Annotated in this window: 47 protein-coding genes (1 of these 47 running past the window's edge); 23 read left to right on the top strand and 24 right to left on the bottom strand. The window is 44.1% G+C overall.

Features of this window, described 5'->3' with window-relative positions; genetic code table 11:
• Positions 1 to 1,430 carry the 3' portion of an AMP-dependent synthetase/ligase gene (locus tag ACSX1H_RS06820; protein WP_439183091.1) on the top strand. Its footprint begins 385 nt before the window's first position, so only the last 1,430 of its 1,815 coding nucleotides appear in the window; its start codon lies off the left edge, out of view; the stop codon is at positions 1,428 to 1,430.
• Between the two features lie 74 nt (positions 1,431 to 1,504).
• On the opposite strand, the gene ACSX1H_RS06815 is transcribed toward ACSX1H_RS06820, so the two are convergent.
• The 4 genes from ACSX1H_RS06815 to lysS form a co-directional block, all read right to left on the bottom strand.
• A complete protein-coding gene (locus tag ACSX1H_RS06815; RefSeq protein WP_439183090.1) occupies positions 1,505 to 2,083 on the bottom strand; it encodes a DUF2179 domain-containing protein in 579 nt (192 codons plus the stop codon).
• Positions 2,084 to 2,309: 226 nt separating this feature from the next.
• Positions 2,310 to 3,959, bottom strand: coding sequence for a glucose-6-phosphate isomerase (gene pgi, locus ACSX1H_RS06810; RefSeq protein WP_439183089.1), 1,650 nt, complete (start codon positions 3,957 to 3,959; stop codon positions 2,310 to 2,312).
• A gap of 111 nt (positions 3,960 to 4,070) precedes the next feature.
• A complete protein-coding gene (locus ACSX1H_RS06805) occupies positions 4,071 to 5,066 on the bottom strand; it encodes an NAD(P)H-dependent glycerol-3-phosphate dehydrogenase (RefSeq protein ID WP_439183088.1) in 996 nt (331 codons plus the stop codon).
• A gap of 81 nt (positions 5,067 to 5,147) precedes the next feature.
• Positions 5,148 to 6,872, bottom strand: a complete 1,725-nt coding sequence (lysS, locus tag ACSX1H_RS06800) for a lysine--tRNA ligase (RefSeq protein WP_439183087.1) — start codon at positions 6,870 to 6,872, stop codon at positions 5,148 to 5,150.
• Positions 6,873 to 7,068: 196 nt separating this feature from the next.
• Here lysS and ACSX1H_RS06795 point away from each other — a divergent pair, with 196 nt between their 5' ends.
• From ACSX1H_RS06795 to ACSX1H_RS06770, 6 genes are all read left to right on the top strand, one after another.
• Complete coding sequence (locus tag ACSX1H_RS06795) at positions 7,069 to 7,695, top strand: HAD family hydrolase (protein ID WP_439183086.1); 627 nt, start codon at positions 7,069 to 7,071, stop codon at positions 7,693 to 7,695.
• Positions 7,696 to 7,764: 69 nt separating this feature from the next.
• The gene (locus ACSX1H_RS06790; RefSeq protein WP_439183085.1) at positions 7,765 to 8,595 is read left to right on the top strand and encodes a hypothetical protein; all 831 of its coding nucleotides are present in this window, start codon (positions 7,765 to 7,767) and stop codon (positions 8,593 to 8,595) included.
• 1 nt (position 8,596) lies between these two features.
• A complete protein-coding gene (locus tag ACSX1H_RS06785; RefSeq protein WP_439183084.1) occupies positions 8,597 to 10,621 on the top strand; it encodes a helix-hairpin-helix domain-containing protein in 2,025 nt (674 codons plus the stop codon).
• Positions 10,622 to 10,724: 103 nt separating this feature from the next.
• The gene (locus tag ACSX1H_RS06780; protein WP_439183083.1) at positions 10,725 to 11,177 is read left to right on the top strand and encodes a C-GCAxxG-C-C family protein; all 453 of its coding nucleotides are present in this window, start codon (positions 10,725 to 10,727) and stop codon (positions 11,175 to 11,177) included.
• Positions 11,174 to 12,388 carry an exonuclease SbcCD subunit D C-terminal domain-containing protein gene (locus ACSX1H_RS06775; RefSeq protein ID WP_439183082.1) on the top strand — a complete coding sequence of 405 codons (1,215 nt, stop codon included), beginning with the start codon at positions 11,174 to 11,176 and terminating at the stop codon, positions 12,386 to 12,388. Before ACSX1H_RS06780 ends, ACSX1H_RS06775 begins: the two co-directional genes overlap by 4 nt.
• Complete coding sequence (locus ACSX1H_RS06770; protein ID WP_439183081.1) at positions 12,388 to 15,951, top strand: AAA family ATPase; 3,564 nt, start codon at positions 12,388 to 12,390, stop codon at positions 15,949 to 15,951. The genes ACSX1H_RS06775 and ACSX1H_RS06770 overlap by 1 nt, the downstream gene beginning before the upstream one ends.
• Here the strand turns inward: ACSX1H_RS06770 and ACSX1H_RS06765 are convergent.
• Positions 15,948 to 16,808: a patatin-like phospholipase family protein gene (locus ACSX1H_RS06765; RefSeq protein ID WP_439183080.1), complete on the bottom strand. Its 861-nt coding sequence runs from the start codon at positions 16,806 to 16,808 to the stop codon at positions 15,948 to 15,950. The genes ACSX1H_RS06770 and ACSX1H_RS06765 overlap by 4 nt on opposite strands.
• A 437-nt stretch (positions 16,809 to 17,245) precedes the next feature.
• Here ACSX1H_RS06765 and ACSX1H_RS06760 point away from each other — a divergent pair, with 437 nt between their 5' ends.
• From ACSX1H_RS06760 to ACSX1H_RS06745, 4 genes are all read left to right on the top strand, one after another.
• A complete protein-coding gene (locus ACSX1H_RS06760; RefSeq protein ID WP_439183079.1) occupies positions 17,246 to 17,758 on the top strand; it encodes a YfiR family protein in 513 nt (170 codons plus the stop codon).
• Between the two features lie 23 nt (positions 17,759 to 17,781).
• Entirely contained in the window at positions 17,782 to 20,238 is a 2,457-nt protein-coding gene (locus tag ACSX1H_RS06755) for a TonB-dependent receptor plug domain-containing protein (RefSeq protein WP_439183078.1), read from the top strand.
• 207 nt (positions 20,239 to 20,445) lie between these two features.
• Positions 20,446 to 21,996 (top strand): glycine--tRNA ligase, encoded by a 1,551-nt coding sequence (locus ACSX1H_RS06750; RefSeq protein ID WP_439183077.1) that lies wholly within the window; start codon positions 20,446 to 20,448, stop codon positions 21,994 to 21,996.
• A 155-nt stretch (positions 21,997 to 22,151) separates the two neighbouring features.
• A complete protein-coding gene (locus ACSX1H_RS06745; protein ID WP_439183076.1) occupies positions 22,152 to 23,060 on the top strand; it encodes a sugar phosphate isomerase/epimerase family protein in 909 nt (302 codons plus the stop codon).
• A 70-nt stretch (positions 23,061 to 23,130) separates the two neighbouring features.
• On the opposite strand, the gene ACSX1H_RS06740 is transcribed toward ACSX1H_RS06745, so the two are convergent.
• The 5 genes from ACSX1H_RS06740 to ACSX1H_RS06720 all read right to left on the bottom strand — a co-directional run bounded on the left by ACSX1H_RS06740 (position 23,131) and on the right by ACSX1H_RS06720 (position 27,028).
• Positions 23,131 to 23,973, bottom strand: coding sequence for an SDR family oxidoreductase (locus tag ACSX1H_RS06740; RefSeq protein ID WP_439183075.1), 843 nt, complete (start codon positions 23,971 to 23,973; stop codon positions 23,131 to 23,133).
• A 39-nt stretch (positions 23,974 to 24,012) separates the two neighbouring features.
• Positions 24,013 to 24,897, bottom strand: a complete 885-nt coding sequence (gene ygiD / locus ACSX1H_RS06735) for a 4,5-DOPA-extradiol-dioxygenase (RefSeq protein ID WP_439183074.1) — start codon at positions 24,895 to 24,897, stop codon at positions 24,013 to 24,015.
• 64 nt (positions 24,898 to 24,961) lie between these two features.
• Positions 24,962 to 25,525, bottom strand: a complete 564-nt coding sequence (locus ACSX1H_RS06730) for a YceI family protein (RefSeq protein WP_439183073.1) — start codon at positions 25,523 to 25,525, stop codon at positions 24,962 to 24,964.
• Between the two features lie 133 nt (positions 25,526 to 25,658).
• Complete coding sequence (locus tag ACSX1H_RS06725; RefSeq protein ID WP_439183072.1) at positions 25,659 to 26,234, bottom strand: Crp/Fnr family transcriptional regulator; 576 nt, start codon at positions 26,232 to 26,234, stop codon at positions 25,659 to 25,661.
• Positions 26,235 to 26,344: 110 nt separating this feature from the next.
• Positions 26,345 to 27,028 (bottom strand): pseudouridine synthase, encoded by a 684-nt coding sequence (locus tag ACSX1H_RS06720; RefSeq protein ID WP_439183071.1) that lies wholly within the window; start codon positions 27,026 to 27,028, stop codon positions 26,345 to 26,347.
• Positions 27,029 to 27,146: 118 nt separating this feature from the next.
• On the opposite strand from ACSX1H_RS06720, the gene ACSX1H_RS06715 reads away from it, so the two are divergent.
• The 6 genes from ACSX1H_RS06715 (at position 27,147) to ACSX1H_RS06690 (ending at position 33,967) form a co-directional block, all read left to right on the top strand.
• Positions 27,147 to 29,645 carry a YfhO family protein gene (locus ACSX1H_RS06715; protein WP_439183070.1) on the top strand — a complete coding sequence of 833 codons (2,499 nt, stop codon included), beginning with the start codon at positions 27,147 to 27,149 and terminating at the stop codon, positions 29,643 to 29,645.
• 439 nt (positions 29,646 to 30,084) lie between these two features.
• Entirely contained in the window at positions 30,085 to 30,477 is a 393-nt protein-coding gene (locus ACSX1H_RS06710) for a DUF7670 domain-containing protein (RefSeq protein WP_439183069.1), read from the top strand.
• Between the two features lie 121 nt (positions 30,478 to 30,598).
• Positions 30,599 to 31,090 (top strand): deoxycytidylate deaminase, encoded by a 492-nt coding sequence (locus ACSX1H_RS06705; protein WP_439183068.1) that lies wholly within the window; start codon positions 30,599 to 30,601, stop codon positions 31,088 to 31,090.
• Positions 31,091 to 31,118: 28 nt separating this feature from the next.
• The gene (locus ACSX1H_RS06700) at positions 31,119 to 32,729 is read left to right on the top strand and encodes a S41 family peptidase (RefSeq protein WP_439183067.1); all 1,611 of its coding nucleotides are present in this window, start codon (positions 31,119 to 31,121) and stop codon (positions 32,727 to 32,729) included.
• A 233-nt stretch (positions 32,730 to 32,962) separates the two neighbouring features.
• On the top strand, positions 32,963 to 33,229 hold the full coding sequence (locus ACSX1H_RS06695; protein ID WP_439183066.1) for a DUF4834 family protein: 267 nt from the start codon (positions 32,963 to 32,965) through the stop codon (positions 33,227 to 33,229).
• A 57-nt stretch (positions 33,230 to 33,286) separates the two neighbouring features.
• Entirely contained in the window at positions 33,287 to 33,967 is a 681-nt protein-coding gene (locus ACSX1H_RS06690) for a hypothetical protein (RefSeq protein ID WP_439183065.1), read from the top strand.
• 1 nt (position 33,968) lies between these two features.
• On the opposite strand, the gene ACSX1H_RS06685 is transcribed toward ACSX1H_RS06690, so the two are convergent.
• Positions 33,969 to 35,225, bottom strand: a complete 1,257-nt coding sequence (locus ACSX1H_RS06685) for a DEAD/DEAH box helicase (protein ID WP_439183064.1) — start codon at positions 35,223 to 35,225, stop codon at positions 33,969 to 33,971.
• 346 nt (positions 35,226 to 35,571) lie between these two features.
• Between ACSX1H_RS06685 and ACSX1H_RS06680 the strand changes: the two genes are divergently transcribed.
• From ACSX1H_RS06680 to ACSX1H_RS06670, 3 genes are all read left to right on the top strand, one after another.
• Complete coding sequence (locus ACSX1H_RS06680) at positions 35,572 to 36,648, top strand: amidohydrolase family protein (RefSeq protein ID WP_439183063.1); 1,077 nt, start codon at positions 35,572 to 35,574, stop codon at positions 36,646 to 36,648.
• Between the two features lie 166 nt (positions 36,649 to 36,814).
• Positions 36,815 to 37,057, top strand: a complete 243-nt coding sequence (locus tag ACSX1H_RS06675) for a putative signal transducing protein (RefSeq protein ID WP_439183062.1) — start codon at positions 36,815 to 36,817, stop codon at positions 37,055 to 37,057.
• A gap of 3 nt (positions 37,058 to 37,060) precedes the next feature.
• Positions 37,061 to 37,441, top strand: a complete 381-nt coding sequence (locus ACSX1H_RS06670; protein WP_439183061.1) for a hypothetical protein — start codon at positions 37,061 to 37,063, stop codon at positions 37,439 to 37,441.
• A 71-nt stretch (positions 37,442 to 37,512) separates the two neighbouring features.
• On the opposite strand, the gene ACSX1H_RS06665 is transcribed toward ACSX1H_RS06670, so the two are convergent.
• The 6 genes from ACSX1H_RS06665 to ACSX1H_RS06640 all read right to left on the bottom strand — a co-directional run bounded on the left by ACSX1H_RS06665 (position 37,513) and on the right by ACSX1H_RS06640 (position 43,289).
• A complete protein-coding gene (locus tag ACSX1H_RS06665; RefSeq protein WP_439183060.1) occupies positions 37,513 to 38,352 on the bottom strand; it encodes a sulfurtransferase in 840 nt (279 codons plus the stop codon).
• Positions 38,353 to 38,362: 10 nt separating this feature from the next.
• Positions 38,363 to 39,376, bottom strand: a complete 1,014-nt coding sequence (locus tag ACSX1H_RS06660; RefSeq protein WP_439183059.1) for a porin — start codon at positions 39,374 to 39,376, stop codon at positions 38,363 to 38,365.
• Between the two features lie 60 nt (positions 39,377 to 39,436).
• Entirely contained in the window at positions 39,437 to 40,432 is a 996-nt protein-coding gene (locus tag ACSX1H_RS06655; RefSeq protein WP_439183058.1) for a rhodanese-like domain-containing protein, read from the bottom strand.
• Positions 40,433 to 40,501: 69 nt separating this feature from the next.
• Positions 40,502 to 41,011, bottom strand: coding sequence for a rhodanese-like domain-containing protein (locus tag ACSX1H_RS06650; RefSeq protein ID WP_439183057.1), 510 nt, complete (start codon positions 41,009 to 41,011; stop codon positions 40,502 to 40,504).
• A gap of 59 nt (positions 41,012 to 41,070) precedes the next feature.
• Positions 41,071 to 41,691 (bottom strand): cytochrome b/b6 domain-containing protein, encoded by a 621-nt coding sequence (locus ACSX1H_RS06645; protein ID WP_439183056.1) that lies wholly within the window; start codon positions 41,689 to 41,691, stop codon positions 41,071 to 41,073.
• A gap of 2 nt (positions 41,692 to 41,693) precedes the next feature.
• Positions 41,694 to 43,289 carry a tetrathionate reductase family octaheme c-type cytochrome gene (locus ACSX1H_RS06640; protein WP_439183055.1) on the bottom strand — a complete coding sequence of 532 codons (1,596 nt, stop codon included), beginning with the start codon at positions 43,287 to 43,289 and terminating at the stop codon, positions 41,694 to 41,696.
• A 322-nt stretch (positions 43,290 to 43,611) separates the two neighbouring features.
• On the opposite strand from ACSX1H_RS06640, the gene ACSX1H_RS06635 reads away from it, so the two are divergent.
• Positions 43,612 to 44,307 (top strand): Crp/Fnr family transcriptional regulator, encoded by a 696-nt coding sequence (locus tag ACSX1H_RS06635; RefSeq protein WP_439183054.1) that lies wholly within the window; start codon positions 43,612 to 43,614, stop codon positions 44,305 to 44,307.
• Here ACSX1H_RS06635 and hutG read toward each other — a convergent pair.
• From hutG to ACSX1H_RS06610, 5 genes are all read right to left on the bottom strand, one after another.
• Complete coding sequence (gene hutG / locus ACSX1H_RS06630) at positions 44,291 to 45,280, bottom strand: formimidoylglutamase (RefSeq protein ID WP_439183053.1); 990 nt, start codon at positions 45,278 to 45,280, stop codon at positions 44,291 to 44,293. The two genes, ACSX1H_RS06635 and hutG, sit on opposite strands and share 17 nt — an antisense overlap.
• A gap of 122 nt (positions 45,281 to 45,402) precedes the next feature.
• Positions 45,403 to 45,906 carry a hypothetical protein gene (locus ACSX1H_RS06625; protein ID WP_439183052.1) on the bottom strand — a complete coding sequence of 168 codons (504 nt, stop codon included), beginning with the start codon at positions 45,904 to 45,906 and terminating at the stop codon, positions 45,403 to 45,405.
• Positions 45,907 to 46,135: 229 nt separating this feature from the next.
• On the bottom strand, positions 46,136 to 47,962 hold the full coding sequence (locus ACSX1H_RS06620) for an ATP-binding protein (RefSeq protein ID WP_439183051.1): 1,827 nt from the start codon (positions 47,960 to 47,962) through the stop codon (positions 46,136 to 46,138).
• Positions 47,963 to 48,151: 189 nt separating this feature from the next.
• A complete protein-coding gene (locus ACSX1H_RS06615) occupies positions 48,152 to 49,165 on the bottom strand; it encodes a radical SAM/SPASM domain-containing protein (protein WP_439183050.1) in 1,014 nt (337 codons plus the stop codon).
• 1 nt (position 49,166) lies between these two features.
• Positions 49,167 to 50,186, bottom strand: coding sequence for an OmpA family protein (locus ACSX1H_RS06610; RefSeq protein WP_439183049.1), 1,020 nt, complete (start codon positions 50,184 to 50,186; stop codon positions 49,167 to 49,169).
• A 255-nt stretch (positions 50,187 to 50,441) separates the two neighbouring features.
• On the opposite strand from ACSX1H_RS06610, the gene dxs reads away from it, so the two are divergent.
• On the top strand, positions 50,442 to 52,349 hold the full coding sequence (dxs, locus tag ACSX1H_RS06605) for a 1-deoxy-D-xylulose-5-phosphate synthase (protein ID WP_439183048.1): 1,908 nt from the start codon (positions 50,442 to 50,444) through the stop codon (positions 52,347 to 52,349).
• Positions 52,350 to 52,540: 191 nt separating this feature from the next.
• Here the strand turns inward: dxs and alaS are convergent, their stop codons facing one another.
• Complete coding sequence (gene alaS / locus ACSX1H_RS06600) at positions 52,541 to 55,177, bottom strand: alanine--tRNA ligase (RefSeq protein ID WP_439183047.1); 2,637 nt, start codon at positions 55,175 to 55,177, stop codon at positions 52,541 to 52,543.
• A 123-nt stretch (positions 55,178 to 55,300) separates the two neighbouring features.
• On the opposite strand from alaS, the gene ACSX1H_RS06595 reads away from it, so the two are divergent.
• The gene (locus ACSX1H_RS06595) at positions 55,301 to 56,275 is read left to right on the top strand and encodes a M23 family metallopeptidase (RefSeq protein WP_439183046.1); all 975 of its coding nucleotides are present in this window, start codon (positions 55,301 to 55,303) and stop codon (positions 56,273 to 56,275) included.
• A 253-nt stretch (positions 56,276 to 56,528) separates the two neighbouring features.
• Here ACSX1H_RS06595 and ACSX1H_RS06590 read toward each other — a convergent pair whose 3' ends face one another.
• Positions 56,529 to 57,635 (bottom strand): C1 family peptidase, encoded by a 1,107-nt coding sequence (locus ACSX1H_RS06590; protein WP_439183045.1) that lies wholly within the window; start codon positions 57,633 to 57,635, stop codon positions 56,529 to 56,531.
• Positions 57,636 to 57,671 lie beyond the last annotated feature (36 nt).

Below are 57,671 nucleotides of genomic sequence, written 5' to 3'. Positions count from 1 at the left end.
GTATTGAGGAAATCTATACGTTTAACGACATAAAGGAGGCCTCTAACTGGAGCGAGATAACAGAAATGGGTCAGCAAGAGCGCATTAAGCGTAAAGATGAGTTTATTGCTATTCGGGCTGGTATTTCTGAGGATGATTTGGTGTCCATCATCTATACATCCGGCACTACCGGAAACCCCAAAGGGGTGATGCTGAGTCATAAAAACTTTTTGAGTAACATGAAGGATGCCCTTCAACGTTACCCGCTCAATCCGGGCGACCGGGTCCTCAGTTTTTTGCCGCTGTGCCATGTTTATGAGCGCATGATCAACTACCTGTATCAGGCAACAGGCTGCAGTATTTATTATGCGGAGAACTTAGGAACCATTGCACGTGATCTTAAGGAGATAAAAGCAAATGCCTTTATAACAGTGCCTCGCGTCATTGAGCGTATTTACGATAAGCTGGTTTCCAAAGGCAATGATTTGTCAGGAATTCAAAAGCTTATTTTCTTTTGGGCCATGCGGTTGGGCGAACGCTATCGCACCAACGGTAATAACTATCCTTTGTATGCAGTTAAGCTGAAGCTGGCCCGTAAACTGGTGTTTTCTAAGTGGCAAAAGGCGTTTGGAGGTCAGCTACGTTTTGTGGTAAGTGGCGGCGCTGCCTTGCAACCCCGTTTGAGCCGTTTGTTCTTTGCCGCCGGTATTCCTTTGATGGAAGGCTACGGATTAACCGAAACATCGCCCGTTTTGGCATCCAACTACATTAAGGATAGCGGTAACCTCATGATTGGCACTGTCGGTACTGTGTTCGACAGCGTGGAGCTTCGCCTCGATGATGATGGTGAAATTCTCGCCAAAGGGCCCAATATTATGTTGGGCTATTATAAAGATGAAAAAACTACGGCTGAAGTCATTGATAAAGATGGCTGGTTCCATACCGGCGATATCGGTACTTTGGTAAAAGGGAAGTTTCTGAAGATTACGGATCGCAAGAAGGAAATGTTCAAATTATCAAACGGGAAGTACATTGCGCCACAGGCTATTGAGAACTTGCTGAAGGAATCTGATTTTATTGAGCAGTCGATTATTGTGGGAGAGAGTGAGAAGTTTGCCGGCGCTATTTTGGCTCCTAACTTCGAATACCTGCATATGTGGGCGCACGATCATAAGGTCCATTTTCGCGACAATCAGGAGCTGATAAAGGATGAAAAAGTTCTTGCTGTTTACCGTAAAGAGGTGATGCGCTATAATAAGATGATTGGCAAGCATGAAGAGATCAAGCGCTTCAGGCTCGTGCATGAAGACTGGACATCTGCCAGTGGTGAACTATCACCCACCTTAAAGTTACGGCGCCGGGTTATCTATCGGAAATACGCCGACATCCTTCGTGAGATGTATGCCTATGGAGATAACGAAGAAAATAAAGGCTCTATCAAGTTCAATTAGGCCATTAAAAATTATAGAAAACGCCTGTAGATGCTTCTTCAGGCGTTTTTTATTGGATTTTAACAGCGGTCACTTTACTTCCCCTTCCTTAACGGGAAAGGGTTTCTTTGCGCCATAGGCCGGTTTCTGAAAACCCCCGAATTGGCCAGGCGAATATCTTCAAGGGTGTAGAAGGCTTTAGGATTGAATTTTTTAATAATCTGAGTCACTTCTGAAATGTCCTTTCTTTTTAGTACACAGTAAATAACGTTTACTTGTCCCTTGCTGCCAAAGGCATTCATGTAGGTAACTCCGTAGCCCAGTTCTGTCAGGTTCTGGATTAATTCAGCGCCCGATTTTTGGGTGGTTATTCGAATATTCACAAAACCAAGAGCCAGTCGCTCCTCTATTTTCAAACCCACATAGTTGCCCATGGCGAAACCGCCGGCATAGGCAATAAAATACAGCCAGTTGTCAAGGTTCTCAAAAACTTTAGTCATGGCCAGCAGCCAGATGAGTATCTCAAAAAAGCCCAATATTGGGGCGAGGAGTTTCAAGCCTTTTGAGATAAATACAATGCGCAAGGTTCCTATTGTGACATCGGCTACTCTGGATAGGAATATCAACAGGGGAATTGCAATGTAGGTAACGGTAAAACTATCAATGGCCGGCATGATGGTATCTTATTGTTGTTAGTTAAACAATTCAGGCAGATAGTTAATCTGACTGTATACATTGAAAATAATAAAAATACGGGACTGCATGTTCCCGGATTCACAAAATATTGATTTTTTAGTCAGTTGGAGGGAGCAAAAATAAAGGCTTTGGATGAACTTCCAAAGCCTTCGAATTCTATTAATGATAGCAAGCCTTAATTATTCAGCACCGAGGCGCTTAGGCTTACTGTTTCATGCTTTTATAGGCATTAACCAAACCATTGGTTGAGGCATCGTGCGATGTTACTTGCTCAGTGTTCAACAGTTCCGGTAAAATGGCATTGGCCAACTGTTTGCCCAACTCAACACCCCATTGGTCGAAACTGTAAATATTCCAGATAATGCCCTGCACGAAAATTTTGTGCTCATACATAGCAATTAAAGCACCCAATGTTCGTGGGTTTAGCTCTTTCATCAGGATGGAGTTAGTGGGAATGTTACCCAGGAACACCTTGTAAGGCAGTAATGCTTTGATTTCGTCTTCTGACTTGCCAGCGGCCTTCAATTCCTCGGTAACTTGCTCTTCTGTTTTACCCACCATCATAGCTTCAGTTTGTGCAAAAAAGTTAGCCAGTAATTTTGGATGGTGGTCGCTTAAAGGATTATGGCTTTTAGCTGTGGCCATAAAATCACAAGGAATCAGTTTTGTGCCCTGGTGAATCAGTTGGTAGAAGGCATGCTGCCCATTGGTGCCCGGCTCACCCCAAAGGATTGGACCGGTTTGGTAGTTCACACGCTCCCCATTGCGGTCAACGTATTTACCGTTACTTTCCATATTACCCTGCTGGAAATAGGCCGAAAAACGGTGCATGTACTGGTCGTAAGGTAAAATGGCTTCGGTTTCGGCACCGTAGAAATTATTGTACCAGATACCGATCATGGCCAACACAACCGGTAGGTTCGTTTCAAACGCTTCCGTTTTGAAATGTTGATCCATGGCGTGGGCACCTTCCAGCAGCTCCTCAAAATTATCAAACCCAATGCCACAGGCGATACTTAAGCCGATGGCTGACCATAAGGAGTAACGGCCGCCTACCCAGTTCCAGAACTCAAACATATTCGCAGTATCGATACCAAAAGCTGCTACCGCCTCGGCATTTGTTGACAGGGCTACAAAATGCTTGGCAACGGCTGCTTCGTCCTTTGCTGCCTCCAGAAACCATGATTTAGCCGAGTTGGCATTGGTCATTGTCTCCTGTGTAGTGAAGGTTTTTGATGCTATTATAAAAAGCGTTGTTTCCGGATTCAGCACTTTCAATGCTTCGGCAATATGGGTGCCATCAACATTCGATACAAAATGCAGGTTTACGTTCTTTTTGTAGGGTTTTAAGGCCTCAGTTACCATCAGCGGACCCAAGTCAGAACCTCCAATACCAATGTTGACAATATCGGTAATAGCCTGGCCCGAATAGCCTTTCCAATCGCCTGAAATGATTTTCTCAGAGAAGGCTTTCATTTGCTCCAGCACCGCATTAACAGCTGGCATCACATCTTTGCCATCAACCAGCACAGGGGTGTTGCTGCGATTACGCAATGCTGTGTGCAGTACGGCACGCTCTTCAGTCACGTTTATTTTTTCACCAGCAAAAACGCTGTTAATGGCATCTTTTAAGCCACATTCGTCAGCCAGTTGAAACAGCAGCGACATCACTTTTTCATCGATGCGGTTTTTTGAGTAATCCAAAAGGATGTCTTCAAATTGCAATGAATACTTATTGAAGCGTTCGCCATCTTTGGCAAACAAGTCTTTCATTTGCGTGTCTTTAAACTCGGCATAATAGGCCTCAAGTTCTTTCCAGGCCTTGGTGGTGGTTGGATTAATACTTGGTAACATGTTAGTAGTATTTGTTTGTTTGTATTGATTCCTCAAATAGGCGAATAGCTTTGGGCATGTTGGACTCATTATATAGCTAAACGCAAGCAGCCAGGGGCTGGCTGCTATTACTTACCTTAAATGCTCGGTTAAAAGACGTATTTCCATCGATGGTGAGATGCGTTCATAAATGATGTTGTAGACAGCCTCCGTGATAGGCATATTTACTTTGTATTTATCATTTATTTCATGAATGCTTTTAACGGCATAGTAGCCCTCTGCAATCATCAGCATTTCCATTTGTGCGTATTTCACCGAATAGCCTTTCCCAATCATCGTACCAAACATGCGGTTGCGGCTAAACTGGGAGTAGGCGGTTACCAGTAAATCACCCAGATAAGCAGAGCTTTTGATATCACGCGTAATTGGATGAACCGTATCCACAAAACGTTTCATCTCCTGAATGGCATTTGAGATAAGGACAGCCTGAAAGTTATCGCCGTAACCCAATCCATGGCAGATACCCGAGGCAACCGCCATAATGTTTTTCAATACGGCAGAGTACTCGGTTCCATAAATATCATCGGAGATGGTAGTCATGATGTATGGTGTTCTCAGGAAGTTGGCAAAAGCCCGTCCCTTTTTTATATCCTGGCAGGCTATTGTGAGGTAAGATAACCTCTCCAGTGCCACCTCTTCGGCATGGCAAGGACCACTGATTACACCAATTGATTCGGTTGGAACATCGTAAACCTGGTTGAAATATTGTCCAATAATCAGGTTCTCATCAGGTACCAGACCTTTAATCGCCGAAACGATGAATTTATCTTTTAAGCTCTCGGTAAGTTTTTCGAGTGCCGATTTGATAAACGCCGATGGAATGGCCAGAATGAGGATGTCTGATTCGCGTACGACCGCATTGATGTCATCAGAAAAGTTGATGCGTTCCGGCTTAAACTCAACACTGGTCAGGTAGTTAGGGTTGTGTTTACAGCGCTTAAAATCATCGATGTGCGATTGGTCGCGGAAATACCAATTGATGGATGGAACATTATTCAATAGCATTTTAGCAATAGCAGTTGCCCAGCTTCCGCTACCTATAATACCTACCTTAGATGATTCATCCATAGATGCAGTTGTTTTGAGTTAAATAGCAAAATTAAGACAAAAAAGGCGGAATCACCCTTTTTGTCTTGGTTGTTTCGTAAGTTATTTCGTTAACCAGGCTTTAACATCGTCTTGCGAAGGGTTGTTTAAGCCCAATTTATTTTTTTTGTTATAGCCACAAATATCCTGAAATACTTTTGTTGGCTTAGCTTCTTGTAAGGCATCTACCTTGGTGAAACCTACTTTACGAATGACTTCAACCCACTCTGCCGGAATGCCTAGCTCGATGAATTTCTCATCGCTGTCGGGCATAACACGTTTCTCGGGGCGCATTTGCGGGAAGAAAAGTACATCCTGAATAGAGTCCGAATTAGTCATCAGCATGGTTAAGCGATCGATACCGATTCCCATACCTGATGTAGGAGGCATACCATATTCTAGAGCACGCACAAAGTCGTGGTCGATAAACATGGCTTCGTCGTCTCCTTTTTCAGAGAGACGCATCTGCTCCTCAAAGCGTTCTTTTTGGTCAATTGGGTGGTTCAGCTCTGAGTAGGCGTTACAGATTTCTTTACCGTTTACCATCAGCTCGAAACGTTCGGTTAGTTCCGGATTATCGCGGTGGCGCTTAGCCAATGGCGACATTTCCACAGGGTAGTCGGTAATGAAAGTGGGCTGGATGTAGTTGTGCTCACATTTTTCACCAAAAATTTCGTCAATAAGTTTGCCTTTACCCATGGAGTCGTCGATCTCAATTTCCAGTTCGGCACATACTCCACGCAGTTGCTCTTCGTTCATGCCCGATACGTCAATGCCTGTATGCTCCTTAATGGCGTCTAAGATAGAGATGCGCTTGAACGGACGTTTGAAGTCAATGGTTTTGTCACCCACCTGTAAATCGGTTTTTCCATGCAGGTCAAGGGCAATTTTTTCCACCATTTCTTCGGTGAAGTCCATCATCCACTTATAGTCTTTGTAGGCCACGTAAATCTCCATCACTGTAAACTCGGGATTGTGGGTACGGTCCATGCCTTCATTACGGAAATCCTTCGCAAATTCATACACGCCATCAAACCCGCCGACGATCAAACGTTTCAGGTAAAGCTCGTTGGCAATGCGCAGGTACAACGGAATATCCAGTGCGTTGTGATGGGTGATAAATGGACGAGCAGCAGCTCCACCAGGAATCGACTGAAGAATAGGAGTTTCAACCTCCAGGTAACCCCGTTCGTTAAAAAACTGGCGCATGCTGTTCATTAGCTTGGTGCGCTTAATGAAAACATCCTTAACGCCCTCATTCACAATCAGGTCTACGTAGCGCTGGCGGTAACGCAACTCAGGATCGCTAAAGGCATCGTATACTTTTCCATCCTTTTCCTTTACAATTGGAAGGGGTTTCAACGACTTGCTCAGAATCGTCAGTTCCTGAACGTGCACTGTTGTTTCGCCCATTTGGGTCTGAAAAACATATCCTTTTACCCCAATGATATCGCCAATATCCAGTAATTTCTTAAATACAGTATTGTACAGAGTTTTATCCTCGCCCGGACACATGTCGTCACGGTTCAGATAAATTTGAATGCGGCCTTCAGCATCTTTTATTTCTGCAAAAGAGGCCTTGCCCATAATACGTCGGCTCATGATGCGCCCGGCAATCACCACTTCTTTCAGGTTATCCTTTTCCGGATCAAATTCCTGTTTTATCTCAGTTGACAGATGAGTTGTTTTAAATTCTGCTGCCGGATATGCGTTAATACCCAGCTTGTTTAGCTCTTCTAAACTGTTTCGTCTGATAATTTCCTGTTCGCTAAGCTCCAACGTACTCATTCTATTAATCTATTTGTAGAACATTACTAAAAATGACAGATTTATCTGCCAACCGTTATTATTTCCTTTTTAAAAAAGAGAAAAGTTTTGCAAAGATAATGGTTTTCATCGAATTTAGTATTTTGTCATTTATAAGTTGGCTGACAATTCGTTTATTTAACAGCTTGGCTTACATTTGTTAAAAATTTTTTGAGGAATGGAAGCAGTTGATTTTGCAAATGTTGATGCTTATTTGTTTGATTTAGGTGGTGTTATTATTGACATTAGTCCGCAGGCCACCATTGATGCCTTTAAAAAATTAGGCTTAAAGGATATACAGCAGCAAATAACCCAGAGTCATCACGAAGGGGTTTTTAAGCAGTATGAGCAGGGTACGATTAGCAGTGACGAATTTATTGCATTTGTTCAAAAAGAATTGCCACGCCAGGTCGACCAACAGCTGATTATTGATGCCTGGAACAGAATGTTGGTGGAGTTGCCCGTTAGTCGTGCTCTATTGCTTGAACGCTTAAAACAAACCAAACCCGTTTACTTGCTTAGCAATACGAATGCTATTCATCATCAGGCCTTCGGAGCCATGGCGAAAGGCTACAAGCACATCGAGCTGTTGTTTACAAAGGCATTTTATTCGTTTCAAATGCAATTGAGTAAACCCGACCCGCGATGTTTTCAATTTGTTATTGAAGATACCGGCTTGCAACCCGAACGGACGATGTTCTTTGATGATTCACCCCTAAACCTGGAGGTAGCCCGCGAGCTTGGTTTTCAAACTGCCTTGGTAACACCCCAAAATTCCATTGTTGATATGTTTAACGAATTATAATTCCGTGTAATATTCTTCTTGACATTAATAATTGAGGTTAATAAATTTATTGATAATTTAAATTTAACCATGAACAAACTAACCTCAATCCTTTGCCTGGCTTCCCTGTGCTTTTGCGGCAGCTTATTTTCCCAAACCATCGATTATTCCGGACCGGTAGCCGCATCGATGGGTTTTGTAAAAGTGTTTGATGATTCGCCCTGGGCCAGCCTCAATAATGTTTCTAACCTTGCCACTCACAAAGGCCTCGCTGTGGGTGCTTCTTACCAAATGCGTTTTAACATGAAGGGCCTTAGTTCCCGGGCTGCCACTATTATTGTGCCCGGCAGTTTTGGGACAATTTCCGGCTTGGTCTATCAAAGTGGCTATGAGAAAAGTAACTACAGCAGGTATGCGATGAGCTTTAGTCGCCAATTCGGTGAGAAAGTCTCAGCCGGTCTCCAGTTTAATTACCTCGCGCACCAGATACAAGGCGATGACAGGGCAGATGGACTTTACTCTTCACTGGGACTTAATTTTGTGATTTCACAGCAATGGGGCATGGGCGTGTACATTCAAAACCCGGAACAAGGTAAAATCAATTATCAGGAAACGACTTACGCCGTGCCAACGCTGTTCAACGCCGCTCTCAGGTGGAGGCCGTTTATTGATTTTCAACTGATGATAGAGCTGGAGAAGAATCTGGACGCTGATATGATTTATAAATCGGGCCTGCAATTTAATTTTAAGCATAAGCTGTTTGTACGGGGCGGTATTAAAGGGAAGCCTGTTGAGATGACTTTTGGAGGTGGTATCCGTTTGGCCGGTTTATCTATTGATGTTGGCTTTGCTCACCATCAGCAATTAGGCATCACTTCCGGCGCCGGATTAAGCTATTTGTTCAACCGTAAGAACCGATAGTATGAAGAGGCTTTTATTACTTGGTTTAGTTTGCTTCACCTTTGCATCCGTTATCGCTCAGCAGCCTGATGACATTCAAAAGCTAATCAGCGACATGCTGGAGTCCGTTGCCGATAAGCAACTGACAAATGTTAGCTACGAAGAGTTGGTGAATGATTTGGTGGCCCTCAATCAAATGCCTATCAATCTTAACACGGCCACTAAGGAGGAACTGGAAGAACTATTTTTTCTTACCGATTATCAGATTGAAAACATATTGTATTACAGATATGTAAACGGGCCGTTGTACAGTATTTACGAGCTGCAGGCCGTTGACCAGCTCGATAGTTTGACCATTTCGTATATGCTGCCTTTTGTAAAAGTTGCACCGGCCGAAGCTAAGGTGAAGCAGTATTTTTTAGGCAGTATTCTGGCGCGCGTTCAAAGTACTGTTCAAACACCGGCTGGCTATTTGCCCAAAAATGATTCTGTTCCGGCGGCCTACCTGGGTTCAAAAGAGAAGTGGATGACCCGAGGGCGCTTGCAGTTTGGTAAGCGGGCAGAGGTGGGCTTTACTTTGGAAAAGGATCAGGGCGAACAGGCTTTTCCAAACCATTTTCCCGCCGCTGACTTTACCTCGGGGTTTGTGAAAATTAATCAGCCACTTAAATTTATAGATACCTGGATGGTGGGCGATTACCGTTTGTCTTTTGGTCAGGGCCTAGCAATGTGGACAGATATGGCATTTTCCAAATCGCCAGAAACGGCTCAGCTGCGTCGCCGGGCCAAAGGTATTGCTCCCTACTCTTCGGTCAATGAAAGCTCGTTTTTAAGAGGAACAGCCATCCAAATGAGTTGGCAGAATTTTTCGTTTGCACCTTTTGTATCCTACAAAAAGCGGGATGCCTCAGTGCTGAGTGATTCTTTAGCTGAAGAGCGCTTATCGGCCTTGCAGGAGACGGGCTATCACCGCACACAAAACGAATTAGCCAACAGGTATGCGGTTAATGAATTGGTGTATGGTGGGAGCGTAGCTTTTCAGCATCATTTGATTCAGGTTGATGCGGGTTACGTTAGCTGGGAAGTTGATCATCCCATTGAGCAAAAGGAGCACCTAAAAGATAAGTACCGGTTTAGCGGGAAGCAGCAAGAAAGTGCCTGGCTGTCTCACACTTTATTCTTAAACAGGCTATTGGTTTTTGGTGAAGTGACAGCACAAAATCAAATGCACTATGGTATTTATCAGGGTCTAACCTATAATGCAGGTAGCGATGTTGTGATGTCGCTGGCTTACCGAAAATACAGTCGTGGCTACACAGCCATACTGTCCAATCCTTTTTCTGAATCATCAACACGTGGAGGTGAGTCGGGTCTGTTTGCCTCCATAAGTTGTAAGCCTGTATCAAGGGTGGAACTGAAAGCATTTGTGGATGTGTTCTCCTACGATTGGTTGCGATATAATGTATACAAACCATCCGATGGAGTGGAGTGGTTTGCACAGGTCGATTTTCGAATAAACGAGTTTCACTCAGTGTACCTGCGTTATAAATCAACACAAAAAGAAATTAATGACACGCAAAGTCAGCAGCACTATACCATCACGAACTATCAAAAGGATAATATTCGTGCTTTTTATGCTTTCAGTCCCGATGATAAGTGGCGTTTTCAAACTCAGTTGGAGCATGCTGTGTATGAGAAGCAAGAGCAAACAAGTCGTGGTTGGACCGCTTTTCAGGATATACGATACAAAGCCGGCAAGCAGCTGAGCGCATCTTTGCGCTACATCGTGTTTGATATTGACGATTATAACAGCCGCATTTATAGCTACGAGCCTGATGTACTCTATGCGTTTACCATTCCGGCCTATCTGCACAAAGGCACCCGGCTTATCGGTAATATTAGCTTTTCCCCGTTGCCAGGTCTTCGTATATGGGGCCGGCTGGCACATACAACGTATGCAAATCAGCAGGAAATAGGCACAGGTAACCAGTTGATAAAGGGCAATAAATTAACCGAGTGGAAGCTGCAGTTGCAATACCGCTTTTGATTTCTTTTAATAGCTCTGGTCTTTTCATGGAGCTAAACCATCTTTAAAAAGCGGCCTCTTTTTCGAATCATTTGTTATTTTTACAGAGAAACAAATCACCTGAATGATGGAAAAGAAAAAAGAAATAGCCATTGATGCATTTTACAATGGTAACAATTGTGCGCAATCAGTTATTAAGGCTTATATCAATGAGTTGCGGGTTGATGAGGAGCAAGCGCTGGATTTAGCAAGTGGTTTTGGTGGGGGCATTGGGAAAATGCAAACAATCTGTGGCGCTGTTACAGGCGCATACATGTTGATAGGTCTGCATAACTCAAGGATGATTACAGACACTGAGGAGCGTAAAGGGAAAACACCGGAAATGATTCAGAGCTTTAAAAAGCAATTCTGTCAGCGCCACCAGAGTGATCAGTGTATTCACTTGCTGGGTTGTGATATTCAAACAGAAGCCGGGCAGCAATTTTTTAAGGAGAATCGCTTAAAAGATAAAGTGTGTTCAAAGTGTATTGAATCATCAATTGACATTCTGGGTGAACTTTTTAATCACAACGGATGAGGCTACTTCATACTTCAGATTGGCATATTGGACAAAAGCTGCATGGGAATGACCGCGAGGAGGAGCACCAGCTATTTTTTACCTGGTTAAAGCGGGTGATCAATGAAAATCAAGTGGATGCACTATTGGTGGCGGGTGATGTTTTTGATGTGGGTTTTCCATCGAACAGTGCCCTTAAACTGTACTATAACTTTCTCACATCATTAATTGGCACGCATTGCAGTCAGGTAATTATTACCGGAGGAAACCACGATTACATCAGTACGCTGGAGGCTCCTTCCGAAATATTATCGGCCTTAAACATTCAGGTGATAGGCGGGGCAAAGGAGGCTGTAGCTGAGGAGCTTATTCCGTTGGTGAAGAATGGAGTTACACAATGCGTGGTGGCAGCCGTGCCCTTTTTGCGCGATAGAGATATCCGACAGGTTATAGCTGGTGAGTCCTACGCAGACAGCGTAAAAGCAACCAATCAAGGCATTATTAAGCATTATGCATTGGCTGCTCAGGAGGCGAAGCAGTATAACTGTCCGGTTGTTGCCATGGGGCATTTGTATGTGCAGGGTGCCGGGCTGTCCGATAGTGAGCGAGAAATTCACATTGGCAATCTGGCTGGTTTGCAGGTTGCTTCCTTTCCACCCGAGTTTGATTACATCGCACTGGGGCATATCCACCGGCCACAAAAACTTAATGCTGAAGGAACAATACGTTACTCAGGCTCACCTATTCCATTAAGTTTTTCTGAGCGAAAGGATAAGAAGCAAGTCATTTTGTTAGACGCTGATGGCTCTCAAATAACCGTTAGTGAAGAGATAGAAGTGCCCGTTTTCAGGCGGCTCACCAATGTAAAGGGCACATTTAGGGAGGTAGCTGCTCAACTGAAAGCTTATGCCGGCCAATCTTTACTCACCGACTGGGCCGAGGTGCACATTGAAGAAGAGCAGATGGACACCTCTCTGCGAACAGCCTTTGAAAAGTTAATTGAAGACGTGAATCAGGCAGATAACGGATTGCTGGTGGTGAAGCCGGTACTGAAATTTACTGGTGAGATGGCCCCCGACGACATTTTAGAAACCACATCGCTGAGCGACCTCAGTGTTCAAGATGTTTTTCAGCGGCTGGTTGATGCCAAACAAGTGACTAATCAGGATGAGTTACAAAGTACCTTCAAAGAGTTATTAGATCGAATGTACCATCAGACAGAGAAGGAATAATGCAGCTACTTCAACTACGAATAAAAAACCTTAATTCGCTTAAAGGTGAACATACAATAGATTTTTGCCATGGTGCCATCGGGCAAACAGGCTTATTTGCAATCACTGGCCCAACAGGTGCCGGCAAGTCAACCATCCTCGATGCTATCACCCTGGCTCTTTATAATCAGACACCCAGAAGTGGGCCCGTATCAAAAAATGACATTGCCCGACTGGGAAGCATTATTACCCGAAATACCGACGAAGCCTGGGCACAGCTTGATTACCGCATTAAAACTACCACCTACCGATCGCATTGGGGCATTTCCATTAACCGCAATGGCAACCTGCGCGATTATTCATTGGTTCTCTCAAGGCAGGAGCCCGACGGGACATTTATAGCTTTGGATATAAAGCGCAATGAAGTTCCAAAAGAGAATGCCCAGTTAATAGGATTGAATTTTGACCAGTTTCTGCGCTCAATTTTATTATCGCAGGGCGACTTTGCTCGTTTTTTGAAGTCCAATGCCAACGAGCGGGGCGAGCTGCTTGAAAAATTAACTGGTACCGAAATATATCGGGAGATCGGAAAAAACTGCTACGAGCGTCAAAAGGCAGAAAATGATGTGTTGATGCAGTTGCGTACACAATTAGAAGGAATTGAGTTATTGCCTAATGAAGTAGCTGTTCAACTTGAGCAGGAACTGAATGCTATCACCAAAAATAATAAAGAGCTGAGGCAAGAGCTGGAAAAGCTGCGGGGGCAGCACCGTCTTGTTCAGGAGTTTTATGCCACCAAAGAAAAGCTCGAGAGCCTCAATAAAGAACTGGAGCTGGTGAAGCAGCAGAAAATGGCTTTTGAACCCGACCTAATGCGCCTGCAAACGCACCAGAAGGTGTTGCCACTTAAAGCGGATGTGGTTGCTGTGCAAACCCTTCGCAAGTCTTTGGAAGATAGGCAGACTGAGTCGGAAACGAACCTGACCCAGCTGAAGGCATTAAGCGATTTACTCAAGGAGCAGGAGGAGAAAAAGCAAAACGTAGAAAGGGCTCTTCGTGAGCATAAATCAAAAGAGGAGCAGTTAGGGCCCCTCATTCAAAAGGTGCGCCGGCTCGACGAAGCGATCAGGATGGAACAAAGCTCTGTTGCAAGGCTAAAGCAAGCCTCTGCCGATGAGGGCAAAGGCCTTGATAAGCTTAATGAAGAGCTAAAAAAGATAGATGTCCTTTTCCAGTCGGAAGAGCAGAGGATAAAACAGCTAAACAAGTATCTTGAGCAACATACCAGGTATGAAAAACTGGGCGAACAGCTTCCTCTTATCAGGCAGGTGGCTGAGAGCTTGAAAAGCCGGCAAAAAGTGATTGCCTCCAAATTGGAGCAGATGGAGCCTTCTCCAACCAGGCAGCAGTTGTTGAATACAACTGAGTTATCAGAGCGCATTACAATTTTATCCAGAGCTTTAAAACAGAGTCAACTGTTTATTGAAGAGAAAAGCAGATTAATTGGCTCAAAGATTGATGAAAAGGATAATCTGCATACACAACTGAAAGATTTGCAGTTGAAGGATCGGTCGCTGGAAAAAGCCATTGAACTATTTAGTGAGCAGGAAAAGCTTCAAAAGGAACAAAAACAATTACAACTCTTCATTCAGCAGGCATCCAAACAACTATCCGCACATACACACGAGTTGCAGACCGTTGAAAAAGCACTGGCTATTAACTCAAAGTTTTTGGAGGAATTAAAGCTAAGGCGCGAAAGAGAACTGATGGAAGCTAAGTACGAAGAGGCGCGTCACTTGCTAAAGGCCGGAGAAGCGTGCCCTTTATGTGGGTCGTTGGAGCACCCTTATGTAACGCATTATGAAGCTCATACGAATAGAACCGAGCGCTTGCTGAACGAAAAAAAGGAAGAGCAGGAGGCCCTGATACGTAAAGAGAAAAACCTGGTAGTGTCTGTGTCTAAATATAAATCAGAACAGGAGTCTGCCAATAAGCAGCTTGAGCAGCTTGCAGATAAAGTGCAGCATTGCAACCAATCTCTTAAGGCAGTGGTTGAAAAGCACAGTTTTGATGCTCAGCTCGTCAGTGAGGACTTTTTAAAAGCAGAAAAAGAACTGACTGAGAAGTTGGCTGAGGCACTGGAGAACGATATTAAACAAATTGAACAGCTTGGTAAAGCCCAGGTGAGGAGTAACGCTTACCAGCATCTGTTAGAGCAACTGCAGGGCTTGGCTGATGAAACCGCTAGTCTGACAACAAAGTTAAGCGGCTATGAGGTTGCTGACGAAGAGCAGGCGGTTGATCAGCTCATTGACGGGCTTGAAGGTCAGCATCAACACTATCAGGAAAAGAAACGCTTGCTGCAGGAAGCAGAGAAACTGGTTTTGCAGCACAAGGTAAGTTATGATGAAAAAACAGCGCAACTAAAGGAGGCCGTTCAGAAATTTTCGAAGCTTGATAAGGAGCTCGAAACTGCAAATGGTAGCCTCAAAATTAAATTGACTGAGCGCCAGAAGTTATTTGGAGATAAATTACCCGAAGAGGCAGAGAAAGAACTAAAGGAGCAGGGTGAACAACTGGTTGGCAGCCTCAATGCGCATGAATTGAGCATCAAAGAAAGTGTTGCTTTACGCAAATCGCTAGAGCAACGTCAGTTAGTTTTGCAAAAGCAGTTGCAGGCCGATGAGGTGGTTCTGACAAAGAGCTTGGCCCAACTAACAGAGCAGCTAAGCAAACAAAACATCGCGTCGGTGGAGGCCGCTCTTGAGGCGCTGCTTAGCGACAGTGATCTTAATCGTTTGCTTAAAAGGCAGGAAGAAATTTCGACTGCAGAGCTGCACTTGAAACATGCTCGCAAAGAAAATAATGATAAGCTCTTGAAATACGATGAAGAGGTTAAAAAACTCAACAAGTTGCCCGACGATATCCAGAAGGAAATCAACGAGAAGGAAGAGGTGTTAAGTGAGGCTTTTGGTAAAGCCGGCAGCTTATCCGAACGCCTGAAGGCAGACAAGGCCAATAAGTTGAAATTTGAAGAGAAAGCCACAGGGATTAAAGCGCAGGAAAAGGTAGTGGCGCGCTGGACCGACTTAGCGGTCCTTATTGGCGATGCTACCGGCAATAAGTTTGCGCGCTTTGCCCAGGAACTCACCCTCAAGCAAGTCTTACATTTGGCCAATAATCACCTCAGGCGCTTGAGTGATCGCTACCTGGTGAAACATGTTAAAACAGATAACCTGGATGAGCTGTTTGTGCTCGACGCCTTCCATGGTAATGCGGAGCGATCGGTCAAAACCTTATCGGGGGGCGAAAGCTTTCTGGTGAGTCTGTCCTTGGCCTTGGGGCTATCCGACCTGGCGGGTCAGAACACGGTGATAGGCAGTTTGTTTATCGATGAAGGTTTTGGCACACTCGATCAGAATACGCTTGATATTGCCCTTTCAGCCCTTGAGAAATTGCAGGCCGAAACGAACCGTACCATTGGTATTATTAGCCATGTGCCGGCACTGAAAGAGCGCGTGACCGTGCAGATTGAGTTGACAAAGAACGCTTCGGGTTACAGCACCATGCAGGTTAGGAATTAAAGCTCCTTTAGTGCTTCGTCAGCCCTCTGGTAGCCCAATTTGATTATCTCGTCTGCTTTGTGGAAATCTAACGTTCCGCAGGCATCCCGATCGATTTCGATGAGGGAATCGGGTGGATAAGTGGCCAGCTTATGTCTGGCTATTGCATTTTGCATGGCATTAAATGCCTGGTCGGCAATCAGGTGCATGCTCGATTGTTCTTTTTTATTGTCATTGGAGCCGAATTTCCAAAAGGGACTAGAGTTTTCTTCAGAGCTGTCCTCTGTAACCTCTTTTTCAGCTTTGTGTGTTTTGGGCTTTGCCCCCAGATTGACAGCGATAATGTGGTCGCTCTTATCACGGATAACCGGGGCTATTGGGATAGGGTTTAGAACGCCTCCGTCAATAAGCTCAATATCATTGATGGTAACTGGCGTTAGGAACAGCGGCAGCGAGATGGACGCCCTCATAGCATCGAATAAACTGCCTTTTGTTAGCCAGATTTCCTTCTCATGCTTTACATCAGAGGCTACAGCGGTAAACTTTATTGGTAATTGCTCAATCATTTCATCACCAATCAGGTCGCCCAATTTCTTCATGAGCTTATCCCCCTTAATTAATCCACTAACACCCCAGGATACATCCATGAGCGAAACAATATCAACCACTTTAAGTGTTTTAATCCACTTTTCAAAAACATCCAGTTGGCCTGCTGCATAAATGCCGCCAATTACCGCTCCGATTGAGCAGCCCGAAATAGAACGAATAGTGTAATCATGCTCCTCAAGCCAGCGAATAATACCAATGTGAGCTAAGCCCCTTGCCCCACCGCTGCCCAAGACTAAAGAGACTGTTTTTACGCGATTCGTTTCTGCCATAACTGAAGGTTTAACCAGAAGTTGGAAGTTAATATTGCAATGTATCATTTTTTTTACACACATTTTTAAGTTTGTGTATTTAAGGTCATAACCGGGGCTTGCTATTCTAAATTATGACAAGCAGCGTTCATCATTACATAATGTTATTTCATCACATTTTTTTGCTGAATTGACGAGTTAAGTATAATTTCGCACGCTTTAAAAGCAGAAGCTGATTGTTTGGGGAGGCAATTAACTTTGGACGCTTGACTCATTGGGATTAACGGCTAAAATCACCATGTTTATTGGTGGTCGGCGCGTGTGCCGGTAAGATACAGTAGTGATGCTGATGAGTTTGCTATGCCGTTAATCTGCAGTTGTCTCACCAAAGTGTTTGTCTTGCCACTCGTATTGATTAAGTACTTTAAATTGATATACATGCATAACAAACAACAAACATGAGAAAAACAATTTTGTTAATGTGCGTCTTGTGCTTAGGCGCTTTATCGAGTGAGATGAAAGGGCAAACCGCTACTTTCAAAGCACTTTTCCTTTACAACTTCACCAAAAATATTGACTGGCCGGCCGACGCCGGAGGCAGCGAGCTGGTTATTACAGTGCTGGGTGATGATGAGGTAAGTGCTGAGCTTGAGAAGATTGCAAAGGTTAAAAAGGCCGGGAACAAAAGCATTAAGATTGTTCAGGCCCGGAGTGTTAAAGAAATCAGCGATACTCACATTGTGTTTTTGGGAACCGCCAAAAGTGCACTGATGCAATCCCTTAGCTACGAGCAACAGAATAAGCCGGTTTTACTGGTGGCCGATAAGAGTGGATTATGTAAGCAGGGAGCGGGCATTACATTTGTGACCGTTGACGGGAAACTGCGGTATGAAATCAGTCCCTCGTCCATTGCTGAGCATGACCTGAAAGTTACTCAGAAAATAATAAGTTTGGGCATCGAAGTCCAATAGCAACAACTATTAAAGTCGTAGAAATGTTAAGAACAAAGTCTATTATTTCCATATTGTTTTCACTGTTGTTAAGCTTAAATATGTTGGCGCAGGAAGGTGAAAACACCACTCTCACAAAAGAGAAAGTCCTATCCATGACAACCGAAGAACTCAGTGCCTTGTCTCTTGAAGACTTAATGGCAGCGATTGATGCGGTTGGGGTATCCTCCTTAGAGGAGTTATACGAATTATTGTTGAACAAAGATGTAACGTCTGCTTCTAAAGCAGAGGAAAGCCTGTTTGACTCTCCTTTATCAACAACGGTGCTGTCGCACGACCAGATGCTTGCTTCAGGAGCTACATCTATTGAGGAAGCTTTGCGACTCGTGCCGGGCTTAATTGTGCGCGAAAAAACCAATGGTAATTTCGATGTTCATATTCGGGGCAACGACAATCTGCCTGCAAAAAACATGCTCTTATATTCTGAAAACATGAATACCCTGGTGATGATTAACGGGCGTCCGGTATTTAACTATTCGCATGGTGGAACCCTTTGGGAAACCTTACCGGTGAGCTTTGAAGATATTGACCGCATTGAAGTGGTGCGCGGTCCGGCCAGTGCCCTTTATGGTCCTAATGCGTTATCTGGGGTTATCAATATTATCACTCAAGATATTACAGATGATTCACCCATGCTGAGTGGAAACGTGCAGGCTGGTAATTTAAATACACTCATTGGAGACATCGCCTTCCGTGAGAAAATAAATGAGAAATGGAGCCTGGGAATCACCGGTAATTTTGAAACCAGGGATCGCGAACGCGAAGAGCTTTTGATTTACGATCGCGATAATTCGCAATATACATTAGATGGCAAGCCAGTTGAACCAGGTTACTTTTCAGTTGGTGAAATTGACCGCCTGATGAACGGAACATTGCCCGTATGGCCTCCTTATGATGTGAAGGACCAACGTTATGATGTCTTTAAATCGTTTCCAAATCCTGAATTGGCAAAAGAACGCAAAGGCGTTAATGCCTATTTAGATTTTATGCCGGGTGAACATACTACCATTAACATCATGGCAGGGCACCAGCAGTCGCAGGCTATCACATCGAGCATGGGCGATGTGCCAACGCCTTATACAACCAAAGAAGCATCTACATCGTATGTGGATGTACGAGCCAACCATAAGGGCCTCAACCTGCAAGCCAACTATAATGGAGGAACCATCGATTACATGATGGGTAATGAAGGCTTTGAGCTCGATAATGAGCAGTTTAATATTCAGGCTGAATATGACTGGAACCTTGGAAAAGTGAATGTACGTCCGGGTGTGAGCTATCAGTCCATGTCATATGACGATTCTAAACACATTGCCAAGTTGGGTAACGGCTACTTAAATAAGAAGCAAACAATTAATATTGTAGCCGGGAGTGCCCGCTTTGATTATCGCCCCTTTGATAAGCTCCGATTGGTAGCCGCTCTGAGAGCTGAGAAATACAATCAGCCAGATGATGTATATGCTTCCTGGCAGTTGGTTGGCTCCTATAAATTTGATGATAATAGAATTATTAGAGCGGTTTATTCCAGAGCAAATCAGTCCAGCTTTTTAGTTAACACCTACTCCAACTACACCTGGAACATCGTCAATCTGCCTCATCCACGTGTTATGCAGTTCGATGGGAATCGCGATCACGATTTAAAAACCATGGATATGTTTGAGCTGGGTTATCGCACCCGTCCATCCAAAAGCTTATTGGTCGATATTGAGGCCTTCTACAATATCTCAGAGGGTTTTGGAGCTTTACTCCCTGTTTATAGCGATGTTAACATATACAATGCATTGGATGTTATTGGCGACTCAACTGGTGAAACAATGCCAATTGCCGCGCCCGATTCGGTAAACGTTCGATATGCGAATTTATCCATGAAATCGAAGCAATTTGGTGCGAGTATAAATATTGATTGGGTAGTTTCTGAAAAGTTGGTAGCACATGGTTACTTAACAGTTCAGCAAACAAAACTTGATAACTACATGCCTTACAACCGGAATGAGCTAATTGGTCACCTAGCCGTTGATGCCACACTAAACGCATTAACAGATTTGGGCACGCAATTGGCAAGTGGGCAAATTAGTCCGGAAGACATTCCTGCAGTAGTTAAAGGTGAGTCTTCGTCCTGGCCTCTTGAGACAGAGGATGATTACGAGCACAAAGCTACTCCATCTTATTTTGGAGGCTTTTCATTAACTTATCGTCCTTGCAAAAAGCTGGAAATATTCCCACAGGCCTATTTCTATGGTGAGCAAACTTATGAGGGCCAGTATAGTACAGAAACCATCAACGGTAAGTTTCTGTTAAATGCTAAGGTGAGTTACAAAGCCAGCGACAACCTTACGTTCTATGTAAACGGGCGAAATATCCTGAACATGAAAGATCGCGAATTCGCCTACATGGATGAAATCCCAGGTTTAGTATTAGGCGGATTGAGCTTCAAGTTCTAAAGCGCCGGCAAAACGAAAAGCCATTATCGAAGCAATACGCTATAAAGCCATCTCTTTTGAGGTGGCTTTTTTTAATGAGTTAACTTTGATTGTTGGAGCCAGCAAGCCTAAAATGCTATAATTGAAAAGATCGTAGGCACTAAACTTCCCTACTTATCAAATTTCAACTATTTTTGTGCTTCTGATTAAAAATCATAACAATAGAATATGGCACAAGAGGACGTTTTTAAGAAGCTGGTTGCTCACTGTAAAGAGTACGGTTTTGTTTTTCAATCAAGCGAAATCTATGATGGATTAGGCGCTGTGTATGATTATGCGCAAAATGGTGTGGAGCTAAAAAACAACATCAAAAAATACTGGTGGGATGCCATGGTGTTGCTGCACGAGAATGTAGTGGGGATTGACTCAGCTATTTTTATGCACCCAACCACCTGGAAGGCTTCGGGGCACGTGGATGCCTTTAACGATCCTTTGATTGATAATAAAGATTCGAAAAAACGCTACCGAGCCGATGTGCTGGTGGAGGATTTGATTCAGAAATTTGAAGAAAAGATTAATAAAGAGGTCGCTAAAGCCAAAAAGCGTTTTGGTGATGCCTTTGATGAAGCTCAGTTTCGGGAGACGAATCCACGGGTGTTGGCCAATCAGCAAAAAATTGATGAGGTACACGCTCGCTTTGCCAAGGCTTTAAATGAGAATGATCTGGAAGATTTGCGTCAGATCATTGTCGATTATGAAATTGCCTGTCCTATTTCAGGTACTAAAAACTGGACGGATGTCCGCCAGTTCAACCTGATGTTTGCCACCGAAATGGGCTCTACAGCCGATGGGGCACAAAAAATTTATTTGCGCCCTGAGACGGCTCAAGGAATTTTTGTTAACTACCTCAATGTGCAGAAAACCGGTCGGATGAAACTGCCGTTTGGTATTGCACAAATTGGTAAAGCTTTCCGTAACGAGATTGTTGCCCGTCAGTTCATCTTCCGCATGCGCGAGTTTGAACAGATGGAGATGCAATTCTTTGTGCGTCCGGGTGAAGAGATGAAATGGTTCGAGTACTGGAAAGAGGCCCGTTTAAAGTGGCATAAGTCGCTTGGTATGGGCGAAGAAAAGTACCGTTACCACGACCATGAAAAGCTGGCCCACTATGCCAATGCAGCTACCGATATCGAGTTTAAAATGCCATTCGGCTTTAAAGAGGTGGAAGGGATCCACTCGCGTACCGACTTTGACTTGTCGCAGCACCAGGAGTTTTCGGGTAAGAAAATTCAATACTTCGATCCGGAGTTAAACAAGAGCTACGTGCCTTATGTGGTGGAGACATCCATCGGTGTGGATCGCATGTTCCTGAGCATTATGGCCGGAGCCTACAACGAAGAGGAAGTAGAAGGCAAAGATGGAAAGAAAGAAACACGTGTGGTATTGAACTTGCCGCCAGTGTTAGCACCAGTTAAATTAGCGGTGTTGCCATTGGTGAAAAAAGACGGACTGCCAGAAAAAGCCCGTGCCATCATCGACGAGTTGAAGTTCGATTTCAACTGTCAGTACGATGAGAAAGACAGTATCGGAAAGCGTTACCGTCGTCAGGATGCCATTGGAACACCTTTCTGTGTAACTGTTGATCACCAGTCGTTGGAGGATGATACTGTAACCATCCGTTACCGCGACACCATGGCACAAGAGCGTGTAAAAATTACTGATCTACAGGGTATAATTGGTAAAAAAGTAAGTATGCGCGAGGCATTCAAAAACTTGTAAACAAGTACGAAGGAGCTCAGGCAGAAGGTAGTAAATGCTACCTGCTTCTATGATATCGCCCGGTTGATGATTCAATCGGGCTTTTTTGTGCCAGACTCTTAACTCATTTTTTAGTAAATTCGGCTGCTTAGTTACTAAGAACCAATTTATTTACCATGAAACCTGTTAGCTATATCCTTTTTATTCTGGCGCTTACAATGGCTTGTCAATCCTCAAAAACAAAATCAGATATGTCCCGTTCTCATGAGAAAATTTCGGTTGCCGAATGGTCGTTACACCGGGCCTTAAAGAGTAGTGCCATTGATCATCTTGATTTTCCGCGAATTGTAAGGGATAGTTTCAACCTGCATCATATTGAATACGTGTCGCAATTTTTTCAGGATAAGGCGGAGGATTTCGACTACCTTGATCAGATGAAAGACAGCTGCCAGTTACATGGGGTGACTAACCTACTGATAATGGTGGATGCCGAAGGCGAGTTGGGTGATACATCGGAAGTAGAACGACGGAAAGCGGTTGACAATCACAAAAAATGGGTGAAAGCCGCTGCTTACCTCGGCTGTAAGGCCATACGTGTGAATGGGAACGGACTGGGCGATTTAAATGCTGTGCAGGATGCATTGGTTCAATCCTTAAATGAGTTAAGTGCTTTTGCCAAAGCGGACGATATCACCATTGTGTTGGAAAACCATGGCATGATGATTCCAGGTCGGGGCTGGAGTCTCTCTGCCCCGTCCACCAATGGCCGGTGGCTGGCAGAGGTACTGCAGCGTGTAAATTTGCCGAATTGCAGAGCCTTGCCTGATTTTGGTAACTTCGATACTTACGATCGCTATCAGGGCCTGAAAGATTTAATGCCTTATGCTTATGGTGTGAGCGCCAAAGGCGTTGCTTTCGATGAAAAAGGAGAGGATATCAACACCGATTTTAAACAGATTTTCGACATCATTCATGCTTATGAGTTTGATGGGTACATTGGCATTGAGTTTGAAGATCCAAACAATGCTCTTTCCGAATACGAAGGCGTGCGTAAAACACGCGATTTAATCAGGCGGTATTATTAATTGGCATAAAATTCGGCTTAATATCCTGATGAAGATATTAAACCGAAAAATAACTTAATCCCAGCATTAATTATAAGGCCGCCTGCACAGAAGCCGCCATGGGGGTGGTTGGTCGGCCAATCAGCTTCGATAATTGTTGTGAGTTGTCGAATAAGTCACCTTTTGAAGCGCTTACATCCCAACTGGCAATCGCCTCGGCAAAACCTTTAGGAATATTAAAGCTCTCCAATATTTTAGCATATTCCGCTTCCGGAAGATTCTTGTATGGGATGGTTTGACCCGACTGTTTGGTTAGCTCAGCCGCCAGATCATCCAAGGTGTAAGCTGCATCACCAGCCAGCTCAAACACTTTTCCTTTATAGCTTTCGTCTGACAAGACCACCGCAGCTGCTTCGGCATAGTCGGCCCTTGCTGCCGAAGCGATTTTTCCTGAACCCGCACTGCCAATAAAGGCGCCACCGGCCAATGCACCGCCAATGGAGCCGGTATAATTTTCAGTATACCATCCGTTTCGGAGCAAGGTGTAGTCAATACCCGATGCTTTCAATAAACGTTCTGTCTCCTGATGTTCACCCGCCAAACTGAGGGTGGATGAATCGACATGCAATAAGCTGGTGTAAACGATCCATTTAACGCCTGCAGTTTTGGCGGCTTCAATAACGTTGTTATGCTGTCTGGCACGTTGGCCTATTTCGTTGGCGGAGATAAGCAGCAGCCGGTCAATCCCATTTAGCTGGTCTGCCAAGCCCTCTGGTTGATCATAGTCGAAAGGCCGTACTTTAACACCTAATTCTTTTGCCTTTTCGGGGCTGCGCACCAATGCAACCACACTATCGTTTCCTACTTTTCCTTTAAGTTGTTCAACAACCAGTTTTCCTAGCTGGCCTGTTGCGCCTGTAATACCTATTTTCATATATCAAGTTTTTAAATTGTACTGCTCATTTTTTGATTATTAGCCGATATGAACCGAGGTCATGGTTAATGAACCGGCCACGGCCTCATCATTGAAGAGTTTTACTGTATCCTTTTTATCTTGCAATGCAAGCGTGTATAGCAATGGCAAATAATGCTCCGGCGTAGGAATGGCTAACTCGAAGGCTTTCCCTTGCTTGGAGTAATTAATCAAGTCCGGATGGTTGCCCTTTAAAATCAGTGACTTCATCTTTTCATTAGCTTCAGTGGCCCAATCATACCCAAAATTCTCGTTTAGCTTTTGCCAGTGCACCAGTCGAAGGTTATGCACCAGATTTCCGCTTCCCACAATTAAGATGCCTTTTTGCCGCAGCTGATAAAGCTCTTTGGCTAATTCGTAATGTTGTTGTGGCGTTTTATGATAATCGAGACTCAGCTGTATCACGGGAATATCAGCTTTTGGATACATGTGCCGGATAACTGTCCATGCGCCATGGTCTAAGCCCCATTTTTCATCCAGAGACACCTCTGTGCTCCGGGCCATGTTTCTAACCTCTTTGGCCAGTTGTGGCATGCCGGGCGCCGGGTACTGAATCTGATACAGCGCCTCCGGGAAACCCCCAAAATCGTGGATGGTAGCAGGCTGCTGCATGGCGGTTACCTGTGTGCCAATTGTTTCCCAGTGGGCAGAGATAACAATAATGGCTTTGGGTGTGGCTATCTCCGAAGAAATACTACGAAAGCCTTGCACAAACTCATTTTCCTCAATGGCGTTCATCGGGCTGCCATGCCCTAAGAAGAGGACTGGCATTTTGGGTGTGTTCTCTATGAAGTCTTTCATCATTGTCATCGCATTCAGTTTTGTACCGATAACTAGTCCGGATGCAGTTGTTAAAAATGACTTTATAAATGTATTTCTGTCCATTTGTAGTGGCTTCTGGCTTTACTTGTATTCGAATAGCTGCACCAATACAGGTAGTAGCAGTGTATTAAAAAACGATTTGAATGTCAAGTAAAAAGATGTCATCAATTGCCTTATCTCCGAGGTTATCAAAGAAGGAATTGGAACCGTAACGCACATTGTATATAGACCGGTCTACCTTTACCTTGGCAAGTAGGGCATCTTCCTTCTTACTAACGTCAAAGGAGATGTTTTCCGATTTACCTTTGATGGTAAGAATGCCTGTTAGAGTGGCTGTTCCATTTTTAAACGGACTGCCTTTGGTGACCTTAAATGTGGCTGTTGGATAGTGCTCAACGCCAAAGAAATCATCCGATTTTAAATGCGCTATGAGCTTTTGATTGTATCCTTCATCTTCAAGGTCCAGGTTGGATAGGGTGTTCATATCCATTACGACTTCACCACTAACGATGCTTCCATTGCTGAGCTCGAAATAGCCGCTCGTGATCTGGATTTCGCCGTTGTGCGAGCCGCCAATTTTATTTCCGGTCCATTTAACAAGGGATTGACTCGCGTTGATGACTTGTTTCTGGGCCAAGGCCGACAGTGTACTTGCTATGAATAGCACGCCAACTAATTTCATCATTTTCATATCGTATAATTTTAAATTATTTTTAATGATTATTGACGATACAAAAATAGTGGGACCCAAAGGCTTATGCCCTTGATCTATGATAAGAAATTGAATTGATCCAGGTTAAGCAGTTGACCCGAATTCCGTACAGTTATTTCTGTTTTCTGATTCTGCTGAGGCTTTCAGGGGTAATGCCGAGGTAGGATGCGATGTAAACCAGAGGCACGCGCTGAAACACTTCGGGGTGCTCCTTAAGCATGTTGTTGTACCTGTCCATGGCCGTTTCCCACATGGTGGCATTCAGCCGGTTTAAGGCGTTGATGTAGGCTTTCTGAAACAGAATACGAAAATACCTTTCTAGGCTGGGGATCTCAATAAGCAGTTGGTCCATTCGTTGACGCGAAATTCTGAGCAGTTGAGTATCTTCAAGGGCTTCAATGTTATACTTTGAAGGACTTTGTGAGTAGAAGCTATCCAAATCACTAATCCAGTTATTATCCATTCGGATCTGGTAAATGTGATCATTGCCTTTGGTGTCAATATAATAAGATCGCAAACACCCTTTGGTGATGAAGTATAAATAGCCACATACTTGTCCTGCAACCAGAAGGTCTTTTTTCTTCTTAATTGTAACAGGCTCGAAGGCTGATAGAATAATGGCTTCGTTTTCGGTCGCTATATCTGTCCATTTCCTAAAGTAATGCAGCAGTTTATTATCTTCTTTCATTTTTCACCCAGTTTAGCCTGACAGTGCTGTAAGATACTGATTAAAGAATAATAATAGCAGCATAGGCATTGTATATTCGGTTCAAGAAAGTAACCTTGGAGGAGTACACATCAATTGCTTAGCTCCAGTACCTCCTGCATGCAAGTGAATACCTCAAAAGGGGCAGCTTTTAATACCAATGGTTCCTTAGTTACCGGATGCACCAGTTCCAGTTGCCTGGCATGTAACAGCATGGTGGTCATGTGCCAGCGCTCTTTGAACAGGCGGTTCTGCTTGTTGCAGCCATGGGGGCGGTCGCCAATAATGGGGTGACGCAAATGGTTGAGATGCTTGCGTATCTGGTGCATACGACCTGTTTTAGGGTACGCTTCAATGAGGGAGTAGCGGGAAGTGTTAAACTTTCCAAAGGGGACAGGCAGTTCGCTCCTTTTTAATGTTTTAAAATGCGTAATGGCCTCCTGCGTTTTGCCACGGTCGCTGGTTAAGGGGTAATCCAATTCAATGACATCGGGAAAGTAACCGCGTACAATGGCTATGTAGGTCTTCTGGGTACTTGGGTCCTCAAAGATGACTTTTAGTTTGGCTGCTACCCGACTGTTTAAAGCAAACACCAATACACCCGAAGTCTTGCGGTCCAGCCGATGTACCGGGTACACCGTTTTGCCAATCTGGTCGCGCACCAGTTGCAGGGCAAATTCCTGAACATCGGCAGCGATGGAGCTGCGGTGCACCAGCAGGCCGTGCGGTTTATTAATGGCCACCAGGTATTGGTCTTGATAAATAACTTCGAGCATAACAATTGATTTCATGCAAAGGTAAGGGAAATGCCAATAGCCAGCAGCTTACTGTTATTCGCTTTTTCTATTCCAATTACATTACGTATTTTCACATGCAAAATATAAATACACTACCATGTTCGACAAATTGAAAGGCTATCTGCCTTATTTAGGCGCAGTTCTGCTATTTATCGTTTTAAGCTTTGTTTACTTCTCGCCGGTGCTGGAAGGGAAACAGTTGCCGCAGCTGGATAATACCCATGCCAAGGCCATGTCAAAGGAGCTAAGCGACTACGAGAAAGAGACTGGAGAAAAAGCCATGTGGACTAATTCCATGTTTGGCGGAATGCCGGCCTACCAGATTAAAGGCGATTCATCAAAGAATATTTTTAGTTACTTTAATCGTTTCACCCGATTGGGTTTACCATACGAAACGGTGGCCATTGTGTTCCTATACATGCTGGGCTTTTACCTTTTACTGCTGAGCATGAAAGTGGATCATTGGCTGAGTGTTATCGGGGCCATCGCCTTTGCTTTTGGATCTTATAACCTCATTATTATAATAGCCGGGCACATTACCAAAACCTATGCCATTGCACTGATGGCGCCGGTGGTGGCCGGTGTGCTCTATGCCTATAACCGGAACCGCTTTGTGGGAGCGGTTATAACAGCTGTAGCCTTAGGGATGGAGATTGCCTATAATCATGTACAGATCACCTATTACCTGGCATTCATGGTGGGCTTTATTGTGATTTCACGCTTGGTCTATGCCATAAAAGAGAAGGCATTAAAACCCTTTGCCAGTACTACAGGCCTGCTTGTGGTGGCTGCTATGCTGGCGGTTCTGCCCAATATTACCAACTTGTGGACCACAGCTGAGTATGGTAAATACTCCATTCGTGGAGCTTCTGAACTTACCCCCAAAGAGGGGCAAAAGGAGCATTCAGGACTGGATGTGGATTATGCCTTTAGCTGGAGTTACGGCAAGCACGAAACTTTAACCCTGTTAATCCCAAATATTGTTGGTGGGGCTTCCGAAGCCATTGCTAATTCTGACGAGGCCATGCAACACGTGGATCCTCGTTTAAAGGAGTATGTTGGGCAATCGAGCCAGTATTGGGGAGGCCGTATTTTTACCAGTGGGCCTGTGTATGTAGGTGCTTTAATTTGTTTCCTTTTCTTTATTGGTGCCTTTTACTACAAAGGAAAGGAGCGCTGGTGGTTAATTGGTATCACGGTATTTTCAATAATGCTTGCCTGGGGTAAGAACCTGGAATGGTTCAACTACTTCATGTTCTATAACTTCCCGTTATACAATAAATTTAGAACGGTAGAGATGGCTTTGGTATTGGCTTCAATGGCGATGCCGGTGCTCGGCTTCCTGGGCTTAAAAACCATTATTGAGCAGCCCGATGTGGTTAAGAAAGACAGCAAATGGTTTGCCATAGCATTTGCGCTAACAGGAGGTGTCAGCTTGCTGTTTGCCTTGTTTCCTACGGCATTCAACATCTATCATTTTCTGTCGCCAATGGAAGCGCAACAGTTTGGAGCACAAATACAGCAAGGGGGCGAACAGGCACAGATGTATCAGTTGCTGGAGTCTAACCTGATTGCTGCCCGCAAGGTATTATTTACTTCCGATGCATGGCGTAGCTTTGCATTCATACTGTTGGGGTCAGGTTCTATCTGGTTTTACCTGCAGGGCAAACTGCAGAAACGCTATGTAATTTGGGGCTTGGCTTTGATCATCTTCATCGACGTGTGGGGTGTTTCAAAACGTTACCTTAACAACGATGATTTTGTTAGTAAATCGAAGGCTCGTCAGGAGCTGGCGCAAACAAAAGCAGATCAGGCCATTTTACGAGATACGGATGATTACTTCCGCGTTTTGCCTATTAACCGCGATCCGTTTAAAGATGGTTTTACGCCGTATTGGCACAAGTCGGTTGGAGGTTTCCACGGAGCTAAGTTGCGCCGTTATCAGGATGTGGTGGATCATTACCTGATGAACGACTGGCAACAGCTCATTCAGGTAATGCAAACGGCTCAAACACCTGGCGATTTGGAAGTGGCCATGGAGAATATGCCGGTGCTCAATATGATGAATACGAAATACATCATCTACAGTGCTAATGCTGCACCTATCTTCAATCCTAACTACATGGGCAATGCCTGGTTTGTGAAAGGAGTGAAGGAAGTGGCCAATCCGGATGAGGAGATCGCTGCTCTTGGAACGACCAATTTGCAAACGACCGCTGTGGTGGAGAAGCGATTCATCGATAAGGTTCAGGGCTATTCTACCGACTCAGTAATGGGACGCATTGAACTGACTCACTATGCGCCCGACTATCTGATTTTTGAATCCAATGCACCCCAGGAGCAATTAGCGGTTTTTAGCGATGTTTATTACGATAAGGGTTGGAAAGCCTATATTGATGGGAAGGAAGCCGATATCATCCGCACCAACTATATTCTGCGTGGCCTAATGATTCCGGCTGGCGAGCATGATATTGAGTTCCGATTTAAGCCGCAGTCGTTTGCAATTGGACAAACCATTGCCATCATTAGCTCCATTATTATATTACTATTAATAGTGGGAGCAGCGGTTATGGTGCGCAAACAGCGAAAATTCTGAAAGTAAACTTGCGTGGCAAGTGGTAGATATACAAAAGGCTGTTCGTGGTTAATGCGGACAGCCTTTTTACTAATTAATTTCCTGGTTAATTATTCTTTCTCACTAAAAAGGTCCTTAGTCCGGTGTCGTTGGTTGAGGCACCAACTACTATTCTGGAGCCCTCCGGTTCACTCATTCATTTTTCTATTGAAGTATACCCGATAATCTTGCTTAACTACTGTAGATGAGCTATCTAATTATCTCTTGGTGATGATACGTTCGCTAATGAATGCCACCTCTATAGATTGGCGTTATCTAACAAAGTAATCTTGCAGCCTGTTTTGAAGGTGAGAATAATCAGTTAGACCATTTGATTCTGGGAAGACTGTTCAATGCCCGAACAAAAGTTAATATGATCAGGATTAGTTGACACTGGCGCATTAATCGTGTATTTTTTTGCATGACCCGAACAGGCGACATATTATTTTGGACTCCCCGGTTGATGTGCATTGTAGCTATCGTTGTATTGGCAATGCTCAGTTTTGATGCTTTTAAGCCCGAAGTAGCATCATGGCACGAGGTGCGAACCTTTGTGCTGCAAATGATACCTTCTGTTACGCTAATTCTCCTGCTGGTAATTGCCTGGCGAAAAGAGCTTACTGGCGGATTAATATTTATTATCATTGGATTGGGCTTGTCGGTCATCGTTTTTTATTATCACCATCAACTTGGGCATTCTTTCTTAAGAAGTCTCATCTCGTTTTTTTTAATAGCCTTTCCACCTACTTTAGCTGGCTTTCTTTTTGTAGGCCACTACTTTTATAAGAAAAAACACAAACATACAGTACATTAGTTGGGTGGATGTATACCGCCTTTTGCTTAATGCCATACCTTTAAGCTGGCTTGTAATCTTTTGGTTGGTAGCTTTTGACCGAAACATATTTTGTTACTTTTGTAACAAGCAAGCTTAAATCATGCAAACAAACAAGAAACTACAAAGCAAACAGTTTTTGCTCGATCAACGCTACCTTGCTATGGCGCGTATCTGGTCGCAAAACTCTTATTGTAATCGCCGGCAGGTGGGCGCCATCATTGTTAAGGATAAAATGATAATAAGTGATGGTTACAATGGTACACCTTCGGGCTTTGAAAACGAATGTGAAGACTGCAATAATAAAACAAAACCATATGTACTGCATGCCGAAGCTAATGCCATAACCAAAGTGGCTCGCTCCAATAACAGCTCCGATGGTTCTACCTTGTATGTAACAGCTTCTCCCTGCATTGAATGTTCCAAGTTAATTATTCAGTCGGGGATTAAGCGGGTGGTATTTGCCGAAAAATACCATAATACAGATGGTTTGGACCTGTTAACCCGAGCCAATATTGAAGTCGTTCACATTCAGGATGAACTCATACGGGTGGAAGATGGTTTAATTCTTGGGAGCACACAAGATGATTATTAACGCACTATATAGAAATCAATAAAGCATTATGCAATCTAATACACGCAGACAAATATTTATGCCCTTCCTGTTTGGCTTATTAGTGGCATTGGGTGTTTTCATCGGACGTAATTTTTTTAGCGCCCCCGGTGGCAAATCCAATTCACTCATGATATATCCTCAGGCCAATAAGTTGGACGCATTGATGAACCTGATTGAAGAGGAGTATGTGGATACAGTGGATATGCAAGCCATTGAAGAACGCATTATACCCGAAATACTAAAAGATTTAGATCCCCACTCGGTTTATATCCCGGCTAAGGATTTAAACAAAGTGAACGAAGAGCTGCAAGGAAATTTTGGGGGTATCGGGGTGCAGTTTAGCATGCAAAACGATACGGTGATGGTGATTCAGGTAATTTCTGGCGGTCCTTCCGAAAAAGTGGGCATACTGCCCGGTGATCGCATTGTTGCCGTGGATGATTCCATTATTGCAGGTAAGGAAATATCGACCGATGAGGTGATGAAAAAACTGCGCGGCGAGATGGGAACTTCAGTCAAAGTGGGGGTGCTGAGGCGCCCAAATAAGGAGCTAATTGATTTTAGCATCACCCGTGGAGCCATCCCAATCTACAGCGTAGATGTAAGCTACATGGTTGATGAGACGACAGGTTATATCAAGGTCGATCGCTTTGCTCAGAATACCTATCAGGAGTTTTTAACGGCCCTGGCAAAGCTTAAAGCTAATAACTGCCAGCAAGTAATCATCGACTTTAGAGGCAACTCGGGGGGCTTACTGGAAGTAGCCATTGGTTTGTGTAATGAGTTTTTGCCCGCCAAAGATCTGATTGTTTATACCGAAGGTAAATCGCAGAAACGACATAATGTTTATGCCAATGGAGCGGGGACTTGTCAGGATACCAAAGTCATTGTATTGATAGATGAGTTTTCTGCTTCGGCCAGTGAAATTTTTGCAGGGGCTATTCAGGACAATGACCGGGGGCTGGTGATTGGGCGTCGTTCCTTCGGAAAAGGATTGGTGCAGCAGCAGATACCACTGCCCGATGGATCGGCCCTGCGTTTAACCGTAGCTCGTTACCACACGCCTAGTGGGCGTTGTATTCAAAAACCATACGAAGATGGAGTAGATGAGTATTATGGCGACATTTATAAGCGTTTGGAGCATGGTGAGTTTTATAGCGCAGATAGCATTCAATTCGATGATGAGCTCAAGTACACGACCAAGAACGGACGCACCGTCTATGGCGGAGGTGGTATCATGCCCGATATTTTTGTTCCTCGTGACACGTCCATGATTACCGACTACTTTTATCACCTTCGGATAAACGGAATAATGTACCGCTATGCTTTGCAGTATACAGATAATAACCGTCAGAATCTGGAGCAATTGACCACAGCTGATGAAATAAAGAACTACCTGGATAAGCAAAACATCCTGACTGATTTTATTCGTTTTGCAAAAGATAAAGGGGTAGCTTTCAATCAGACTGAGTACAATGTGTCGAAAGCACTAATTGACACTGAGCTGAAGGCCTACATTGCCCGGAATATTTTGGATAACGAAGGCTTCTATCCAATTATTCATGAGGTGGATGATATCTTTTTAAAGGCGATGGAAGAGGCGCAGAAGGACCGCTAACGACCACAAAACAATAACGGAAGGCGCAGGGAACAATCTCTGCGCTTTTTTATTGTCTACCCTTCAGAAAGTAATATTTTTGATGATCTTTTCATAAAGCGCTCTTGTTTCATGACAGATTGACTTTTATGAACATCTCAAATAAGTCGCCTTGACAGACTCTCCAGCCCAATCTATCTTTTGCATGATAATTGTAAATAGAATGGATATCTTTGACGAAAAAATTAATTGCTATGCTATACGGTCTTGCTAAAACCATATTTTTCCTAATCATCTTTTATTATCTATTCAAATTTATTGGTCGGCTTCTTTTACCGTTTATCATGAAAAAAGGCGTGGAGCGCATGCAGCAGCAACAGCAGCGGGCTGCCAGTAATTATCAGCAGCAGGCGCGTCAGCAGGAAGGAAAGGTGACTATCAATCGTGATGCTCCAAAGAAATCATCAGGCATTGTTGGCGATAATGAAGGGGAGTATGTTGATTATGAAGAGGTAAAATAGGGATGATTGTTTGATAGGAAGGTAGTTTATCTTATCTTCAAATAAAAAAATGACCCAATGAAAACTTTCCTGACCTTCTTCCTATTCGTTTTTTCTTTTTCAGGCTTAAAAGCACAGGATTTTCAATCGCACGAATTGAGTCAGTTTTGGAGTGACTTGCAGACAATAAAAATGCTTGAGGGGCCCGACGCCATTTCTTATAAAGGGACACCTTATATCTATGAATCATCGCAGGCGCATATTGTTCTCACAAACGGGCAGGTTATTCAGCCGCTTACAATGCGTTATAATGTGCATAGCGATGTGATGGAAGTTGAAAAGGAAGGCGTCTTCTATACGGTTCCAAAGGAAAAGCATTTTCCTGTTATAAGCTTGAATGACCACCAGTTCAGACTAGAGGTTTACCAGGTGGCATCGAAAAGGCAATTAGGCTATTTTGAAGTCCTCGTGCAAGATTCGGCCTGTAGCTTGTTTCTTAAGCATAGCGTATTGCTAACGGCCGCTGAAGAACCTAAGCCGTATCAGGATGCCAAGCCTGCTGAGTTTAAGAAACAAGAACCTAATATTTACCTCTCAAGTAATGGAGGCGCACTCTATCAGGTAAGAAATCTAAAAGATGTTGTTGAATTGCTTGGAACCCATCAGCAGGCTCTCGAAACTTATGCTAAAAAGCATAAGATCAAGTTTCGCAAGATAGAGGATGTTAAAGAATTAGTTGAGTACTTCAACACCCTCTGATTTATTTCTTCTTCTTTTTCTTAGCGCGTTTCTTTTTGATGGCTTCATATGCCTGCTCATTTTCTTCGGCTTGCCGCAGAAGTGTTTTCCAGTCTGAGTGTGTTTCAGCTGAAAAATCGATGGTGTCGGCATATTCCTCATGATCAATATCCGTGATTTCGATGGGATAGCCTGTATAGGCTTCGATGGCCTCCAACTGCTCCTTTTCTTCCTGCGAACAGAAAGCAATGGCGTAGCCTTTTTGTTTGCCACGTCCGGTACGTCCAACGCGGTGAACGTAGTTTTCGGGCTGTTCAGGCAGGTCGTAGTTCACCACATAGTCAACATTAGGGATATCTATACCACGTGCGCTTACGTCAGTAGCGATTAGCAGTTTTATTTCTCCGGTTTTAAAGGCCTTCATCACGTCGTCGCGCTCCTGTTGCGACTTATCGCTGTGTATGGATACAGCCTGAACATCTACCCGCTCCATGGCTTTGACTACCCGTTCGCAGCGCACTTTAGTTCGCACAAAAGCCAGAATTTTTTTGTCCGGGTTAGCACGAACGATGCGTTCCAGGAAAAAGCGCTTATCGTCCATCTTAATAAAGGCTACCGAATGGTCGATGTTTTTAGCCACCGGGTTTTTGGGCGATATCTGAATGCGAATGGGCTTGCGCACCAATGAATAGGCCAGCTTCTTAATTTTCTTATCAATGGTGGCCGAAAAGAACAGGGTTTGACGCTTTTTAGGCAGGTATTTAATTAAGTCTTCAATATCCTTGTAAAAGCCTAAATCCAGCATGTGATCGGCTTCATCCAGCACTAAAATTTCGGTATTAAAAACTTTTGCCACCCCTTGGTTAATGTAGTCAAACAGGCGACCAGGCGTGGCGATTAATACGTCGGTTCCTTTAGTGAGTCGTTCAACCTGCTCCGTTTGATCCACGCCCCCATAAATGGCCGTAAATTTTAATGAAGTGTTTTTGCCTATTTGCTTAAATACGTCGGTAATCTGTTTGGCTAATTCATGCGTTGGTACCATCACAATACACCGCACTCCCGCATCCTTATTTTTACGTTTCCTTTGTAATAACTGGAGAATTGGAATAACAAAAGCAGCAGATTTGCCTGTTCCCGTCTGTGCAATGGCTAATACATCTTCCTTTTCCAATATGGCCGGAATGGCCTTAAACTGGATGTCGGTTGGACGTTTATAGCCCAATTCATCAATGCTACGTATTATTTTCTCGTCTAAGCCAAACTCTTCAAACTTCATTGTGCGTTATTTTCTGCAAAGATACAATTTAATGTAAGATTTTAGGGTGTACTTAAGCAGACGAGTGAGATGCTTAAAGTGGCATGCGACAAACCTTCCTTCACGCTATATTACCTTGGGTATAGAGAACAGGTATTGTAGAATAGTTGGAAGGAATTTAGGGTGAGAACTACGTTAACAAAATAGAATTTGCAATCAATCTCTTCAAAAATATTTTAAAGAGGCCTGCAACTTGATAGTTTGTGGGCCTTTTTTACCAATCAATATCTGGATAGGAGAGTTTCTGGGGTATATGCCTCACGCTTTTTTATTATCATTGCATCGTATTCTAACCTGAATTAATACTATGATTTACAATTGCCACATCCACACCTTTAAGGATGCGGATATTCCGCGTGGTTTCCTGCCTCTTGGATTGGTGCGCGTGCTGTCCACTAAACCTGGTTTTCGGGTTGTTTCCCGTATTCTAAACAACATCAATCCTTTTTCGGATAACGATGCGTTTGATCGCTACGTCAAATTTGTTGAACTGGGGCGATTAGGTTCGCAGGAAGCGATATACAAGAACTGCCGTAAGTTCTATCCCAAAAACAGTAAGTTTGGTATTCTGGCTATGGACATGGCCTATATGGGTGCTGGTAAAGTGCCGCGTGCCTACTTCGATCAGTTAAAGGAGCTGGGCGAGTTAAAGCTGAAGTACCCCGAAACCATCCCATTTGTACACATCGATCCTCGCCGCAATGGCTATATGGATATTCTAAAGAAATGCGTTGAAGATTGGGGCTTTAGAGGGGTTAAGGTGTATCCGCCTTTGGGCTATTTCCCTTACGATGAGCGCATGTATTCTGTTTATGAGTATTGTCAGGCCAACCACCTGCCAATAATAACACATTGCAGCCCGTTTAATCCAGTCCATTACAAGGGCAAAAAGAAGGAACTCAGAAAACTGTTGGAACAAGGGCGAGACAGAATTGACACCCGAGGCATGAGTCGGAAGGAGATGTGCTCTAAATTCACGCATCCGCTTAATTGGGAGTATGTGATGGAGGATTTTCCGGCACTTAAAATATGTTTGGGCCACTTTGGCTCCGCTCATTATTGGAGCGAATTTTTGGATAACCCCGATGGGCCGGACAACTGGTTCTTAATAATTAAAGACATGTTGGAGCGGTATCCTCATTTATATTCCGACATTTCCTTCACGCTTAATAAAAAGGAGTATTTTCCATTATTGAAAGTATTGCTGCAAGATAAGCTGTTGAGAAATAAAATTCTGTTTGGATCCGACTATTACATGGTAGAAACAGAAGCAACCGAGCGGCGTTTCAGCCTCGATTTACGTGCCTATCTTGGCGAAGATGACTTCATGACCATTGCTAAAAAGAATCCTGAGCAGTTTTTTGCAACGCGTTTTAACGATTAGATATTTGGCTATAGTTCATGTTTTTACTAAAACAGGCATGGGTGTTTTTTTGCAGTAACAGAGGGATTCGTTTGGCCACCGGGATAAATATAACCGGCGAATTGCAAATGAGTGGCTGAACCATTAGCCGTTTGACTTTATTCAGGTAATTGCTTAAGTTGAGCGCATGCGTTCAACTACAAATCATCTGGCAGCTGTCAACGTGCTTTCAGGCTCTTTAAGGGAGGCGGAGATGATACGCACTTTATTGGTAGATGAACAGATTCCCCATTTCCTGACGAATTCGACGCTTAAGGACTTTATGCATGACCCGACTGGTGCGGATGGGGTTAAAGTGATGGTGCTTGAAGATGAGGTAGAAAGGGTGAGGGAGATGATACGCAACTATTTATACAACCTAAACATGTGATTGATGAATACAATGGTATTATTAGCCGGAATTGTTGCCGCAATGGCAACCTTAGGACATTTTACAGCCGGAACAAAAATGTACCTAAAGCCCTTTAAGGCATGTGACCTGGACGTGGTTCCTAAAAATGTTATTTTGTCGGTATTTCATTACGTTTCTGTCTATCAGATTCTATCTTCCCTGCTACTAATAATGGTGGGAGTTAACTACGAAAACTGTATGTATGATCCCACTATGGTTCTCAATTTCATAGGGATGAACTATGCCTTTTTCGCTCTGGTACAAATCATCATAGCGTTAACATCATCCGTTAAGGGCGGGTTATTCAAAATGTTTCAGTGGGTATTTTGGGTACTGATAGCCGTATTTGTCTTTCTTCGATAAAAGATAACAGGTCGCTTCAACGTTCTGAAGCAACCTGTTGACAATCAAGATAAACTGATTATAGGGTATTATTAAGCAACAACCTTATTGCTTGTTATCCATTCATTATAAGCACCATCGTAAACTTTAACATTTTTATAGCCTAATTTACTGGTTAAAATTGTGTATAACAGTCCGGCACGTGTGCTTGTCTGGCAATACAAGATGATGGCTTTGTCTTTAGTGGCTCCTTTGGAGGCAAATAGTTTACTTAACTCTTCGCTCGATTTAAGTAGGCCTTGCTCATCACGCATCAGGTCAGAGTTAATGCTTACAGCTCCTTCAATGTGGCCTTTGCTTTTGGGGTCGGTTCCATTGAAATAGTTATCCGCCCGGGCATCAATCAGCACGACATTGCTTTTGCTTTTTTGTACTTCTACATCACCCATGGTCAGATAGCTTGATCGATCGAGTGTAGCGACTACCGTTGTTTTTTTAGGCATTTTGGGCATGCGGGTTACAGGTTTACGCGCCGCTTTCCAGGCATCCAGATTCCCATCCAGGAGTCTAACATTTGGCGCTCCCATCATTTTCATGATCCAATACATGCGTCCGGCGTTGCTGCCTTTGTTACAATAGAGCACAATTTCCTTGGTAAAATCCACACCGTGTGCCCCCATAATTTTGGCTACTTCTGCATCGCTTTTCAGAATTCCTTCCACAGGTGTTTCGGTCGAGAGTGCTTCCACCGGAAAGCTTATGGCGTTGCGGATGTGCACTTGTTTATATTCGGCTTCTTTGCGTGCATCAAAAATCAGCACTTTCGAATCGTTAATTTTGCCGGCCAGCTCTTTTACCGAAATAAAATCACCTTGGGCCATTGCCCCGGTCATATAGAGGAGCAAAGCTGCTATTATTCCTAGTTTCTTCATTTTATTTGGGTTAGAATTTTACTTGTAATTGTACGTACAGGCCGTCGTTGTTAATCTCTGACGGGTCTTCAGCACGATAGAGGTAATTCACCTGCAGGCGCGTCCAGTCGTTGAAAAAGTAATTGGCGCCAAACGTCATCACGTCTTCCCGATAGTCGTTAATGCCTGCATCAAAGAACTCGTACTTGAAAACCGGTTCTACATTCCATTTGGTCATGTACATGGCTTGCACGTAGGCGCCTTTTCGTTCATCGCCCAATGCAATGAGTTCGCCCCCACAACCGCCACCCAGTGAGCGATCATACTCGCCTTCGTCCACAATGTACTCAGCCATTGCCCTAAATGGGCCATGCTTAAACTCTGCTTCAACCGCGTAGGAAGTGCGCTTATCATCATCGTTGGTAGGATAACCTAAGCGGTAACTGCCGCCCACATATAAAAATTCGAAAGGATGAAAGATAGCGCGTGCCACCACATCTTTTGAGCTGTTGTTATCTTTTTTCAAGCCCGCTCCATTCAAATAAGCCAGGCGGTATTGAAAGAAGGTGTTTCGGTCGCCGCCCAGCACCATTATGCCCAGGTCGCGTTGTGGTACCACCAGCTGATCAACGGCTCGCGAGCGAAAGATGGTGTGTAAGCCACTGCAGGCTGTTCCGCCCAGATCCATACTGAATGGGTTTTTGAATGAACCCATTGAAATTTTCGCCCAGTCCCAGCGGTTATAGGTTATGAAGGCATCCAATAAATAGGCACTGCCATTACTGCTGAGCATGGGGCTCATTTCCATCAGTACATAATAGGAGAAATCGTATGGGATGTTGCCGGTAGCTCCCAATCTGGCTCGTCTGAAGCTGAAGGAACTGCTTGTTTCATCTGTAAACTGCTGGTCATATTCGGCCTGTAAAAACCCAAACACTTTGAGGGCTTCGTCGCTTCCGGCAGCTTCTTCACACCCCTGAGCCTTGCCACTTAGTGGCAGTAGCAGGCAGGCGGTGAGAAGAAGTAATATGCTGTTTTTTATCATGTCTATTTGATTAAGATAGTGAATACAAGTGCTTTATTAGAGTCGCTTATTGTCGTTTGCTTATTGTTCAAGGGGCAGATTCTTAGGGCTGGAGTCACCTCTCCACTGATTAGCAGTCCAGGCAGCACTTGAGTTGAATAGCTTATTCATGCCAAATTTCAGACTATAAGCATCGTAGCCCAGCACCCTCAGGTACGCTGTAATAACGGCCGATGTTTGTCCGGTATAGCAATAGGTTACTACCTTTTTTGATGGATCGATGTTGGTTACTGCGGCTTCTTCAGTTGAGCCGGGGCTCACCAATAGTGGATTCATCCGGTAGGCGCCATCAACATGCCCAAAAGCACTGTAATCTGTTGTGTTAAAGTAGTTATTGATGAAGTAAGTGCTTGGACTCTCTAATACATCTGTGGCTTCTACCCCTTTAAAGCCTTGCGCAACAATGTACTCAACCCGTTCTTTTAGAATGGCTTCACCTTCGAGTGCTGTAGAGATAAACTGCGGAGCTTCAAAGACACCTAATGCCGGCTCTGCGGCATTGAATGACCAGTTGTTATGTCCTTCACTAATATCGCCAATAGCGTTATCCCATGGACCGGCTGTTGCTTCATTCCATCCTGACATGCCCCATTTTAAGGCCTGAGCATCGTGGTAGCCGTACAATCTTAATAGGGAAGTGGCGTAGCAAGCTGTTTGGCCGGTATAGCACACCACGAGTATGGGCTGATCGGCTTTGGCTGCCTCGGTCAGGATGTTCTTAAAATCGGGTACATTCACCGCATTGGCAATATGTCCACTATTAAAGGCCTCAGCACTTCTGATATCGATGATGTATTTACTACTCAGATTGCCATCGGCCGGCGCTGCCATCACAAATTTTTGTCCATCGCTGTTCTTAAGAACATGGTTCAAATCCATATCTGTTTCCACCAGATAGTCCATCAGTGTTTCAGCAGGATTAATGGTGGCAGTAGGGTCAGTGTCATCTTTACAAGCTGTAAAAGCTAATGTACTTATGGCCAGTAGTAAATAAAAGTTGCGAAATAGATTTTTCATAATTTCAAGGATTTATTAATTAAAGAATAGTTTGTTGTTTAATACTTTGTATTGGGCGGTTTATAGTTCTTAGCAACCGCCGCCATCATCGTGCTTGGCAGGGCCGCCGGCTAACATGTCCAGGTTCTTATCGCAAAAGTCGGGATAGGTTAATTCCCAGCTTTTCCAGCCGCCCTCCAATACCAGTACCTTTTTGTAGCCCATTTGAAGCAGGGTTTGAGCGGCCAGAGTAGAACGTTTGCCTTTTTTACAATAGAGGACAAGGGTTTCTTCTTTCTGCGGCACATACAAGCCTTCGGACTCCCAAAAGGCTTCGGTTCCAATATTGAACTCCATACTACCGCGTGGTACGTTTACCGAGCCGGGGATAAAGCCGTAATAGTGCTCATTGTTTTGCCGCACATCGATAACCGTAAATACTTCGTCCGACTGCATTATTTTCATCAATTGGTCGGCAGTGGTGTAGGTCACTACTTCGGCGGCATTTTTTACCATGTCGTCTACACTCAGGTTGGTTGGTGCCATCTGGCAACTAGTTACAACCAGCAGGCACATGAGGTATGCAAATAGATGTTTCATGTTTAGTAATTTATTGGCTATGCAGAGCTTATTTGCCTGGATAGCATGGTGCATTTTTTTTAATTGATAGCTGTTTCGCTTTGTGCTTCGTCCTCCAGTTCTTCATAACCCGTTATCATGGCTTGCAGGTTGGAGGTAATAGTATGTCCGGTGGTAATCAAGTACAGATGGGCCAGCACAAAAGCCACTAATAAAAAGGCTCCTAATGTGTGCAGCACAGCAATGGTTTCCAATCCTTCAAAAGCAAAAGGCTTATCGGGATAGTGAAAAAACAGGTAGGAGAATCCGGTTAACAGCTGTACCGGAAACACCAGGATGATCAATCCAAAATAGATGATACGTTGTAAGGGATTGAGTTTGCTGTCTACCGTTTTTTTAACAGGGTGAGGCTCCTTTTTAAAGATCCCCGATAGGTAATACATGATTTGGGATTTGACATTATTTCGCACAGGTACGAACTGGCGACTCTGACCCGTGACCAGCATCCAGAAAATAGCGAAGATAGTGAGGATTAAAAATGCCCAGCCAGCTGCAGAATGCAGTCGCACAGAGGTTTCAAATCCCAGAGCTTTAAAAGTTCCGTGAATCTCAAATCCGGTGATAATGAGTAAAAGAATGAGCATCATTTGTGTCCAATGCCAAAAGCGCTCAAAGCGGCTGTATATTTTTACTTTTTCCATAGTTATCGATTTTTGAAAAAGGCGATGATGCGTCCTGTGAAATGTGCAACAATACCAATCAGGGTAAGGAAGATAAGACCAAAACCCGCATAGTCAACGGTTTTATTGTAGTCGCGGCCTGGTAAATAGAAATCGGTGAGACTATCCAGGCGACCATCACGCTGGTGACATTCGGTGCAACTTAAAGTATGCTCTTTTGGCGACACCATGTGGTTGATGGGCCAATATACTTCCGATGCAATAAAGTCGTATTGGCCACTGTAGGGACGGTCGTTGTATTCCATTCCCAAGCGTGCTGCAGTGTCCCAGTCAAAATCTTTCCAGAACGCTCCTTCACCCTTTTCAGGGGCCCAAAGTTTTAAGCTGATGAGGGTGTTGTACTCGGTATCGTAAATTTGCTTGCCACGATGCACTTTTACAGGCCATATCTTGGCAGTTGAATCGCGGTATTCACCAAAAAGGGTATTGATTTTTACCGGAACTTCTGAAATGGTGTCGGTCGACAGATAATGATCGGCTGTTCCGTTGAACCAGTAGTATTCGGGTTGCACATGGTTATCCCATACAAAGTTACCCTTAATAGACAGGTAGTTGTGGTTGCCATCGGCATCATCTTCAGAATAGCCATTTCCATGCTCATCGGTGCGGCCGGCTGAAGACCAGTCCCAATAGAGTTTGGTGGCATTGGCTTTGGCATAAACCGGTATGTGACAAGTTTGGCAGGCCACTTTTTCAAAATGGTTGTCTAATAATTTGTCGTTGTGAGGTGTAGTGCTATGGCATTGATCACAAGCAATGCGGTTATGGTTGGCTGATGATACCGAATAAAGCTTGCCTTTGATATTATGGCGTTCGGTAGTATGGCAGTCGATGCAGGCCATATCCGGGCCATCCATGGCCATGTGGATATCAACGTCTTTTGAACAGCTTAGCAAGGCTTCTTCCAAATCGCCATGTTTGACATTATTGCCACCTCCACCGTAAAAATGGCAAATGCCGCAGTTTTCCTTTTGGGGCAATCCCACGTTTTGAGCTACATACGGATAGTCAGGCACCTGAAACTCCGCATTGGCCGTTTCAATACTGGCAGGTAGACCTCCCTGGCCTTTTTGTTTGAAATAAGTATCTGTCTGGTCGTGGCAGACCAGGCAATCAATGTTGTGGTTATCGGTAAAGTCAAAGGACTTGTCTTTCCAGCCCAGTCCAATGTGGCAACGCATGCATGAACCATTATTGCCGTTAGCGCCCGTGCAGAAGTTGTTCAGAAGATTTTTTTTGCCTACCGAAACAAGCCCTCTGCCTGGTATTTCTTCTTCGCGCTCCCATTTCCAGTGGGCCGTTGCCATGATTTCTTCATCGCGACCGGTATGACACGACAGGCAGGCTGCTGTGACCTCGTGAGGAGACTCAAAGTTTTGCTGGAGAATAGCAAACTGTGAATGGTCAACCGATGATATATGAGCAGCTTTGAGCTCAATATCAACTGCCTCAGGTGTACCACGATGGGCGGCGACCCTAACGGTTAACAGCATTACGGCAAGCGGGAGCAATAAGCTTACCAATAAGGCCATCACTGATTTAGAGATTTGATTTTTCATATTAATTGGATTTGAAGCAAAATTAACTTTGAAGAATTTTTTCTCTATATAAACAGCCAGGCAACAAAACCCTGTTTATGAAGTATCTGATTTGCACTTCGTTTGATGCAGATCAATAAAAAATATGATGCGTTACAGCTCATAGCCTGTTACCCGACGATATATTTTATGTATCATTACACTAGGAATGGTGCGGCTTTGAAAAAAGCTGCTTGTTTGTGGTTGATAGACAGTGTGATAAAGATGATTTAAATCACTGGCAGGAGGTGTCTGAAATAAGGACTTATTATATATATTTACCTAACTCTTTAAAGTTAAAGATATGCCAAAATCTGTTGTTTATACCGGATGTTCTGTTGGAGAAAATCCACTTTGCTGCTTCGACACTTTATCGGACGAAGAAATCGCTTTTGTTGAAAAAAGCAGTGTTGAAGTTGACTATAAGCAGGGAGAAATCATCTGCAAACAGGGGTCTTTTGCCTCCCATATTATGATTATGAAAGAAGGATTGGCAAAGATTTATCTGGAGAATGGTAATGATTCGTTGATCCTTAAAATACTCCCCCCGGTTAATATCATTGGGTTGCCGGCTTTGTTCGATGGAAACAATACCTTTCCATACAGCGCTCAAACCTATATGAATTCAACTGTGAAACTCATTGAAATTGGCGCGTTTAAAAAACTCATCGAAAACAATGCCCAGTTTGCCATGCAGATTATCAGCTTACTTGCTGAAAACTCTGTGATTATAAATGGTCGTTTCTTTTGCTTAACCAAAAAGCAAACTTATGGTCGCCTGGCCGATGTGTTGCTTTGTTTGGCACAACGCATTTATAAGCAGGACAAGTTTCCGCTACAATTAACTCGCAAAGATTTATCGGAGCTGGCAAGTATGTCTATCGAAAGTACAACACGGATTCTTACACGGTTTAAGGAAGAAGGCTTAATTGCCATTCATTGTAACGAGATTGAAATTTTGGATGCTGATAAGCTTCTGGAGATTAGTGCGATTGGTTAAGGGGCAAGTCAATAAGAGAGTTGATAACCGCGTAGATATAAACGGCAATTAGCTTGGCTGTGCGGTTGTCGGCATCGAAGCGTGGCGATACTTCAGCAAAATCGATGCTGCAAACCTTACCTGTTGTAATAATGCTTTTTATTAGCTGCAACACTAAATCAGGTTCTAGTCCAAAGGGCTGCACAGCAGATACACCCGGCGCATGAGCTGCCGATAGCACATCGGTGCATAGAGTGAGGTAAACCATGCTTTTATCAATCAGGTAGTTTTGAATCTGGTTTTCGACCTGCTGAATGGTTGATGGTTTAACTTCTTTGGCAAGGATATATTCTGCTCCAATGGCATCCGCCATGTTAAACAGGCTGGGCGTATTAGCATAGGTTTGAGGTCCAATGCAAAGGTAGTTATAGGGTTTGTTGTGTGCTAAGCACAGCTGATAAATCTGGTTAAACATGGTGCCAGATGAACCTTTGTCGCGAACCGGCCTTAAATCCAGATGCGCATCAAAATTAATAATGGCCGGAGCCATTTCTTTTGCCTGAAGAATGCCATTGAAATGTCCCAGGGCAATCTCATGGCCGCCACCAAGCAGAATGGGAAAGTACCCGTGATCTAAAATAGTTCGTACAGCTATGGCCAATGCCTTTTGTGCTTCTTCCAGGTTATTATCACGGCAGGTAATATCTCCGGCATCAAATAGCTGCACATGTGGTTGATGGTTCGCCGGCCAGTTAGCCATCTCCTTGCGAATGCTGGCTGGCCCTTTGGAGGCACCCGGCCTGCCAAGGTTACGCTTGACACCTTCATCACAGCAGAACCCTAAAAAACAGATGTTAATACGTCCTTTGATGGCAGAGTGCGGTGCTGTCAGGTTTATCGGTCGAATAACCTGGTGCCACCTGAAGGCACTGGTGTCTGAAGTGCTGTCCACTCGTCCTTTCCAGGGACTTGAAGGCTGATATCTGCTTTGCATGGTTTTTGTTTTTTGCAAAGATGGGCGTTCTCATCCATAGAATTTCTGATTTGCATCAATAAAGCTAATTCGTTGTCACCCTTGCAAACGTTCAGTATCTATCGTTCCTTCAGCTCCCGCCACTACCAGTTGATGATGTTGTAAACAACATCTATTTCTTGGTTATAGAAAGGGGCCGGTTTAAGTGCGTAATGATCAGAGATGTATTCTGGCTCATAAGGATAATGACAATCACAATCGGGGTACCTAAAGCCGGGCCAGCCGTTTTGGGGACTTAAAATAAAGGTGTGTGAGTCGTAAGAGTTCCAGTAAATAGTGATTTTGAATAGCTGCTCATGATCATAGGGGCGGTAGATATATCCGCGTGTGCCGGCTGCATTCACCTCTGCGCGGTCAAAGTGGGTTGTGCACTCATTAACAATCACCATACCTGTTAAAAGTTGCACGGGACGGTTATTTCTATCCCTGATCAGTACCTGTACTTCCTTCTCATTATGGATGTTCTGCTCAATTTTGACCTTTACTTTTAAAAGGTGTGGGTCGGTGATTTCCATGTCGCTCAGTACAGATTTTGAGCAACTGGTGGAAATAAGTGCAACCAGTATTAATAGATATTTCGCTTTCATAACTTGTAGTATTAAGGTTAAACAAGTTACAGCGTCTGTTTTTTGGGCCCAGCAACAGTCTCACTGTGTATTACTATGACAGATGAGCATTTCAATACACGTAACAAAAAATCTTTCAGGCACTGCAATGGGTTGGTTATTTGGTGGATAGTTCCAAGGAGCAGGACGTGCAAGATTATATTGCAGGCTTGTTATTGCTGCATATGAGTATCCGCATTAAAATATGATCTTAATGGCCGTTGCTGGGGACAAAGCGGTTGATAATATTCAGCAAATCTTCGTAACCTATTGGTTTGGCAATGTAGTCGTCACACCCGGCTTCGCGCGATTTTTCCTTTTCTTCGGACAGGGCATAAGCTGTTTGGGCAATGACTGGTATATTCTTTCGTAAACTTTTGATCTCTCGCGTGGCGGTATAACCATCCATCAGGGGCATTTTGATATCCATCAGCACAAGGTCAATGCCGTCTACGCGCTTAAAAACATCCACAGCTTCCTGGCCGTCGCGCGCCCATATCAGACTGGCATTCGACAGGGCCAGTGCCACTTCAATGTACCTGAAATTATCCTCTTCATCTTCAGCCACTAAAAATGTTTTACCTTCCCAGTTAAACTCTCGTACCGGCTCTTTGCGCTCTTCTCTGTAGTTATCAGGAACAGCCAGTCGGTGATAAGGGATGGTAAAGTAGAAGGTGGTACCAACCAAGGGTTCCGATTCAACCCAAATTTCACCTCCCATAAGCGTGACGAGGTGCTTGGCTATTGACAGCCCAATACCTGTTCCGCCATACAGACGTTCCTTGTCATTGTTGAATTTGGAGAAGCGTTCGAATATTTCCGTTTCCTTGCCTTTGGGAAGCCCAATTCCAGTGTCTTTCACATAAAACCTCAGAAACTGGTCGTCTTCCTGTGTATAGCCAAATTCGATAAAGCCTCTCTCTGTAAATTTAACAGCATTACCTACCAGGTTGATTAGTATTTGCTTCAGGCGGTGTTCGTCGGACAGGATGAGAAGGTTATCATCGCTAATGCCCTCTTTGTGATACAGTTTTAGATTAAATAAACCCCTTCGTTTTATGTCATCAACAAACGACTCATACACCTGGCCAATAACTTCGTGTAATTTGCAGGGAGCATTTTTAATTTGGAGCTGTCCACTGTCAATCTTCGAAATATCAATAATATCCTCCACCAGTGTCAGCAGGTTTTTCCCGTTGATTCGAATCAGATTGATAAATTCCTCCTTCTCGATATTACTAATGTCGGGATGCGATAGCAAATTGGAGAACCCCAGGATGGCATTCATGGGCGTTCGAATCTCATGAGACATGTTCGACAAAAACGAAGTCTTCAGATGATCGCTTTCTTCAGCTTTTCTTTTTGCTAAAGTAAGGTCTTCGTGCTCTCTGCGTAACAGCCTTCTGTAGCGTGTTTCTTTTTCGAGATTAAAAATAAGTCCATTGAGCAGACTTACCAAGGGGAGAAGCGTGACCAAGGTGATGACTAAAAAAATAAGCGACGATTTAATGTAGCTATCTAATGGCACAGCCGCTGTAAATGGCAATGATATGCCATTGGCATATAAGGCGACGGCAATAAGGCCTAAGGTTACACTAATGGTTATAATCGATATCCAGGCCCGCTTTTGTCCGACCAGTATGCCCGATAGAAGGGCATATGATATAAAAAAGGCATAGCCCAGTGGTGATTTATTGGATTCAAGCAGCGAAAAAACGCCTAAGAGGTAGATGAGGAAAAGAATCCAGGACACCCTGAATTTTAATGGGAGGCTTCTTACGGTTGTCGCAAATACAGCTGAGAAAAAAACAAATGAGGCAAATATGGCATAAGCAAATTGCGCTTCTTTAACAAAGGAGAGCCCAAGGTATACATACACAAGCAGTCCTATGAACAAAACTCCGATGGAAAAATAATGGAAAACCCGTTCGCGCCAATAGAGCAGTCCATTGCCCGAATGTAAGTTGGTAGGGCCTAACCTCCTACGTACAAATACATCTAATTTTCTATATAGCCTTGCTCCGGTAACTTTTCCCATAGTTCGATTAAGGCATTATTGAGTGTGCAATGTCACGGTTTGTTTTGGATTTAGTGCTAAAGTTAAATAATTATGGCAGTTAATCTATTTATTTCAGTGAAATTTTACAGTTGGATTTGATACGCCGCTAAAACCTATGAAAAATAGGATATTAAGTGCCCGTGAGGCAAGTGGCGTGGAAGGTGTTTGTTAAAAGAGGTGTTTTCCTTCAGGACAGTTGTTGCACATGTCTATGGCACTGCGGTTCAGGAATATCTGTTGTTTGAAGTTCTGGCTGTTGTTGCCACGCCACAACTCTTTTATCGGTCGTGAGTGGACATTGCCAAATGCGTGAATAGCATCCTTGTCGTAGCAGCAGGGAGCGAAGCGCCCATCCCAGGTTACTGTGGCCGAATGCCATTGGCGCCAGCATCTGTTTTTTGTTTGGGTTTTCAGCAGGCGTCCCAGTTCATCTTTATAGCGGCTGAATCGCGCATTTAGAGGAGGACGCATGGTTCCAAAATTGTAGAATTGAGCTGTTTTTATTTCGAGTTTATCGACTTTTAGTTTGCGGGCTAATTTTTTTACGTACGGTAATTCATGCTCATTATGTCTGAAAACGATAAACTGCATGACGATGATGGGGTAGAGCGATTGTGCTTCTTGCTTGGCTCTCACAACGTCAATAATACTCTGTTTAACCCGATTAAAACTGCCGCCTACACGGTACAAACCATAGCTTTCCTGACTGGTTCCATCCACTGAAAAAATCAGGCGTGTAAGTCCGCCTTCCACCAGTTGACGCGCCAGCTGTTTGCCCATGAAGTGCCCATTTGTTGAAGTAGAGGTGTAAAGCTTTAATTGGGCGGCTTTTTTGACCATGGTGCCAAATTCGGGATGCATTAATGGTTCCCCCTGAATATAGAGATTGAGATAAAGTAGCTCGGGCGCCAGCTGTTGCAGAATACTGGTGTAGTCCTTAAGTGGCATCATTCCTCTGGGGCGCTTCAATAAGTTGGCTCCGGTGGGGCACTCGGGGCATGCAAGGTTGCAAATGCTGGTTGGTTCAACGGCAAATGCCATTGGGTTTCCTTTTATTTTGATGGTTTTTCCGTAATAGGCAAAAAGGTAAGAAGTTATCAGTTGAAAAGCATTTCGAATGCGCCCAAGGCTTAATACTCTTAGTACAGCCCAGGCTTCCAATAGAAATACTTTTACCACCATGCTACTTATCTAATTCTAATAGTTCTAAAACTTCGACCCACCTTGGTGTTAAAATCACTTCGGTTCGTCTGTTTTTTTGCAAAGCTGCCGGGGTACTGCCTTCAAGTACTGGAATATACTTGCTTCGTCCGGCTGCTGTGATGCGACGAGGGGATATTGAGCTGTTCTCAAGTAATATTCTCACCACCGAAGTAGCCCTTTTAACACTTAAATCCCAGTTGTCTTTGAGGTCGCCTCTTCCGTTGTATGGCACATTGTCTGTGTGACCTTCCACAAGTATGTCAACATCGTTATTTTGCTCCAGTACACCCGCAATTTTTTGAAGGGCTGAAACGCCATGCTGATTAACGGTATACTTTCCCGATTCGAAGAGTAGTTTTTCCTCAAGGGAAACGTATACTTTCCCATTTTTCATGTGCACCTGAAGTTCATCGCCCGAAAAACCGGTCAGGGCATCATTAATGGTTTGTTTAAGCGTGCGCATGGCTTCATCTTTTCGGGTCAGCAGCTCTTCCAACTCTATCAAGCGCTGGTTTTGTTGCCTTAGTTGCGCTTCTGCCTCGGTCAGCTCTCTTTGGGCTTGTTCCAGGCTTCTTTGCTTTTGGGCCAGGGCCTGTTCTGCCAGTACCAGCTCATCTTCTCTTTTTTGCAGGTTTTCCTGAAGCTGCTGCAGGTAGGTCAGTAACTTTTGGTTATTCACATCACTATTCGACCGCGTTTTTAGTCCGTTTAAAACGTCTGCATAGTTTTTATTGAGGTCATCATAACGGTATTGTAATCTTTTATACTGTCGTGCCAGCCGCGCGGTATCCTGCACCAGCAGTTCAACTTTGTTTTGGTAGTGTTCAAGCTTAGCTGCTAACTCATCAGTTTGTACTTTAAGCGCATTATTTTCTTTCGTGGCCAGCTCGGCTGTTTGTTCCAATTGCTCATTTTCGGCGGTTACTTCCTCAAATTGCTTAAGCGGTACACAGCCCACCAGTATGGCAGTGATTGATAATATGTAAATCTTTTTAATCATGTTAAGGTTGTTTTCAACTCAAAGATTGAAAAAAAAGCTGAAAAGCTCGCAATCGCCAGCCGTAAATATGCTGCTCAATAGCCATTACCAGCTTTAAAAAGGGGAAAGTTACTTACGCATTTGCCTATTCTAAATTAGGGCACATTAAAAAAATGAAATTGGCATATGTATGCGCTTATAACCCCATTCTTATTATCTTTGACCTGTTAACTACACTTTGGAACACAATTGGAAGCAGCTCACGAACTTAAAGATATGAACGAAGGCCTTAGCCGCTTGTTGGATAGGATTAACTCTCCTGAAGATCTCAAGCGGGTAGGAGAAGAAAACCTGCCACAAGTATGTAACGAATTACGGGAGTTTATCATCGATGCCCTCTCGTGTAATCCCGGGCACTTTGGTGCCAGTCTTGGGGTTGTTGAGCTCACCGTAGCTTTGCATTATGTGTACAATACACCCGAAGATAAAATTATTTGGGATGTTGGTCATCAAGCTTATGGACACAAAATTTTGACAGGCCGGCGTGATGTGTTTCATACCAACCGGAAATTTAAGGGACTAAGTGGTTTTCCCAATATTTTTGAGAGTGAATACGATGCCTTTGGTGTTGGTCACTCCTCAACCTCTATTTCGGCCGGGCTCGGAATGGCGGCCGCTGCTGCCCTGGATAATGATCCCAACAAGCACGTGGTGGCTGTGATTGGCGATGGCGCCATGACGGCCGGTATGGCTTTCGAAGGACTGAACAACATGTCAGCCTTAAAGTCGAACATGCTGGTAATTCTTAATGATAACAACATGGCCATTGACCCCGCTGTTGGTGGCTTTAGCGAATACCTGGTCGATATTGCCACTTCGCAAACCTATAATAAGTTTCGTTCGGAGGCCTTCAAGATGCTGGAGAAGATGAAGTTGACGGGGCCTCGCTCGAAGGAGATGATTACCAAGCTGAACAACTCGCTTAAGAACCTGCTGACAAAGCAAACCAATATTTTTGAAGGACTTAACATTCGCTATTTTGGGCCTGTGGACGGCCACGATGTGGGCCACTTGCAAAGAGTTTTAAGCGATTTAAAGGATATCCCGGGGCCAAAGGTATTGCATGTAATCACCAAAAAAGGTAAAGGCTTTAAGTTCGCTGAAGAGAACCAGACGGCCTGGCACGCTGTTGGGGATAAATTTGATAAGATAACAGGGCAAAAGCTGGCTATTATGTCGTCCATTCCCAAGCCCCCAAAGTTTCAGGATGTATTTGGTCATACGATTGTTGAACTGGCCGAACAGAACGAAAAGATAGTGGGAATTACGCCAGCGATGCCAACAGGCTGTAGCCTGAATATAATGATGGAGAAAATGCCCGACAGGGCTTTCGATGTTGGGATAGCCGAACAACATGCTGTCACCTTTTCAGCGGGATTAGCTATTGAAGGCTACACCCCGTTTTGTAACATCTACTCATCGTTTATGCAGCGCGCCTATGATCAGGTGATACACGATGTGGCTCTGCAAAATCTCAATGTGGTATTTTGCCTGGATAGAGGCGGTTTAGTAGGTGCCGATGGCGCCACGCATCATGGGGCTTATGATCTGTCTTATATGCGTGGAATTCCAAACTTGATTGTTTCTTCGCCAATGGACGAGGAAGAGCTGCGTAACCTAATGTATACCGCTCAGTTGCCTAATCAGGGGCCTTTTTCTATTCGTTATCCACGTGGCAATGGCTCGCTCATAGACTGGCAGCGCCCCATGCAGGAAATTAAGATTGGAACAGGCCGCAAGCTAAAAGATGGAAAAGATCTGGCCGTTGTAACCATTGGTCCGATAGGTGTGAAGACCAGCCAGGTGATAGAGAAGCTTGAGCAGCCGGGTGTTTCGATTGCCCACTACGATTTGCGTTTTGTAAAACCGTTGGATGAAGCTCTTTTGCACGAGCTGTTTAGCAAACATTCCAAAGTTATTACCATCGAAGATGGCACCGTCATCGGAGGAATGGGGAGTGCTGTGTTGGAGTTTATGGCCGATAATGGTTATTCAGCTCGCATTAAGCGTTTGGGTATCCCCGACAAGTATATCGAACACGGCACACAAACAGAACTTTATGGGGTTTGTGGATTCGATAAAGGGGGCATTGAAGCGGCCATGCGTGAGATGTTGGCAAAGTAGCCTGCAGGCAAGGGCAGGGGACGTGTAGTTGCCTGTTTTCAAATTCCCTCCGAAAGAGGGGAGTTCCCATTTCTTTAGAGTCAGACAAATAAGTAGGCTGCTAAGAGGCCATAAAAAAAGCTCACCGCAAATAGTGAGCTTTTCAGATCTGTTATTCCTTGGCTAAACTGTTAACAGCTGCCATTGATTTTTTAGTTTTCCAACTGGTTTTTAATAATTGCTACTGCTTCTTCAACAGCCACATCTAAGCCATCAAGGTTTTTACCACCTGCTGTTGCAAAGAAGGGTTGTCCACCGCCGCCGCCTTGCATCTTCTTGGCTGCTTCCCGCACAATGGCGCCGGCATTCAGACCGCGTTCTTTTACAAGGTTGTCAGATACCAGAATGGCCAGTTGCGGTTTGCCATTGACATCGGCTCCTAATACAGCTACTACATCGTCCATTTCTTGCTTAATTTGAAAAGCCAGATCTTTCAACGAGTTCGCCAGCATTGGTTTTACTCTTGTTGCAATAATTTTTATTCCCAGCGTGTCCACAGCGCTATCAATAAGGTCGCGCTTCTCAATGGCCATAATGTTTTTACGCATTGCTTCGGCCTGCGAGCTTAGCTTGCTGTTTTCATTCATCAGGTTTTCAACATTTTTCTTTAGGTTGGCCGGGTTTTTAAACATTTCGCCCAGCTCTTTCATTAATGAAAATTGTTGGTTAATGAACTCCTCAGCTTTAACGCCAGTAAGCGCTTCGATGCGGCGAATGCCTGCAGCAATAGACGATTCAGCAATGATTTTAAAGAAGCCCATCTGACCAGTTGCCTTTACGTGGGTACCACCACACAGCTCTACTGAAGAGCCAAACTTGATGGCACGTACCAAATCACCATATTTCTCACCAAAGAGAGCCATTGCACCCATTTCTAAGGCTTTGGCATGAGGAATTTCACGCATTTCTTCTAAAGCCATGTTCTGGCGAATTCGTTGATTAACCAAGGCTTCCACCTGGGCAATTTCGTCTTCGGTTACTTTCTGGAAGTGGGAGAAGTCGAAGCGCAGATAGTCGGGGTGAACCAGCGAACCCTTTTGCTCAACATGCTCTCCCAAAACTTCGCGTAAGGCTTCGTGCATCAGGTGAGTGGCGGTGTGGTTATTGGCTGTATTTTGGCGTGCCTCTTCGTTGACAACCGCTTTGAACGCACCGTTGAGCTCACTTGGCAGTTGGCGGGCGATGTGAACAATAAGGTTGTTCTCCTTTTTGGTGTCAATGATGGCTACCTTTTCATCCCCTTTTTGAATGAAGCCGGTATCACCAACTTGTCCGCCACTTTCGGCGTAGAATGGTGTAATATTAAACACCAACTGGTAGAGTTCTTTATTTTTTTGCTTGATTTTGCGGTAACGCGTAATGAACACTTCCGTTTCCAGGTAATCGTACCCAATAAATTCCTCGTGATCATCCTGCTGGAGTACCACCCAGTCGTCCGTTTCTATGGCAGAGGCATTTCGGGCACGCTCCTTTTGCTTATTCATTTCCTCTTCAAACTCTTTCCGGTTAACAACCAAGCCATTTTCCTTCAGAATTAACTCAGTTAAGTCAAGCGGAAAGCCAAAAGTGTCGTAAAGTTCAAAGGCTACAGCACCACCAACCACCACGTATTCATTGGCCTTGGTTTCGGCAATAATTTTATCGAGCATGCTGATACCCGTTGAAAGCGTTCGCAGGAAGGACTCTTCCTCCTCCTTGATGACTTTTTCGATCAGTGTTTTTTGCGCCTCAAGTTCCGGATAGGCATCGCCCATGGTTGCAATCAATACATCAACCAATTTGTAAACAAAGGCCTGCTTGCTGTCTAAAAAGGTATAGCTGTATCGAACAGCACGGCGCAGGATACGGCGAATGACATATCCGGCTTTATTGTTGGAGGGCAGCTGTCCATCGGTGATGGAAAAAGCAATGGTACGCACATGGTCGGCTACCACACGCATGGCAATATCTACCTCTTCGCTTTTGCCATATTCAAAGCCCGACAGCGCTGCAATTTTTTGAATGATTGGTGAGAAAACATCACTGTCGTAGTTGGATGTTTTTCCCTGAATAACGCGTACCAGACGCTCAAAGCCCATGCCTGTATCAACGTGTTTGTTGGGCAGTGGCACCAATTCGCCATTGGCCATGCGGTTAAACTGGATGAATACCAGGTTCCAAATTTCAATGACCTGTGGGTGATCCATGTTGACCAATGATTTGCCATCAACTTTGGCTCGCTCATCATCGGGTCTTAAATCGATGTGTATTTCTGAGCAGGGGCCGCATGGTCCTGTTTCACCCATTTCCCAGAAATTATCCTTTTTATTTCCGTTGATGATTCGCTCTTCGCTAATCCATTGCTTCCATGCATCTGCAGCTTCATCATCACGTCCCACGTTATCCTCTTGGCTGCCTTCAAAAACAGTGACGTATAGCCTTTCCTTATCTATTTTCAGCACGTCGGTAAGGTATTCCCAACCCCAGGCAATCGCTTCTTTTTTAAAATAATCACCAAACGACCAGTTGCCGAGCATTTCGAACATGGTATGGTGATAGGTGTCGTGGCCCACTTCTTCCAAATCATTATGTTTACCCGAAACGCGCAAGCATTTTTGGGAATTCGTAACGCGTGGACTCTCAGCAGGATGGTTGCCCAAAAAGATATCCTTGAATTGGTTCATCCCGGCATTGGTAAACATTAAGGTAGGGTCATTTTTCACCACCATAGGAGCCGAAGAAACCACTTTGTGTTGCTTCGAATTAAAAAAATCAAGAAAACTTTTCCTTACTTCAGACGCCGTCATCATATACGTAGTATTTATATTTTCGAGGTTATAGTAAACAAAATTAGCCTTGCAAAGTTAGATTATTTAAGTAATTTTGGGGCGATTAGTGCCCGATTTTTATAACAAAAGTAAAACATATGGTCTATGTCAAGAGTTAAGTATCGATATAATCCTGAAACGCTTAGCTACGATAAAATAAATAAAGGTTACAAATACTACATATCCAGAGCATCCATCTACTTCCTTTTTATTCTTTTGGTTGGGATGCTGACCTACTTCATTTATCCTTATGTGTTCCAGAGCCCTGTTGAGAAGCGTCTGGAGCGGGAGAACCAGCAGCTGTTGACACAGTATGATATAATGAATAAAAAGCTGGATCAACTGGAGATGGTGTTGGAAGACATTGAACTGCGGGATGAAAATATTTACCGCACCATTTTTCAGGCAGACAGTATCCCAAGCAGCATTCGACGAGCCGGGTTTGGAGGCGTTAACCGTTACCGTCATTTAGAAAGCATGGATAATGCAGAGTTGGTGGTTAATACCGCCAGACGTTTGGATATTGTTATGAAGCAGCTGTATGTGCAATCAACTTCCTTTGATGAGGTGATTTCATTAGCTAAGCGCAAGGAAGAGATGTTGCGTTGCACACCGGCCATTATGCCGATTTCCAATCGCGATTTACGCCGCACAGCGTCTGGCTGGGGGTACCGCATTCATCCTATTTATAAAGTGAAACGTTTTCATGAGGGGATGGATTTTTCGGCCCCAACGGGAACAGATATTTATGCCACTGCCGATGGTAAAGTGACAAAAATAACCAATGAGAAAACGGGTTACGGAAAACGTATTGAGATAGACCACGGATTTGGCTATAAAACACTCTATGCCCACCTGGATGAGTTTAATGTGAGAAAGGGGCAAACAGTTAAACGAGGTGATGTGATAGGCCACGTTGGAAATACCGGCGGAAGTACTGCTCCGCACCTGCATTACGAAGTGCATGTGAAAGGTCGTAAGGTGAATCCTCAGCATTACTATTTCCAGGAAGACCTAACGGCTGAAGAATATGACAAGATGATTCAGATATCGTCCAATTCCAATCAGACATTTGATTAAAAAAAGAATATTGACATATATAAGAAAGAGGTGGCCTAATGGTCACCTTTTTTATTTATAACAAAGAGCGATTGTGTTAAGGGAAATGTGAATAAAAGGCGGGTGAATCCTGACGAGGACACTGTAATTAATTCTTAGGTCAGTAGATGGAGGGCGCGGAGAGCAAACTTTGTAATCACTCGTTCTATCAATGATGGGATACAAAAAAGGTGGCCGTAGCCACCTTGAAATATTAATCGAGTTGTCCTCTATTTTATTTAATGCCCAACTGCTTTTTAATGGCTTTGGGCAGCGCATCTTTATGCACCATGATAGCCACTGTATGCAGGCGCATGTAGCTTTCTGACATGTACAGGTATCCTTCATAAGCCCCGCGATCAGTGCCCCAGCTGTTTTTGGTTTTGTAGTAGGGCGTGCCGTTTTGATCTTTCGACAGACCAGTGATGTGCATCAGGTGATCGTCGGTTGATTGCCACGATAAGAATGCCTCTTGGCGTACTTGGGGCGTAATCATTTTTTCTTCTTGTGGGGCGAAGCCCAGGTCTTCATCAGCCGGCACAATGGCAGCACCCAATTTGTGCGAGAAGAATTTTTCGCTTACATCGCCGTCCCATACAAAGGAGTAGCCATTGGCTAAAGCATTATCCATCACTTCCATCAGCTCGTTTAATGGAAGGTTGTAATACTGGTCGTTGCTCCAGTTGTCGGGCACTTCCAGGCTAAAGGCTTTGTAATAAGGATGATGAGTGTAAGAGGTGAGCTCTACATAATCATCTGGATTGATTTTCATATCTTGAGCGTACTGCTGAGGCGTTTTACCTTCTACTTGTGCAGGTACCTCGCCCAAATAAATATCCAGAATAGCATCCTGCACTTCGTACCACACTGGTGACGGCGCTGCTTTACGGCCTTTAATGTAATTGTCAAGCAAAGCTTTCTGCGAAGAGACTAATTCAGAGTGGTTATGTGGTTTTGATACATCGCGGCGCCCCGGGTAGGCTGCTTCTGTGGCAATACCATGCTGGCGAATAACATTTATTACATCATGCGCCTGACCACCTTCACTGAAGTTTCCTTTGCCGTGGGCCATCACATATAAACGCGCTTTCTCAGGATAGACGTAGCGTACAAAGTACATTTCCGACAGATCCAGTTCGGGACCACCTAAACGGATGATCTCTGTTTCGACAAATGAGGTGGTGCTGTACGACCAGCAGGTGCCTGTGCGGTCCTGGCTTTTAACTGCCGTAGTTGTAATATCGTGCACCGGGGTAAACTCGATGGTGCTTTTTTGTTCTTCTTGTGCTACAGTTCCAATCGCTATTGCCGTAGCTAAAAATAGTAGTTGTAATTTCTTCATGATTTACTTTTAAAAACGATTCATCTTTTGATGGTC

Source organism: Carboxylicivirga taeanensis (genome assembly GCF_051851475.1).
Classification (GTDB): Bacteria; Bacteroidota; Bacteroidia; order Bacteroidales; family Marinilabiliaceae; genus Carboxylicivirga; species Carboxylicivirga taeanensis.
This window is presented reverse-complemented; position numbering and strand designations above follow the sequence as displayed.

Excerpts from the sequence above, each read along its gene's own strand:
- ACSX1H_RS06815 (WP_439183090.1), bottom strand. The coding sequence starts at position 2,083 with ATGCCGGCCATTGATAGTTTTACCGTTACCTACATTGCAATTCCCCTG.
- pgi (WP_439183089.1), bottom strand. The coding sequence starts at position 3,959 with ATGTTACCAAGTATTAATCCAACCACCACCAAGGCCTGGAAAGAACTT.
- ACSX1H_RS06805 (WP_439183088.1), bottom strand. The coding sequence starts at position 5,066 with ATGGATGAATCATCTAAGGTAGGTATTATAGGTAGCGGAAGCTGGGCA.
- lysS (WP_439183087.1), bottom strand. The coding sequence starts at position 6,872 with ATGAGTACGTTGGAGCTTAGCGAACAGGAAATTATCAGACGAAACAGT.
- ACSX1H_RS06795 (WP_439183086.1), top strand. The coding sequence starts at position 7,069 with ATGGAAGCAGTTGATTTTGCAAATGTTGATGCTTATTTGTTTGATTTA.
- ACSX1H_RS06790 (WP_439183085.1), top strand. The coding sequence starts at position 7,765 with ATGAACAAACTAACCTCAATCCTTTGCCTGGCTTCCCTGTGCTTTTGC.
- ACSX1H_RS06785 (WP_439183084.1), top strand. The coding sequence starts at position 8,597 with ATGAAGAGGCTTTTATTACTTGGTTTAGTTTGCTTCACCTTTGCATCC.
- ACSX1H_RS06780 (WP_439183083.1), top strand. The coding sequence starts at position 10,725 with ATGATGGAAAAGAAAAAAGAAATAGCCATTGATGCATTTTACAATGGT.
- ACSX1H_RS06775 (WP_439183082.1), top strand. The coding sequence starts at position 11,174 with ATGAGGCTACTTCATACTTCAGATTGGCATATTGGACAAAAGCTGCAT.
- ACSX1H_RS06770 (WP_439183081.1), top strand. The coding sequence starts at position 12,388 with ATGCAGCTACTTCAACTACGAATAAAAAACCTTAATTCGCTTAAAGGT.
- ACSX1H_RS06765 (WP_439183080.1), bottom strand. The coding sequence starts at position 16,808 with ATGGCAGAAACGAATCGCGTAAAAACAGTCTCTTTAGTCTTGGGCAGC.
- ACSX1H_RS06760 (WP_439183079.1), top strand. The coding sequence starts at position 17,246 with ATGAGAAAAACAATTTTGTTAATGTGCGTCTTGTGCTTAGGCGCTTTA.
- ACSX1H_RS06755 (WP_439183078.1), top strand. The coding sequence starts at position 17,782 with ATGTTAAGAACAAAGTCTATTATTTCCATATTGTTTTCACTGTTGTTA.
- ACSX1H_RS06750 (WP_439183077.1), top strand. The coding sequence starts at position 20,446 with ATGGCACAAGAGGACGTTTTTAAGAAGCTGGTTGCTCACTGTAAAGAG.
- ACSX1H_RS06745 (WP_439183076.1), top strand. The coding sequence starts at position 22,152 with ATGAAACCTGTTAGCTATATCCTTTTTATTCTGGCGCTTACAATGGCT.
- ACSX1H_RS06740 (WP_439183075.1), bottom strand. The coding sequence starts at position 23,973 with ATGAAAATAGGTATTACAGGCGCAACAGGCCAGCTAGGAAAACTGGTT.
- ygiD (WP_439183074.1), bottom strand. The coding sequence starts at position 24,897 with ATGGACAGAAATACATTTATAAAGTCATTTTTAACAACTGCATCCGGA.
- ACSX1H_RS06730 (WP_439183073.1), bottom strand. The coding sequence starts at position 25,525 with ATGAAAATGATGAAATTAGTTGGCGTGCTATTCATAGCAAGTACACTG.
- ACSX1H_RS06725 (WP_439183072.1), bottom strand. The coding sequence starts at position 26,234 with ATGAAAGAAGATAATAAACTGCTGCATTACTTTAGGAAATGGACAGAT.
- ACSX1H_RS06720 (WP_439183071.1), bottom strand. The coding sequence starts at position 27,028 with ATGCTCGAAGTTATTTATCAAGACCAATACCTGGTGGCCATTAATAAA.
- ACSX1H_RS06715 (WP_439183070.1), top strand. The coding sequence starts at position 27,147 with ATGTTCGACAAATTGAAAGGCTATCTGCCTTATTTAGGCGCAGTTCTG.
- ACSX1H_RS06710 (WP_439183069.1), top strand. The coding sequence starts at position 30,085 with ATGACCCGAACAGGCGACATATTATTTTGGACTCCCCGGTTGATGTGC.
- ACSX1H_RS06705 (WP_439183068.1), top strand. The coding sequence starts at position 30,599 with ATGCAAACAAACAAGAAACTACAAAGCAAACAGTTTTTGCTCGATCAA.
- ACSX1H_RS06700 (WP_439183067.1), top strand. The coding sequence starts at position 31,119 with ATGCAATCTAATACACGCAGACAAATATTTATGCCCTTCCTGTTTGGC.
- ACSX1H_RS06695 (WP_439183066.1), top strand. The coding sequence starts at position 32,963 with ATGCTATACGGTCTTGCTAAAACCATATTTTTCCTAATCATCTTTTAT.
- ACSX1H_RS06690 (WP_439183065.1), top strand. The coding sequence starts at position 33,287 with ATGAAAACTTTCCTGACCTTCTTCCTATTCGTTTTTTCTTTTTCAGGC.
- ACSX1H_RS06685 (WP_439183064.1), bottom strand. The coding sequence starts at position 35,225 with ATGAAGTTTGAAGAGTTTGGCTTAGACGAGAAAATAATACGTAGCATT.
- ACSX1H_RS06680 (WP_439183063.1), top strand. The coding sequence starts at position 35,572 with ATGATTTACAATTGCCACATCCACACCTTTAAGGATGCGGATATTCCG.
- ACSX1H_RS06675 (WP_439183062.1), top strand. The coding sequence starts at position 36,815 with ATGCGTTCAACTACAAATCATCTGGCAGCTGTCAACGTGCTTTCAGGC.
- ACSX1H_RS06670 (WP_439183061.1), top strand. The coding sequence starts at position 37,061 with ATGAATACAATGGTATTATTAGCCGGAATTGTTGCCGCAATGGCAACC.
- ACSX1H_RS06665 (WP_439183060.1), bottom strand. The coding sequence starts at position 38,352 with ATGAAGAAACTAGGAATAATAGCAGCTTTGCTCCTCTATATGACCGGG.
- ACSX1H_RS06660 (WP_439183059.1), bottom strand. The coding sequence starts at position 39,376 with ATGATAAAAAACAGCATATTACTTCTTCTCACCGCCTGCCTGCTACTG.
- ACSX1H_RS06655 (WP_439183058.1), bottom strand. The coding sequence starts at position 40,432 with ATGAAAAATCTATTTCGCAACTTTTATTTACTACTGGCCATAAGTACA.
- ACSX1H_RS06650 (WP_439183057.1), bottom strand. The coding sequence starts at position 41,011 with ATGAAACATCTATTTGCATACCTCATGTGCCTGCTGGTTGTAACTAGT.
- ACSX1H_RS06645 (WP_439183056.1), bottom strand. The coding sequence starts at position 41,691 with ATGGAAAAAGTAAAAATATACAGCCGCTTTGAGCGCTTTTGGCATTGG.
- ACSX1H_RS06640 (WP_439183055.1), bottom strand. The coding sequence starts at position 43,289 with ATGAAAAATCAAATCTCTAAATCAGTGATGGCCTTATTGGTAAGCTTA.
- ACSX1H_RS06635 (WP_439183054.1), top strand. The coding sequence starts at position 43,612 with ATGCCAAAATCTGTTGTTTATACCGGATGTTCTGTTGGAGAAAATCCA.
- hutG (WP_439183053.1), bottom strand. The coding sequence starts at position 45,280 with ATGCAAAGCAGATATCAGCCTTCAAGTCCCTGGAAAGGACGAGTGGAC.
- ACSX1H_RS06625 (WP_439183052.1), bottom strand. The coding sequence starts at position 45,906 with ATGAAAGCGAAATATCTATTAATACTGGTTGCACTTATTTCCACCAGT.
- ACSX1H_RS06620 (WP_439183051.1), bottom strand. The coding sequence starts at position 47,962 with ATGGGAAAAGTTACCGGAGCAAGGCTATATAGAAAATTAGATGTATTT.
- ACSX1H_RS06615 (WP_439183050.1), bottom strand. The coding sequence starts at position 49,165 with ATGGTGGTAAAAGTATTTCTATTGGAAGCCTGGGCTGTACTAAGAGTA.
- ACSX1H_RS06610 (WP_439183049.1), bottom strand. The coding sequence starts at position 50,186 with ATGATTAAAAAGATTTACATATTATCAATCACTGCCATACTGGTGGGC.
- dxs (WP_439183048.1), top strand. The coding sequence starts at position 50,442 with ATGAACGAAGGCCTTAGCCGCTTGTTGGATAGGATTAACTCTCCTGAA.
- alaS (WP_439183047.1), bottom strand. The coding sequence starts at position 55,177 with ATGATGACGGCGTCTGAAGTAAGGAAAAGTTTTCTTGATTTTTTTAAT.
- ACSX1H_RS06595 (WP_439183046.1), top strand. The coding sequence starts at position 55,301 with ATGTCAAGAGTTAAGTATCGATATAATCCTGAAACGCTTAGCTACGAT.
- ACSX1H_RS06590 (WP_439183045.1), bottom strand. The coding sequence starts at position 57,635 with ATGAAGAAATTACAACTACTATTTTTAGCTACGGCAATAGCGATTGGA.